The following is a 57,671-nucleotide window of genomic DNA, read 5'->3' on the forward strand; positions in this document are numbered from 1 at the left end:
CGTGTAAATTTAGGTGAAATATCGAGCTGTTTTTCAAGGCTGGTGAGCGTGTATAAACGCCCTGGTCTGGTATTAATATCAGATCTATTCAAGTAGCGTATCACAAGAGCAGCACACAGACTATTAAGCCTCGGTTCGAGTGAACCACGATTTCTGATACTCTTGATGGCGCAGGCCCGCTCGATTTTCTCACGTTCACCATCTATTTGTAACCACTGCTGCTTTTTAGCAGGCGTTATCTGCTCTTTTTGATACGAAATACGTTCTCTGGCAGGCAATATATTTCTGCCTAAGAGAATGAGGCGTGCCCCTGCAGATTGAGCGAGATACTCAGCCAACTCGAGCCCAATCCCTCCCATACCTCCGGCAATAAGATAGACTCCCCCCTGCCGGACAACTGACGGCAAACCGGTTACCGCAGGAAGCGATACCGGCTCAAAGATTCGTTCCCAGCAGTAGGTCCCTCGCAGAGCAATCACCGGTTCAAGGGATCGACTCTTGCAAACAGCGGCCAGAGAGACCGGCATAGCAGAATCACTCTTCTCTATCCCGCCTGAATCTGTAATATCGACAACTTTGCAGGAAATATGGGGATGTTCCTGCGGGATTACCGTTACCGGCCCCATAAGAAGAGATACGGCAGGGTCTATCTGCTCATTGCCAATCACCTCAAACATTCCGGAAGCAACTACAGTGATGAGATTAGGCTGTCCTGGTTTACACTGTTCCAAAGCCTGAACCAGAAGAATAAGAGAGTCATAGTAAATCATCCTGCCAGCACTAATCGTGTTCGGCATCTTCTGTGACTGACCAGTCAAGCTCCAGCAATAGACAATTCCATCAGGAAATTTCCCTTCATCATCAAGCTGTTGGATCAAACTCAGGTATGCACTCGTATCACGCGGATCAATCGAATATCCATCATCGGTGTCATGCTGTACTGAATCTGCGGCGACTACAAATTCCACAGTGGCACCATCATCCCGCAGGGTCTTACCCAAATCTCGACCAATACCAAGATTATCTGTGAAAATGAGCCAGTGCTTAATGGGCTCGTCGCCTTCTCTTTGCAGTGGAAGTACTCCCCGTTTCCAGGAAGGACGATAGAACCAATCGGCCGAATCCTGCCGCAACTGCACTTTCTTAACGTCACCGCCCAGGCTATTCCCTGCCACAGGCTTAAGGAAATAACGTTGTCGTTCAAATGGGTAGGTGGGAAGCGGTATTCTCTGCCGCTTTTCGCCCTCGTGCAAGGCATGCCAGTCAATATGTACAGAGGATTCCCATAATTTCGCCAGACATCGTGCAAACGTAACGCAGTTGTCCTCATCAGCCGTCCGTGCGTGAGGTAAAGTTGAACACACGACATATTCGCTCGGGCACAAAGCATGACTTCGAACGAATGATGCCAGCGTATGCCCCGGACCGATCTCTACCGAGAGATATGGTGCCTCCGAGAATAGAGTAGTGATTCCATCCGCAAAACGCACTGTGCTCAGCAGGTGTTCACCCCAATAGCATGGATCAGTTGCCTGTTCATCACTCAACCAGTTGCCTGTCACGTTGGAAATTATTTTAATTTCCGGAGTCGAGAGCTTCAGCGTTTCAAACTCTATGATGAACCTCCCGATGACCGGGCGCATCATTTCAGAGTGAAAAGCATGAGAGGTATGTAAACGCTTTGTTGGTATACCTGCACCAGCGAGCCTCTCCTCCACCTCTTCTATTTGCGAAAAAGTACCCGACAGTACACATGAACGTGTCGTGTTGACTGCGGCTACAGACACGTCCTCAAGACATTCAGCCGATAATTCTTCAGGAGTCGCGGAAACAGCAATCATTGCACCTTTGACCATTTCCTGCATGAGGCGCCCTCTGCAAACTATAATCCGCAAAGCGTCTTCAAGTGAAAAGACTCCGGCAATGCATGCTGCTACGTACTCTCCCAGGCTGTGGCCGATACACGCCTCAGGAATAACGCCAATAGAGATCATGAGCCTTGCCAGCGAGTATTCCACAACAAATAAGGCAGGTTGAGCGAGTGAGGTCTCCTGAAGGATCTGTTCAGCTTCAGATATCTCCGTGTCTTCTGCAAACAGGATATGACGAATATCCCTCCCCATCAGCGGCACAAGTATTTCCGCACATCGGTCTACTTCTGTTCGAAAGCGTGGTTCGGTACGATAGAGGTCTTTTCCCATACCGATATACTGAGTTCCCTGACCTGAAAAAAGAAAAGCGATCCGGTGCCCATCTGTTTCCACATTATAACTTTCAGCAAATGGCGATTCAGTATTCTGCAGGGCGGCAATAGCGCTCTCTCGGTCATGACAGACGATCGCCCTTTTATAGTTAAAGCGTGAGCGTCCAACCTGAAGTGTATAGGCTAAGTCGTCAAGGTTTACCGAAGGGTTTGCAGCGATGAACTCAGCAAGCCTTTGTCGCGTTGCGTCAGGAGCAGATCCGGTCTTTGCGGAAAGAGTGAGTAAATACCAGATACGCGAAGTCGACGAGGGTATTACCGGCGGTGGCTCTTCAAGGATAACATGAGCATTGGTTCCGCCTACACCAAAAGAACTGACACCTGCGCGACGCGGAGTTTCACCGCCTTCCCATCTCTGTAGCTCAGAATTCACCTGAAAAGGTGAGTTCGCAAAATCAATTTCCGGATTAGTCGCTTCACAGTGAAGAGTCGGCGGGATCGCCTGATGCTTAAGCGCCAGAACCGTCTTTATAAGGCCTGCCATGCCTGCAGCTGTATCGCAATGTCCAAAATTGCTCTTTACCGAACCAAGATAACAACTTCCGCTTTCCGTATTTCCACGTGCAAACGCTTTGCTCAGCGCTGCAAGTTCAATTGGGTCACCAAGAGGTGTACCTGTTCCGTGCGCTTCAATAAACCCGATACTTTCCGGCGAGACACCTGCCATTTCCTGTGCTTCAACAATAACCCTGGCCTGCCCCTCGACACTCGGGGCAGTAAAACCAATTTTGTCAGCGCCATCATTATTCACAGCAGTACCGCGAATCACTGCATGGATAGTGTCGCCTTCGGCAAGCGCATCAGCTAGTCGTTTAAGAACAACAATTCCAACACCCGCACTTCCGACAGTACCACCTGCATCAGCAGAAAATGGTCGGCAATGACCGTCTGCTGAAAGTATACCTCCCGGTTCATGCATATACCCCTGATCCTGTGGAGTATAGATTGAGACAGCTCCCGCAAGAGCCATATCACATTGATACGCCAGCAGACCGTTACAGGCATAGTGCACAGCCACAAGTGATGTCGAACAGGCTGTAGAGATATTGAGACTGGGACCTTTCAAATCAAGCTTATACGATGTTCTGGTAGCAACAAAATCTTTATCATTACCGATAAGAATCCGGTATTCCCCTTCTTTGCTAAGTATATCCGGGTCAGCCATAAGATTACGTAAAGCATAGGTGTTAAGACCTGCTCCGGCAAACACCCCCGTCCCCTCTCCTGATTGCCGGGGATCATAACCTGCATGTTCCATTGCCTCCCAGGCGCACTCAAGAAAAAGACGATGTTGCGGATCGGTGACTGCAGCTTCACTGGGCGTAAATCCAAAAAAGGCTGCATCAAAGAAATCATGCTCCTCAAGCCGACCTCTCGCCTTGACATATCGAGGATGAGCAACTGTCGAAGGCTCGACACCTGCAACGAGTAGCTCTTCATCTCTGAAGACAGTTATGGACTCAACCCCGTCCCGTAAATTTTGCCAATACCTCTCTACCCCGGAAGCACCTGGAAAACGACACGCCATACCGACAATGGCAATCAACTCAATTTCCCCTGTAAAGAGATCTTCAGACATTACGCCTCCGTGATTGTTTTAAAACCTGCTGCTGACGCTGCATTGCCTTTTTGCGAGCAGCACTCCTCTGCTCTGCAGGATTATTCACATTTTCGGAACTTACCGAACTTGTCTGACTTGTCGGACGGGATTCAGATGGCCGTTGCTCTGTGTTTGCAATATATGCGGCAAGAGCACCAATTGTCGGATAGCGAAAAAAGTCTGTAACAACAAGATTATTACTCAACGAAGATTGGAGTTTTCGTTGAACCTGCACCACCAGAAGCGAGTTCACTCCGATATCGAACAGGTTATCGTCAACCCCTACCCTTTTCCTGCCCAGCACCTCTGACCACATTGAGGCCAGAAGTTTTTCGGTCTTTGTCCGGGGGGCTTTGTAATCCCGTGCACTGCGGGCCTGGTCGTGAGGCGGCAATGCTGCTATGTCGATCTTACCATTGTGAGAAACAGGTAATTTCTCAAGTCGAACAATCGCCTGCGGTATCATATATTCCGGCAATCTTTCGCGAAGCTGCATCCTGAGTGTTTCATCGTCGGGAGCATCTTTTTCGGCAACGATATACGCTATGATTCCACTATCACCGTCATCATCGCGCAAAACAACCACCGCTTGTGTGATTGGTGTTAAAGCGCAAAGTGCATACTCAATTTCGCCCGGTTCAATACGAAAACCACGAATCTTTGCCTGACGATCCATACGGCCCAGAACAGAAATAGTTCCATCATTCGCAAAACGCGCAAGGTCACCGGTATGGTAGAGACGCTGTTCACTACTGAGATCAAACGGATTTTCCGTAAATTTCTCTGCCGTCAACTCAGGCCGGTTATGATAGCCGCATGCGACACCAACACCGCCAATACAAAGTTCCCCAGGACTGTTAGGTGGCAGAGGATTGCCATACTCATCAAGAATATACATCCGCATATTGGCAAACGGATGACCTATAGGAACAGTTGCCTGCTGCAGGTCAGCAAGCCCTACCCTGTGTACAGAAGCCCAGACTGTTGCTTCAGTCGGCCCGTAAAAATTCCATACCGGGATATTCCATTTGAGCACACGCTCTGCGAGTTTTGAAGGAAATGACTCTCCCCCGCAACCAATATGCCTAAGCGGAATTTTTTTATCAGCCTCTTCATGACTCGAAGCAAACTGTTCGAGTGCAGTGGGCGTCTGACTGAGAAGAGTGACCTGTTCCCGTACTGCAAGTGTATAAAAGGCATCAGGGTCCCTGGCTACTTCGGCATCAACCATGACCAGAGTACCACCACTCAACAAGCCGCCCCAGATCTCCCACACAGACAGGTCAAACGAATGAGAGTGAAAAACAGTCCATACTTCATCACTTGATGGTTTAACCTCAGCACAAATTGCCTCTACCATGTTTATCACTGCACGGTGACGCACACGCACCCCTTTGGGTGTTCCTGTAGATCCCGATGTGTAAATGATATAGCAGAGTGCATCGGGATCGCCCTTTTCTCTCTTCTCCATCGAGGTCGGCAGTTGATCAGAATCGACCGACAAAAATGGGCCATGCCACCAGTCGGCAACTGAATCCCGAAATGAAAATTCGGTCAGAATACAGTGAACACCAGCATCGTTGATCATCAGATCGCGACGAGTCGCCGGGTAGCCTGGGTCAACAGGTACATAGACAGCATTCGCTTTCAGAATTCCCAACATAGCAGCTATACTGCACCATGTCCTGCCCGTGAAGATACCCACTTTATCCCCGGCCTGTACTCCGGAACGCAAGAGCCAGCCGGCGATCCTGTCAGCCAGGGAATCAAGTTCTCCTCTGTTTAAACGGTCATCCCCTGAAACTATTGCAAGCGCCGCCGGATCGGCAACTGCCAGAGAATGAAATTGTTCATGAAGGGTTGCCTGGTCAGAATATGATCGCTCAGTCGCATTCCAGATTTGGGTAATTTGATGATGCTCATCCCGATCAAGCCACACCATCTGCGAAATACGCTCATTTGGACTCGCAGCCATCGTCTGTAAAATCCGACAGTAACGTGCACACATTTTCTCCGCTGTACTGCGATCGAAGAGGTCTGTGTTGTAGAAAAGCATCCCCTTCAATCCGTCAGAGGTTTCCCAGAGATGCATCTCAAGATCAAGACGGATGAATTGCTGATTCACTTCCATAGCCTCCACCTCCGCACCATGAAGTTCAAGCTGCGGTTGGGGACCATGCAATGGTGCATTCTGCAGAGCAAACATGACCTGCACCAACGGATTTCTACTTAAATCCCGCTCAGGCTGAATGGCATTTACAACCTCATCAAAAGGGATATCCTGATTTTCATACGCTCCAATAGATGCTGTTCGGATGCGACTGAGGAGATCGAGAAATGTCGGATTACCTGCAAGCTTTAGGCGTACAGGAACAGTGTCGGAAAAGTATCCGATAAGCGGCTCAAGTTCCTGCCTGAGCCGGTTATGCATCGGGATGCCGACAAGAATATCATCCTGAGTGCAGCTACGCGAAAGAAACACACCATATCCTGCAAGGAGTGTCATAAATAGGGTTGCCTCACCCTTGGCGCTCACCTCTTTCAGCCTGCTGGTGGTCTCGCGATTTATTTCAAAAAGAACAGAACTGCCGTTAAAAGTTTGTAATGCCGGTCGAGGTTTATCTGTAGGAAAATTGAGCGTATGCGCGGAGTCCTCAAGTTCTTTTTTCCAATAGTTACGCCTTGTTTCACGGTAATCACCGCTAAATCGCTGCTGTTGCCATGCCGCATAATCTGCATACTGAATTTTCAATGGTTCCTGTTGCCCTGGCAACCCCTGCACCAATTCATTATAAAAAGCCGCCAGCTCACGCTGAAATATCCCAATCGACCAGCCATCAGCGGCACTATGATGAAATGCGACAATACATACATATTCTGCGTCGTTTATCTTTATCAGTGACGTTCGAAGCGGGAGGTCTTTGCTCAGTTCAAAAGGTGTTCGTATTGTCAAATCAATATTTCGTTCAATTTCTCTCTGCTGCTGTTCGCCCTCCAGTCCCTGTAAATCAATGATGTTGAGCGGGATCTCAGGGGCAGACACAACACTCCCATAAAATGAGCCGTCATCAAAACGCATTACAGTTCTAAGCACTTCATGACGCGTGATGATTTTCCCAAGAGCAACTCGCAGGCTATTCACCTGAATTGAACCTCGCAAGCGTAGGACAGCTGGCAGAATATATGCAGCCCCGACTCCAGCGAATTCTTCCAATACAAGCAATCGTCGTTGCGAGAAAGAGAGAGGGACTATGCCATCATCCCGGCTCACGGGTAAGATATGTTCACCATCCGGTTCGGAAAATATTTCCTGCTGGCGAAAATGTGCAAGAAGTTCCTCTTTGTGGGCGGTTATCCGCTCACGAATGTCCGGCGACATAACTCCTGCCGGAGCGTTGCATTTGAGCGTACCGTTTTCGCTGCGGAGTTGGATATCTAGAGAAGCAAGTGTATTGAGTAATTCATCCATATTGATTCAAAACTCCATCTCTTCACGGGGGGGGGTAAACCCGACTTCTGGCTGCACCATGTGCTGACGAACCAGTGCCGCCATGTCGGCAAGGCGGGGTGCTTCAAAAAGAGAGCGTAAAGGAAACTCGACTCCGAGTGACTCCTTAAGACGCGAATGGACCTGAGTAAGTTGTAATGAATTTCCACCAAGAGTAAAAAAACTCTCATCACCGTCGGTCACAGGCGCCCCGAGCACGATCCGCCAAATCTCTGCAACAAATTCTTCTTCAGGATCATTCAGCTTCTGCACAACAGAACGTTGGTTATCAGTGTTGCCTGCACAGCCTAAACTTCCGGGCTCTACCCGATCCGGCGACCACCAATGCAATCGAGGAGTTAAGTCGGTAGTTGAGACAGCAACTCGATCTGTACATCGAGCCAGGGCAAGACGGGCAAGCTGTTCAGCACCAACTGCGGCAGGAATAGCGTATCTGACTGAATCGTTTTCCCCGGATGAGTCCTCTGATAATTCAGTAGATAGTTCATTAAAGCGCCAGCCGTCCCAGTCAATACACAGCCACCGATCGTCTGTACGATTGTCAGAGGTGATTTGTGTGGCCATGATGGCATTTGCAGCTCCATAAGCGCCCATTCCCGTTCCACCAAGGATGGCAGAAAGAGATGACATGGCAATGAGAAAATCGGGCTCCCGATCCGCCATAATATCCCGCAAGATGCGATAGCCATCAAGCTTGGGAGAGCTGATCATCCGAAATTTCTCCACCGTCATGTCACGGTAAGAACAGAGTGCATCAGCGCCGGTGACTCCTGCGGCATGGATACACCCATCAATTCTGCCAAAACGGTTCTCTGCACCAGCAAGAAGAGTTTGCATCTCCTGTTGTGAACTGACATCAGCCGACACTGCCATTACCGCTGTGCCCCGTTCAAGCATGGTCATAAGACGACTGATAATCACCGATGTCTGATTGTTATTCTCATGCTCGGCCAACCATGCGTCCCATCCATCCTGCTCAGGAAAATATGATTTTCTTGTCAGGATCAGGTTGGCGTTGCACTGACGTGATATATAGTCAGCCAAAGCCAGACCTATATCGCCCAGTCCACCAGTTATGAGATATGTGCCCCGATCTCTAAAAACCACATCAGGTGCAGCATGAGATACCGACTCATAGTATTGTTGCCAACGGTAACCACCACGAAGAGCAATTGTCTGCTTTCGCTCAGCAGTCATCAATTCATTCACCAGCATCTCTACTCTGGTGTCAGACCACAAGGCATGGGTGTCCTCGATGCCACAATCAATACAGCGACAGTGAAAGGCAGGATATTCGCGGGATAGGGACTGGGCTATAGCAACGTAAGCAGCATGCGCAGGAATAAGCCGCTCATCACCTGTGATATCATATATCCCGTGGGTAAGTATATCACAAAAAACCTGCCCATTTCGCTTATGCGTATCCAGTGCCTGAGCCAGGGCGATCGTAAAACGAATCGTCTGCTCATCCCAAATTATAGAAGAAGACTGATTATGGAGAGACGGTATATGTACAATGCTCAATTTTTTCGCATCGGTGAAAGTATGGAGCAGTTGCCCCAGATGCTCTGGATCACTAACATCTGCCGAGATATTTCCATCAACGTGATCACAGAATTTTTCAGCTGGAGTAACAACCGACAATTGAACGCCACGCGTTTTCAGGCCCCGGATTACAGCGTCTGAACCTTGGCCGGAATTACTGATAACAATCCACTGATCTCGGTGGTTGTGGCTGCTTCCCCGTTCACGCTGTGATAGACGTCGCCATGCAGCTGTAAAAAGCCATTCGTCAGCAGGTAACAACTGAGGTTTGTCTTCAGACACTGACGTTGACTTTTGCACGGCTGCCATCCAGTGCACCTCACGCTCAAATGGATAGGTGGGAAGAGGAATACGCCGTACATCATCATGCTCATTGAAAGCCTGCCAATCGACCTTTACACCAAATGTCCACATCTTGCCGATAGCGGAAAAGAGCGCCCTGTCGCATCCTGTCTCATCGCGCGGATGACACCCCACACCAATAATATGCTGGTTCTCTTCAAGAGACCTGTCACGCATGGCTATACCGGCAAGAGTGTTTCCGGGTCCGACTTCAAGCAGTAGACGTCCCGGCGCGGTTAGCAGAGCATCCAGCCCATCGTTGAACCTGACAGTATGTCGCAGATGTCGTGCCCAATACCATGGGTCCACAGCCTCGTGGTCTGAAAGCCGGTGCCCGGTAAGGTTTGATAATATCTCTATTCGTGGCACCTCACGTGGTATATCCTTTACGATAGCCGCAAACTCATCCATTGCTTCGTCAAACATAGCAGAATGAAAAGCATGGGAAGTTTTCAAAACAGTATGCGCAATTCCCTCAGATGAACACAGGCCAATAAAATCATGAACCGCTGCGGATGGCCCTGATACTGTACATGAAGAACCATTGTCGGCCGCTAGAGAAACCTCTTTACTCAAAAATGGCACTACTTCTTGAGGTGCCAGTGCCACTGCGACCATCAGTCCCTTTGGCTGCCGCTGCATAAGTGCTCCGCGTGCTGCAACCAGCCGAAGCGCGTCAGGTAAGTTGAAAATACCGGCCATACAGGCAGCGACATACTCACCCAGACTGTGACCTATCATTGATTTAGGATGGATTCCCCATTCAGCCAGCAACATGGCGTAGGCATACTCCACACTAAAGAGCACCGGCTGTGCAATGGACGTCTGTTGTAATTCTTCAGCAAGAGAATTATCTCTGGTGTTAATGTAGTTGCGCAGATCTAAACCCAAAACAGGAATCAATATTTCTGCGCAATAATCTATATTTGCACGAAAAACCTTCTCTGTTACATACAGTTCCCGTCCCATCCCAACATACTGGCTTCCCTGCCCCGGGAACATAAAGGTAATAACAGGCGACATCCTGCCATCAAGCGTACAGATCCGAAGACGATCAACATCGTGAGACTCTGACAATGCCTTCGTCACCTCATTTCGGTTGCTACCTATATAAAATATTCTGTTGTTCAGTGGTCGCCGACCGACCTGAAGTGAAAATGCAATATTCTGCATCTCTTTTTCAGGATGAGCTTCGATATCCCCTCCCAATTGATGCGCAGATGCTGTTACAGCAGTGACAGTCTTAGCCGAAATCGGCAGCAGACTGAAGCTGCGGCGACTGGCAGTTTTTTTACGGTCTGGTGCTTGCTGGACGATAACATGAGCATTGGTGCCGCCCATGCCAAACGAACTTACTCCCGCAAGCCTCGGTCCACTTCGTGCCTCCCAATTGGTTGGCCTCGTGCACACCTTAAAAGGGGTGTCCTCAAAATTGATAGCAGGATTCGGTTTTTCGTAATGCAGCGAAGGTGGAATGATCCCGTTCTTTAAGGTAAGTAATGTCTTAATGAACCCGGCTATCCCCGATGCCGCATCACAGTGACCAATGTTGGTTTTCACTGAGCCGATGAAGCACTCGTTCTGAAATTGGCTTTTCTTTCCAAACGCCCTTCTGAGCGCTTCGATCTCCACAGGATCTCCCATTGGGGTTGCAGTTCCGTGGGCCTCGACATAGCCGATTTCAGACGGATAAACTCCCGACACAGCCAGGGCCTCACGAATAACCGTAATCTGACCTTCAACCCCCGGCGCACTAAAACCGACTTTGCCAGCACCATCATTGTTTACGGCGCCGCCCTTAATAACCCCATAAATATAATCCCGGTCTTCAAGAGCATCCTCCAGCCGTTTCATCAGTACAACACCGGCACCACTACCCATTACAGTGCCACTCGCCGAGGCGTCGAATGCCCTGCAATGCCCATCAGGAGAAAGAATCATCCCCTCCTGATACCGATAGCCGCATATTTGGGGAAGAAAGATGGAAACTCCTCCCGCAAGAGCCATATCACACTCGCCGTTTAGTATCGCCTGGCAACCGCAATGAACAGCAACCAACGAGGTGGAACACGCCGTTTGCACAGTTATGGCCGGACCGGTCAGGTTAAGTTTATAGGCGGTCTTTGTTGCCAGAAAATCCTTTTCGTTGGCCTGCATAACCTGATACAGGCCAGCCAGATCATCCTTATGGGAAACAGGCAGCACATTATCACGCAGATAACTGTTTGCACCTGAACCACCGTATACGCCAACAGGACCGCGGTAATTGCTACCATCATACCCGCCATCTTCCATTGCTTCCCAGGCGCACTCAAGAAAAAGTCGATGCTGAGGATCAGTCATTGCTGCTTCTGAAGGTGTCATATCAAAAGCTGCTGCATCAAATGAATCTATGTTATCAAGCACTCCGCGAGCCCGCACATAACTTTGGTGGTCATACAACGAACTATCCAGACCCGCCGCGGCAAGTTCCTCTCTCGAAAAAAACGTTATAGATTCACGTCCTTCGATCAAATTCCTCCAAAAGGAGGAAGGATTATTCGCCCCGGGAAAACGGCAGCTCATACCAATGACAGCAATATCTGTTTCAGCAGTATCGACCATAGCTATGCCTCCGTCTCCGTAAGACCTTTACGAATCGACCGTCGCACACTCCCTAAACCTGCTGCTCGTCTTTTCTGCTGCTGTCGTCTTCCTTCCTCCTCCCGGTGATCCTCCGCCAAATCCTGCTCATCCTTGGCGTAAAATTCCGCCAGCGAATGGATGGTAGGAAAGCGAAACAGTTCTGTAATACCTATGTCACGACCAAGTGCAGCCTGCAGACGAATCTGCACCTTCGTCAAAAGTAGCGAGTTTCCGCCAAGATCGAAAAAATTATCATGCAGCCCCACTTCCTTCAGGCCGATAATATTCTTCCATATTGAGGCTACTTCCCGTTCAAAATCCGTTTGGGGTTTGGCTGAGATAGTATGAGGTAATATCGATCCTTCAACCGGTTTAGGTAATTTCCTCCGATCGACTTTGCCACTTGAGCTCAACGGAAACGATGGCATAACAACAAAGAGAGAAGGAATCATATAATCCGGCAGGTCAGCTACCAGTTGACCGCGAATGTCCCCGGTGCTAACGGCTTCGCCACCAACAATAAGATAGGCAACCAGACGCCGGTCACCCGGGATATCTTCCCTGACGATAACCACAGCATCCCGCACCTCTGTGCAGCGACGTAGCCGGTGTTCGATCTCGCCGGGTTCAATACGAAACCCTCTGACCTTAACCTGGTTGTCAATCCGACCCAGAAAGGCAATCACGCCATCCGGCAGAAAACGAACACGATCTCCGGTACGGTACAGTCGGGTTCCCGGCTCAAAAGGGTTTGTAACAAAACATTCCGCAGTGCGCTCAGCCTGATTAAGATATCCCCTGCCGACACTTGGGCCACCGATATAGAGTTCTCCCGGCATACCCGGCACCACAGGCTCCTTCTTCTGGTTGAGTATGTATGCCTGCACATTTGCCATGGGGCGGCCAATCGGCAATATCGTCTCATCCGGAAGATCGTATGGATCCAGATCCATGGCTGTGACATCAACACAACATTCAGTAGGGCCATAAATGTTTGTAATGCTAATGTCACTCCCCGGCCCTGATTTCAATCTGCTTACCAGTTCACGAGCGAGTTGTTCTCCGCCTATGATTAAATGCTTAAGCGACAAGCCCTCTACCTCTGATAAACCTGCATCGAGCATCATTCCAAGCAGAGTCGGTGTACCATCAGCGATCGTCACTCCGCTCTGTCGCCAGTAATCCAGAAGAATTTTGCCGTCACGGCGACACTCTTCGGTCAGCACATGCAGGGTGTGGCCACCGCATAGGGCACCAAATATCTGCTGCACAGAGGCATCAAACACCGTTGACGCAAATACCGATACATGCTGGCTGCTCTCATATTTTGAGTAGATGACATCATTTAGACCAGTGATCAAATTCACCACTGATTTATGTTCAATCATCACTCCTTTCGGCTTACCTGTAGAGCCGGATGTGTATATCACATACGCCAGATCAGTTGGATATACAGCCTTCTCCGCGGCAAACCGCTCGGCCCTGGCAATAACAGATGCAGGATCACAGACACGTAAACCCGGCACCGCTGAAATTTCTGCGGTATCTGCTGTGATCAATACTCCGGCACCGCTGTCAATCAGCATCTCCCTTCTGCGTGATTCCGGATGAGTTACATCCAGTGGCAGATAAGCACCTCCGGCTTTCAGAACACCAAGCAACGAGGCAATCAAATCTGTTGAACGTTCGAGACAGACACCGACTATAGAACCGGAAGCAACACCAAGATCCTGCAAACACCAGGCAATAGCGTCGGAACGCTCATCAAGTTCACGATATGTAATAGAATGATTGCCGTAGACAACAGCCTGTTCATCGGGAATTAAGGAAGCCTGCACCGCAAACAATTCTTGCAGACAACAATCCGGCACTTCTTTGGTGACTGACTGTGCCCATTGATTCACTGTCTGCAGTTGATGCGAATCCAGAAGAGGGATCTCGGCTATATGCAACTCCGGAGAGTCACATACAGACTCTACAATCATGCACAATGATCTGCAGAGATTATCGATGGTTTCAGGGCGGAAGATATCGCTATTGTATTTCATAAAGCCAAAAAGCGATTCTGCCCCCTCAGCCATCTCAAGCGATAGATCAAACTGCCCTTCCTGTTGTGGAACAACAAATGGTGCAAGCTCTGAGGTTCCCCAGTACAATCTCGTATCGCTGCTCGTACCGCCCATAAAATCAATCAGTTCCGCATTTGTGTGCGCACGTTGATAGGTGAAATCGACCTGAAAAACCGGGGTACGTCCCGGTAACCGTTCTGGCTGAAGATGTTCAACCAATAAATGAAATGGAAAATCCTGAAATTCAAGACATTCGATTATTTCCCGGCGCATCACTTCAACAAATTCACGCCATGATGGATTTGCTGTCAGATCTCCACGGATAACAATCATATTGACGAAATGGCCGACAGTGCGTGCAGTATCAGAATCTATACGTCCAGCCGTTGGCGATCCTACAAGTATCTGCGTCTGGTTAGTAATGCGGTGAAGCAATACGTGATACGCTGCCATCAGTAACGTGAACATCGTTGTATTCTGTTCACTGGCCATCCGCTTGAGTTTATGAGTTACCGATGAAGAAATAGAAAAAGAACGCGAAGAGCCGTTGAGACTTTGAGTTAGCGGACGAGGATAGTCCGTTACAAGTTCGAGCATAAGCGGAATATCCGCTAAGCGTTCAGCCCAGAACTTCTGCCCTGCTCTCAGTTCTTCAGTTCCTGACCATTTTTCCAACTGTCTTTTAGCACAAGTGATGTAGCTCGCCCCCAACGAAGGGAGATCACCACTCGACATACCTGTTTCTGCAGCATAGATGGTCGCAAGCTCCTCAAGAAGAAGCCATAACGACCAGCCATCACAACCAATATGATGTACCACCAGTAGAAAAACGTGATCCGAAGCGCTGCGGGTGAATAGATGCCCCCGAATGAGAGGGCCGGCAACAAGGTCAAAGGGCTGAGCATAGGCCTTTCGAGCCCCCTGAAAAAGCTCTTCGTCGCTCCAACCTGTAGCATCTGTCTCAATCAGGAATGCATCTCCTGCCGCATGTACCTCCTGTGAAATTTCGCCATTATGCACTGAGTATGTGGTACGAAGTGATGCATGGCGCTCTACCAGCGCCTGGAGACAACGTTGCAGCGCGTGCTTATCAAGAGCACTGATTACTCGCGCTGAGAAAGAAACATGATAGGCGCATACTTTGGGTGACATGCTCGAAAGCAGCCATTGCGAATACTGATTGAATGAAAGAGGAAAAAATCCTGTTTCATTCTGGTCTTCAGAATCTGAGACAACATCTTCAGCGCCCGGTATCGGCTGACTGTCAAGTAACTCACCAAGAGACTGCGCTAACAATTCAATTGAAGGACCACTTATAATAGTCACTACCGGTAAGGTGACACCATAAGCTTTTTCCATGCAGGCGCGGATTTCCAGAGCCATCAGAGAATCAATGCCTAAAGCTGTCAGTGGAGTCGCAGGATCAACACCTTCCTTCCCTGCCCCAAGGGCATGGGAGACCAGACGCGAGAGTCCTTCAACGAGCAACGCATGTCGTTTCTCGTGGGGTAAAGCAAAAAGTTCTGCTCTGTCCGGCAGGTTGTGGCGTATCTGTTCATGCCGGGCAAGTCCTGACAAGACGTGCTCCCAATAAACGAGTCCTGACTGTGACGGATATGCAGCCTGCCATTCTTCCCAGACAACAGGCAAAACTGCAACTCGAGCAGCAGAACATCCAAGAAGCTGCCCCAGTATCTGCATTCCGTCATCGTTGCTAAGAGGCTTGAGGGTTCTTGAAAAATTCGCATCACCAGCCTGCTCTGCAACAACGGCCATGCCCCCGTCTTTAAAAGTGCTCCAATCGATGCTTATTACCGGATAGCCTTCCAGCCTGCGTTGCTGTGCGTAACTATCCAGAAAGGAATTTGCGGCTGCATAGGTGCCAAGAAACGGAGAATTGATGATCGTTGCAGCCGACGAGAAAAGAGCTACAAAATCCATTGAGCGTAAATCAAACACCTGCTCAAGCGCCATAACACCACCGGCCTTCGCCTTTACGACCGATAGACATGCATCTTCTGAGATATCTTCCAGTGCCTCTTTTGAAACCACACCGGCAACATGAAATATTCCTTTAACCGGTTCGTTAGCTTGCCGACTATACTCTTCCTCCCATAATTTCAATGCATTGGCATCGCTGATATCAAGGGTAACACTCGTCACCTTTACTCCTGTTTCCTCTAATTGTTCTATCAGGCCAAAACGTCCTTCCTTCCTGTCTGCCTTAGACTCAGCTGTATGCGGTGCGGCTGGAGGACCACTCTTGCCAATTAATATAATATTTCGTGCTCCCTGAGCCGCCAACCACAGCGCTACACTACTGCCAAGCTTTCCAAAACCGCCTGTAATGAGATACGCTCCATCAGAACGTATACCCTTCTGATCTTCGCCTGCAAAGGTCTTCATAGCTCGAAGGCGTGGAGTAGTGATTTCACTGCCAATCCTTAATTTATCGCAATGAATACTCCCTGTTACCGCCCTTGAAATTTCCAGTGCAACCTGAACGGGATCAATCCCTTCTTCTATATCAATCAGGCCGCCACGGTTTCCTGAGTGCTCAGCTGCAATTGCTGAATAAAGCCCCCAGAGAGACGATGCCGACTGTGGAACTGTTCCTTTACTCACTGGCCATACATTCGTGGTTACAAACCAGATTTTTGCCTGGGTAAAGGCTGAATTTCGCGAGATGAGGTGGACTGTCTGCCTGGCCTTCATTACCTGGTCGACAATCGCCTTGGCCATAGCATCAGGATTGTACAGCTCACGTTCAGGAGAGACGAAACAGAGAATTCCCTGAACAGGTTGCTGAGCATCAGCCGGAACTACGGAATTACAGTCATCTAAACGTAACACACGATGCCCCATCCCCTGTAACTGCTCAACGCAACTCTCTGCATAATCGTTGTGACTGCCAACCACCAGAAAAGCAGCCGGAGTTGTAACTGCAGAAGTCACCGGAAGTTGAAACGCAGCCCACTCTTCAGTAAAGAGCCATTGCCGCCAGTGTTCATTTTTTTCCTCTTCCAGAAAGCTGAAAGCGAGATCCTCGGCCATTAATATGTTTCGACCATTCACATCAGTAACTGTCAAATCACCCACTAACGACCGCTCGCCCCGTTTGGTCCAACGCGCATAGGCGATAAGCTCGCCGGTAAGTGGACCTGCGATATGCAGTCTCCCCACCCGCTTGCCGACAAATGCGCCAGAGCCCTCTGCTCCTCCTGACATGGCCTGGACGCACGCATCAAGAAGAGCAGGATGAATTACATACGTACCTGCGTCTCGTGTCACCTCTGGAGTTTCCTGCAACCATGCTATCGTTTCCAAATCTCCAATTCTCATACGTTGGATACTTTGAAATGACGTTCCCCAATGATTACCTCGGCTCTGCCAACCACTGTAGAAGTCCGTTCCTATAACAGTAGACGGACAATTCTTTTCGACATCTGTAACTGAGACGACTCGTCCAGAAAATTCAGTTCCGGTTACTGTTCCCCGCACATGCAGACGCCAGTTCTCATTCGGTTCTGCATCACTCTCCATGCTGTAGATTGCGCAATCAAGAGCATCACCTTTACGCTGAACAACTGTCTGCAGGCGATAACGGACGGTGCCTGTGAAAACAAGAGGTGAGCTGAATTCGAGGTTTGATATATCGATACACTCCCTGATACCAGAAGAACGTGCCGCATATGCAATCATTTCTGTAAATGCCGCCCCGGGAAATACAATAACTCCGTTAACCACATGATCTTTGAGATAGAGAACATCCATCTCACCCAAAATATTCTCCCAGATGATTCGCCCATCCGAGCCGGCAAGATGCAGACGATTTCCAAGCAGTGGGTGCTCTACTGTCACTCTTGCGGCCACACGCTCTTTTGGATTGGCGATCCAGTGACGCTTGCGCTGAAAAGGATAGGTCGGCAGGGAAATCATGTTGTAGGCACGCCCCCTATAGAAACTGTCCCAATCAATCTGATATCCAAGAGTGTACAATTGTGCCAACCCCTCAAGCATACTTTGCTGATCATTTATGCCTGGACGTAAAGTTGGTATCCATACAGCCTGCTTTGCTGCATCAAACCTGCGAGCCATGTTGATGAGTGTCGGAGAAGACCCTATTTCTATGAAAACAGTCTCTGGTTTCTCTAAGGCGCAACGCATTGCTTTTTCAAACTGCACAGGTTCACGCAGGTGGCGGCGCCAATAGCCGGAACCGGCAATCTCACTATCTACCCGATCTCCCGTGAGGGTCGAAATCATCTCTATACGCGGTTCCGTAAACGTGACTTTCCCTGCATATTCTTCGAATGCATCTAACATCGGATCGACACAGGTCGAGTGAAAACCATGTGTTACATTGAGCTGTATAGAACGTAACCCACTGTTCTCAAGGACAGGCAGCAGATCATGAATTGCATTCTTGCTGCCGGAGACTATGATATGTTCCGGCCCGTTGATTACCGCAATTTCACACCCCGTACCCTCAATGGCGTGTTCGACTGTACGCACATCTGAAAATACAGCAGCCATTGCCCCCCAAACCGGCAACGCCTCAGCAAGCCGTGCCCGATGAGCCACGAGAACAAGGGCATCTTGCAACTCCAGCACACCTGCTATACACGCAGCAGCGTACTCACCAAGACTGTGCCCCAGCACCGCCGAAGGAGCTATGCCCCACGATAGCCATAGTTGTGCCAGCGCATATTGAATCGAAAAGTGAAGCGGCTGAATATCTGTCGGCAAACCTGGACCGCTTGATTCACTGGTTTGTTCAAGCATACCTTTGACTGAAATATTCAGTTCATTCTCAAGAATGAGATCACACTCTTCTATGCATGCTCTGAATACCGGTTCGGATTTTAAAAGTTCCCTGGCCACTCCTTCAAGCTGCAGCCCCTGACCACTAAACAGAAACACTACGTCCCTGGGTATTCCCTGCCTGCTGGTTGCACTATTCGGCGTTTCCAGCGTAAGCTCTTTCAGTTTCAGCTGCAGTTCATCGACGGTTCCGGCCACTATCGCTCGTTTGTGGTCGAAGTGTTCCCGGCCCTGATTAAGCGTATAGCAGATATCCCCCAACGCCTGACCGGGATTCATCAGTATATGTTCAACAAGGTTATCAACCCGGGCTTTAAGAGCCTGAAGAGAATGCGCCGACACAGTACATAAATGATACGAAGAAGAGACTTCGGAGTAAGAGAGAACAGCATCAAATTCGGAGACAATCGTATGGGCAATAGTACCGCCAAAACCAAATGAACTGACACCTGCCGTCCTGGTCCCGTTATTCTGTTCCCAGATAGCCGAATCGGGAGAGATGATCATCGGGGTACCACCAATATCTATAAGCGGGTTGAGCGTGCGCAGGCGAGTGTTTCCAGGAATTATACCATTATTCATGGCAAGAATAGTCTTGATGAGCCCTGCCATACCGGCGGCACTCTCCAGATGGCCGATGTTTGCCTTAACAGATCCTATCCGGCAACTGTTATCAGCTTTCCTATCTGAATAGACGTTCCGAATCGCTTCAACTTCAATCGGATCTCCAAGAGCTGTTCCCGTCCCATGCGCTTCTACAAAACTGACGGCCGACGGAGAAAGATTCGCATCCCGCAGTGCAGATCTTATAACCGATTCCTGTGCCAGTCGATTAGGAGCGGTAAGACCGTTACTTCTGCCATCCTGTCTGACAGCCGAACCACGAATTACCGCAAATATGCGATTGCCATCAGCAAGCGCATCACTCATCCGTTTAAGAATTACAACTCCGCACCCTTCACCCCTGACGTAACCGTTAGCATCACCATCAAATACTTTACAGCTACCATCGGGAGACATCATTTTTGCTTTAGAAAGCCCTACAGTCAGATGTGGAGTGAGCACAGCATTAACCCCACCAGCTATCGCCAGACTGCATTCACCACTGCGAAGACTTGTCACCGCCTGGTGTATTGCAACCAGCGAAGAGGAACATGCTGTGTCAATCGCCAGACTCGGTCCATGCAGATCCCAGAAATATGAGAGTCTGTTTGCCGCTATGCAATGCGCCCCACCGGTGCCAGTGTACGCTGTGATTGAATGGATATCTTCAGTCTGGAGTTGCAGGTAGTCGTGGGCACTGACACCGACAAACACACCACTGTCGGTTCCGCGAAGCGTTGATGGGCGAATAGCCCCGTTCTCCAGGGCTTCCCAGCTAACCTCCAGAAGCAATCTGTGCTGAGGGTCTATATAATCCGCTTCACGGGGAGCTATTCCAAAAAACTCTGCATCGAATTGATCAATGCCACTGAGAAACCCACCCCAGCGCGTATTCATCATTCCGGGTGAATCATTTATGTCATAATACGCATCGATATCCCAGCGCTCGGGAGGGACTTCACCGGTTGCAATCGTACCATCTTCGAGAAGGTGCCAGAACTCTTCCAACGATTCCGCGCCAGGGAAACGGCAACCCATTCCAACTACCGCAATTGATGCATCATCAGTGCTGGATACCAGGCCCTTAGCCTGTACATTTTTGTCCTGTAGTGACACATGCTGGTCTCCCAGCAAATACGCCTGAAGAGATGCTATGGTTCCACATTCATATAATACTGTCGGGCTACATGGTTTACCGCTAATTCGCTCAATCTCGCCCGCAAGAGCAACCGCAGCAGCTGAATCAAGACCGTAATGGGCCAGTGGTTCATCAGATTTAATCTCTGCTACGTCAATATTGAGATGAAATGCTGCGGCATCAAGAATCATTGAACGCAGCTTATGTGAATCCTGCTGCTCTTTCTCTTTTCTCTGCTGCCGATCACTACTCACTTCACGATCACTACTCCCAAGTGTTGCCACGACATTCAGTTTCTTTTCTAAAAAGAGCAGCCGGCATGCCTGGCGCTGAATCTTTCCACTGGTTGTCTTTGGTATGGTGTTCGTTCGTAACAGGCAGACAGTGTGCACCGCAATACCATGCTCATCTGCCACAACTTCCTTCATCCGCGCCATGATCGCGGTTGCATCCTTAGTGCGCAGGTACTTGCGGTCAAGTTCATGCACTACCACTAACCGCTCCTGGCCGTTGAAATCAATCGAGAACGCAGCTCCACATCCACCTCGCAACTCAGGACATGCTTTTTCAACGGTCAGCTCAATATCATGTGGATAATGATTCATTCCACGAATAATGATCATGTCCTTAATTCGTCCGGTAACAAAGAGGTTGTCGCGGTACACAAACCCCAGATCCCCTGTACGGAGATATGGCCCTTCTCCACAATCAGCAAGAAAAGCATTAAATACTAAAGTATTATCTTCAGGTCGGTTGTAGTATCCCTTTGCTATTGTCGGTCCCTTAACCCATATTTCACCCACCTCATCGGCCGCACACTTCACCAGCGTTTGAGGATCTACAATAAGATACTCGGTATCAGACTCGGTTCTACCACAGCCAACGAGACTCCATGCCCCATTCTCACCACCCGGAACCACTCGGTTTTGCTCAAGTGCCACAGAGTCAAAGCTCCAGATTGGTGTATCCAGAGCAGCAGGCACCATGCTGACTTTGAGAGTTGCCTCAGCCAGACCATATCCCCCGCTCAAAGCTGTAGGATTAAATCCTGCCTTGGCAAAATGCGCAAAGAACCTCTGAAGACTTATTGCCCTGATTGGTTCAGCGGCATTCAATACCATGCGCATTGAAGAGAGATCCAAACGGGGCACCTCATCTTCTTCGATAGCACGAACACATAGATCAAAAGCAAAATTGGGGGCTGCACTATGGGTGCCCTTAAACCGGCTAATCGCCTCAAGCCACCTAAGCGGACGTTGAAGAAAAGAAGCGGGCGGCATCATATAGCATGGAAATCCCCGGTAAAGGGGTTGGAGTGCTCCGTAGATAAGGCCTAAATCGTGATGAATGGGCAGCCAGGTTACCATGACACTGTCCGTGTCATGTGCACACCCCAGATGCATGTCTTCCAGATTATGAAGGAGATTAAAATGACTTACGCAAACCCCTTTAGGCTGCGATGTTGAACCGGAAGTATACTGAATAAAGGCTGTAGAATCGGGAGCGGGATTGTATTCCTGCCACAACTGAGCGCTGGATGCTTCATTATAATCAGTAGCAATCCACGGTACAGCATACAAAGCATCATCTGATTCGCCTTTTTTTCCACATGTATCAGCAATATCGCGTGTAGTTAGGACAAGAACGGGGCTGGCATCAATGACGATACCCTCAAGCCTGGCATCATGACGATTTCGTCTGGGCGGGTACGCGGGAATTGCCACGCAACCAGCATACAGACAACCAAAAAATGCGCACATAAATTCAAGCCCTGAGGGATACAGCAGAAGCACACGCTCTCCTACAGCACAGCGTGATTGTAATGTTGCGGCGATTGCACGGGCCCGGGAATCTAAATCTTCATATGTGAGTTGATCAGACGGCTCCTCGCCATCCTGAAGATAGATATATCCTACATAATCTTTCCCAGCTCCTGCTCGATAACGTGCAAGATTTACAAGATTTTCAAATGACCCGTTATTTGACATTTCAGAGGTTTCCTGCACGATATTAGTGGTCATATACGTGGTAATTTCCAATCCTATAGAATCACTGACTTTCTCAGCGCGTAGTTATTCCGTAGTAATGTTGATGTATTGCCAGGACTGCCTATTATCCATATTTTTTCATTATTTGCCGAATCTGTTGCTTTTCCAGCATTCTGCATAGACTGGAAGCGTTCATAAGGACTTAGGCCAAAGGTTAAAGGTTAAAGAACGTAGTGTTTCAGAAGCTTACTGCATTTTTCCATGCAATTTACTCAGTCCTAACCTCTTTAACCTCAGTCCTTTTGTTGTGTTTTCAAGGATCGTACGCAATCTGCATGGTTGAGGATTTCGCTTATGGGTAATAGGCAGTCCCAGCCAGTTACTCCTCATGGTCATACTTCACACAACTGCCATATTCCATTTTGTATATTCTATCGGACGCATAGAAATAATTATCGTCATGGGTAACGGCGATTATGGTTTTACCCTTGGCCTTCAACTCAGGCAAAAGGACGTTATAAAAGTATTTTCGAAATACCGGATCCTGATCAGCAGCCCATTCATCAAAGATGATGACCTGCTTATTCTCAAGAACGCTGGTAATCAGACTCAATCGCTTTTTCTGGCCTGTCGAGAGGTCACGGTTAGTAATCACTCCGTCTTCGATCGACGTCTTGTCAATCAGTTCCATTTGAGAGAGGAGCGTCGAAACAAGTTCGCTGTCCGGTTCATCTATACCTATCAGTCGTTTGAAGAGGTGATAGTCAGTAAAAATCACTGAAAAGATATTTCTGTAACTCGCTTTATTGTATGGGGTAATCTCGGTCTCATCGAGAAGAATGTGCCCGCTGCTTAACGGATAAAGACTGGCCAGAACTTTTAAGAAGGTCGATTTACCTGAACCGTTACCACCCACAATGAACGTGATCTCGCCTTTATGAAACTCAAGGTGCATCGGCCCAATGCTGAACGGTCTGCCGTTCTCTTTCTGGGGAAACTGAAAGAAGACATCCTTCAGGATTATTTTGTTCCAATCAAGCTCAACGATTTCCTGCTGATCACAAATCAATTCATTCCGACTCTGCCCCTGATCAATGAGCTCTTCAAGCGTACGGATATTGTTAATAGCAGCCTCAGCCCGTGACATTGCCGGTATCGCTATAGCAAAATCGCTGATCGGTCCGGCAGTAAAAATAAGAAAGGCGATCAGTTTTGGAATAATCGGAATTTCGCTCTTATCCAACTGTGGCAGAATAAAGAGAATGCATCCGATTGAGATGAGCAGAAAGGATTGAGAAAGAAGAATAGTCACATTCAGCTTAAGCCCTGCCTTTATGCGTTGTTCCGTCGAACCATCAATAACCTTACTCAGTTCCTCCTGGCTAAAATCCTCGTATTTGCGCCTATTCATCTTCAATTCCTTGAAGCCATTGAGCAGACCTCCAAGGTTATCCATGAAACTGTTTTCGCACGATGCTGATTTTTGTAATGCTGATGCTATCTCTTTTTCATTTCGGAGATATAAAAGCACCATAAAACCGACAATCCCGACACTGATCAGTAAGGCTTTAAACGACATTACACCGATATAAATTATTATGAATACCAGCATGATCGCTGAAGAGATTGCATTAACAGCAAGAGTAGTTGAAGCAGAAATAGTATTTGCATCCATCGCGAGAGAAGAATAAAAGATACCTTTGTCTATCCCTTCCATGCCAAGAAGGTCTGTACTCCTAAGCTTGGCAAGGATTCGATGTCGGATGATGCGCACGACCTCTTCAACCAGCCTGGTACTCTCATTCATAGAATAACGCTTGCAATACCAAAACAGCGCCATCAGGGAGGTGAACAACAAAAACTCGCGAAAATGCAGACTTCCCGGTTTCAATTTTCCTGCAGCATGAATAGCGGTGGCCACAGCAAGGCCATTGGCAATGCCAGCTACCACCGTCATTAGAGCCATGGTTTTGTTGAAATGGCCTGCTTCAGCCTTTACAAATTCGAAGTAATTTTTCACTGGCTATCGCTTTTATGAGTTTTCAGATCATCGCGGGATTGTTTGACAAAGTTTGAAGACTGAGTTCCCCCCTGGAAAAGTCCACCTCTAGGCAGAGGCAGTTTAATCAAAGTATCTGGCGTCTTCGTCTCCAGTACCTTGGCCCAGGCGTCTTCATACAGCCTATTCTTCTCCCCGAGATCCATCAGGTATCGACGATTCTCCTCAATGGGAAAGAGAAAGCCGGGTCCGTTTCTGATGATCCGTTTAACAAAGGGCATCGAAGCGGTTACACAGTTTGGATTAGAATTGTAATTGCTCATTCGAGCTGCAACCTCAGGAATGAGCAGATAATTTATAAAAAATTCGGCAGTGCTGATCCGTTTGCTCTTCGCGCTGACAACTGCACTGTCTATAGCCACCAGGACTTCTCCTTCAGGCAGGAGAAATCGAATCTCAGGGTTTTCATGCAACGCGATAGCCGCAGTTCCGTTCCAGCTTATGCTAAGAAGAACGTCGTTTGACGCCAGGGCTTCGTCATCGTTTAATTCTCCCATCAAAACCAACCCGTATTTTTCCACCATTCTAATGAGCACATCCCGCGCCTCTATTATCTCTGCAGGGTTTATAGTGTTAGGAGAATATCCGAGGTACATAAGAGCTACGCCCATCGCAAACCGCATTTCCTTTACAATTCCAGTACGGTAGGCGAGATAGTCGTTTTGAATCTGCTCAACAATAAATTCCAAATCACGTGGAATTCCTGTAACATATTTAATATTAAACCCAATCCCAAGGCTGGTACGAAATAACGGGACGCAGAAGCGTAGTCCCCGGTCATACTCAGCCCTTCGTACATCTTCATCCAGCCTTCCAATGTTAGAAAACTTATCGTGATCAAGGCGATGTAACAGACCTTCATTGATCATTTTCGTAACCATGTAATCGCTGGGAGTCAGGACATCATATTTTCCCGGAAATTTTTCCAGAAGTTCCAGCATTTCCTCATTGCTTGTAACCTCTGTGGCAACTATCTCAGTTCCGTATTTCTCGGTGAATAGATCAAATACTTCCTGAGGAAGGTAATTACCCCAGGTTACCACCATGAGCTGTTTGTCTGGTGAGAAGCCGGCAGCAGGCAATACAATATCCTCTGCCCAGTCGGCACTATCGCTAATCCCAATCCGATGTTTACCCTCATAAACGGTTAGGATTTTCATGCTCATAATTATGAAAACAACAAGGATCATGCCCCCCCATGCAATCTTCACAGGGATTTTTCCTTTCCTGAGTTGAGTGCATTTGGATTTGTGAGGGTTTCCTTGTCAGAGGAGATATATTGCTTCAGCCTTGATAAGAATGACTTTTCTGGCTCAATCCCATCCTGCTCATGAAGTACTTGTGGTGGAGACTGCTTATTTGATAGTGAGTCTGCCTGCGGGATTATTGGTTTCGGGACCACAGCTGGAACTGAAGTCGTTAACGATTGCTCAACTGCCGAATTTTCAGCGGGATCAGATTCTGAATTCAACGCCGCCGTTGTTTCCATGTTCATGATAAGTGGAAGACTGCCACCTCCTCCGCCAATAACAACAACCTTGGAGTTGTTGGATTTCGCAAGATCCACCGTGGCGTTTATACCTTTGAACTGCAGATATTTATCGAAATAACCTCCAGCCTTGACTATATCCTGAAAGCGCTTGATACCCTCAGCTTCAATGGCCTTTCGTCGTGCCTCTTTTGCTTCACTCTGCAGCCGATATTCCAGTTCCTGAACATACTGTTTCTGGGAGAGTTTCCTTTCAATCGCATCAACGATTGTTTTCGGCAAAGTCATTTTGCGGATAAGCAGATTGTCGAGGACAATATGCTTCTCATCTATCGCCAGCATGGCACCCTGCATAATTATCTGAAGCAGATATCCCTCTGATGTGTAAATTTCTTCCGGCAGATAATTGGCAACCACCTTTCTGAGATGTGCCTGAACTTCTGGTTTCACTATCTTTTCGACATAATCAGGCCCTACAGTTTTGTGGAGAAGCGGAAGCTTCTCCTTATCTGGCCGGTAACGGGCTGAGACATCAAAATGTATTGGCAGACCATCTTTGGAGAGAGCCTCGAACTCAAAAGGTCGATGTTGATTACGAATATCATAGACATACATTATATTCCATGGCGGGATAATATGAAGTCCTTCGTCATAGACGAATTTCATATCAGTACCACCATGGAAACGCTCCCAGAGAACTCCAGCGTGACCGGGATAGATATTGATGAAAATTCGATTAAAAAAATAGCCGGTGATTACAAGGCAGAGAAGAAAAGAGACGATAGAAAAAACCGTAAGACGATGCTTGATAGCTCCCCAATTCCTTGAAATATTGGTGAAGATATTGTTTACGGTTTCCAGGTCCGGTACTGCCATATATGCTCCAATTTCTTGAAGAGGTAAGACTCAAATAACAACGCTTTTTCAGACGCTATTCATTGTGCTGAGACAGGATGAAACCGCAGAGACCTAACGCTTTGTTGATGCCCATGCAATAATTTATACAATGATTAACACAAAGAATTCAAGAAATTATTGTCATTTGTCAGCGTGTGGCCGACCAGGTAAGCTCATCAGGGTTTATTTGGGATATTCTTACGAAGGCATTACTTCAAATGCCCTAAAGGAACATGATAGAATTGAGAATCTTTGAAAGCGGTATCCCCACAAAAGAACGTGATATACTTTTCCCCCGGTACATTTAAGACCGCATTGACAGAACAGCACACCCTGCCGGCAGACGGTTCAATACGGATAAGCAACTGATGATGCAATGATCCTCTTTCAGTTGCTTTCACACAACTATCCGACAATGCCTGGCCTGACGGCAATCTCTTATTCTCACGCCAACCTGATATAAAATATGTGATAACAATATATCAGGGCCCCGGGTAAATTTTCTTACTTGCGACGGGAAGCCGGTCGAGGATCCTGTGCAAGAAGAACGATCACACCAATAATAGGTGTAAAAACAAGGCTGATAATAAAATTCCCCCAGAAACCGAACTTAAAACCGCGCCCGATAACTCCCAGAAAACAGCAACAAAGGACAAGCGGAATTAAGTGTATCAAGCTTGGCGTGATTGGCATGATCATGACAGAACCTGAAAGTTAGGCAGCTGCTTTTGTTTTAACTTCTTCCTTTCCCTCTTCAAAGAGCTTCTTGTAGTGCTCTTTCATTCCCTCAGGGTTGAAATCCAGTAATGTCCCGCCAGCTTCAAAATGGGCAGTAAAAACCTTTCCAGTGGCATAGGTAATTGCTCCAGCCATAGCTGGCAAGCTGAGTCCACTGATTAAATGACCAACGCCGGGGATAACCTTAACAGCCGATGAAAGAAGCCCCGTTGCTACAGGCATTATTCCCAGAGATCCTAAAAGTGGAAGAAGAACATTCTTAAATTTGTGCTCGGAAAATGGAATTTCATACACTTTGCTCAGTTGAGTAATCATTGTAACCTGAGCTGCAAATATTGCCGTCAGATCAATAAGCGGCACAGGAAGAAGCCCACCACCGGCACTCCACAGCACAAACCGCCGTGTTATCTTATCCGATTGTTCAAGTGTGGTCAGTCCTTCAAGTTCCTCTACGGCAATTTCAGGCCCTACCGGCTCTTTCTCAGTTGTTTTTTTTTCGACCATTGTCTTATCCCTTCTTTGCATGGTTAATTTCGAGGTGTCCTGTCAACGTTGCAGGACATGACAACATCGCAGAATGCAGAATAAAGAATATTTCCGACTCTTCAACTATAGACAGATGAGCCTCGCATAGCAAGGGAGTAATTACGATCAACCCACCCAAACACAATTTTCCGTTTTTAGCTGTATTAACAAGCCTTCCGTACGAAATTACGTTCATCAGACAAGTGCTTTCCCTGCCAACACAATTCTGTAATTTTGAAGTCGATCCGCCCATCAGTAGCCATGTGACAGCTATATGCAGAATGAATCGGAATATTGATAAGATGCCAGGTTGTTGTCCCGATTCTTGCTGTATTATTGTGTAAAAATATCTCCGTCAGCGGGATTGACAACCCGCGACCATCCGCCTTGCCCGCACTTTCTTTTTTGGTCCAACTCCTGAAAAAGGCATCATATGGATCTACTGCTTCACAAATTCTACGTAATTGATCCGGCGAAAAAGCAAGGGAGAAATCACACAAGTCAATTTGACGTATGGCCTCGATATCTATACCCACTCGTTGTCCCTTCGTTATCGCGCAGAGAACAAAACTTTCAGAGTGGGAAATGTTGAAATCAATTTCACAACTGATCGAAGGACGACCATAGCTATCAGCTTCAACCGCCTTCATAACCTCTGCTGAAAAGCCGAAGGCTTCTAATCCGGCACGGAGTAAAAGCTTTGCCAACAGAGCTCTATACCTGTCCTGCCATCGTTTATAGCGCCCTATGGATATACGCATTTCCAGGGGCAGGGAATCAAGATGCCGCTCTATCGAACTGTCGGGTTGTACAGTATCGAATGAAGTGACGAATACTTCAATCATGCAGGACAGCCTAAGCGTAAAGTGCTGGAGATAATTTCTCCGATCCTGGCGTAATGATCAAAGATGAAAAAATGTCCTCCTGCAAACGCATAGATTTTCAGTTCGTGCCGGGTTTCACGTTGCCAGGCGAAAAATTCATTGTAACTGTTAGCCTCCCTTTCGCCATACATAACCGAAATAGCAACAGGAAGGGGTGAAAATTGCTGGTACTGAAACGATTCACAGGCCTGAAAATCAGCCCGTAGAATAGGTTCAAAATATTCCATCAACTCTTCGTTAATTAACACCTCTTTCGGGCTGCCCTCAAAATCTTCAAGCATAGAGAAAAATTGGTCTCTGGGCAAAAGGTGACGGCCTGTTGTCTTGTCCGGCACTGCAGGTGCCTGCCGCCCCGAATAAAACTGATGTTCCGGAAGAGGAAGAGCGTTGTCAAAGATTTTCCGGGTGAGCAGATAGCCGATAACAGCCCCCATGCTATGCCCGTAAAACGCATAAGGTTCCTCAAGATTCTCACGGCGAATTGTTTCAAAACAGTCGTCAACTATTGAGGTAATTTCTTTGAGCAGAGGTTCCCTGGCGCGGCTGCCATGACCTGGAATCTCTAGAAACCTGGGGCTGATGTATGCATCCAGATGGCTATACATAGCACGATATGAAATAGAACTTCCGCCGGCAAAAGGTAGACAATACAGGTTCATATTTTTTTACGGTAATGTTGTCAGACGTTCAAGGTTGAATATGGTTTTATCCCCCTCCTGTCCCACCAGAGTTCCTGAATGAAAACGTGCCGAAGCGATCGCCTTGGCAAGATCCTTTGAGGCAGCTGAACGATCAAGTTCCGCTTCTCTGAGTTTTTCCTGTAGGTCGAGGAGATTAACAAGGTCCGAGTTGTTCTCTATCTGCAAAGTTGCTGATTCGATCATTGCCTGCCAATACTTCTGCACTGAGATATTGACCTGCTTAAGATTTGAAATTTGATGTTCCAGAGATGCTAAATCGACAGTGAGCTGCGAAGAAATTTGCCGAAGCAGTTCATTACGCTGAATGACATTAATTTTTCTGGATGAATCCTCTGCAAAAAATGCACCTTTCGCCGTCTGGTTTCCTATAGGATAGGAGCAGGATATGCCAACTGCCCAGAGTTCTCCTTTCTCGGTGTCTGTTGCACTTGAGAGGTACCCATCAAGGCCGGAATCTTCGCTCAGCCCCAGATACCCTGCACTACCGACAAAATCGAGCCGAGGCTGGAGATTGTTCTTTGCTTTTTCAACCAAAACTTCTGAGGATTTAACTTTGAGGTTAAGTGATTTCAGGTCGGGACGATTGTTCATTGCCAATTCGGTGAGATAGTTCAAATAGGCTGTTTCTGCCATCTTAAGAGAAATTTCATCGAGATTGAAATCGTCAGCCGGAACTGGAAGTGTGCCAAAATCTGTTACATCAACGCCCAGATCCAGAGCAAAGGCCTGACGGGCTGTGGTTATATTCTGGCGAGCCAGAGAAGTATCTCTTGAAGCGTCCGCCAACTTGGCATTCAACGTGCTGAGTCTAATTTTCTGATCGGAATCCGGTCCAGCTTGTGAGGCAACATCCATTCTACCTGTCTCTCGTTCCAGCAACTTTCTGATCATACTTTCCATGGACAGATTGACATCATAGACAGCATATGCTGCTTTATATTCCCAATATTCCTCGACTATATTCAGAGTGTTCTGAAAAATGGACTGAATATACTCATATTGTCCCGCCTCATAGTTTAACCGTGAAGCCGTTTCAGCAGAAGCGGCAAATCGCCCTACTCCATTGAGCAGTGGAATTTTAACTTCGAGTTTTACAATAGCAGTTGTTTTCGGGTCAGCTGTTCCGGCATACCTGGCCATAAGCTGATCAGTATAATCAGTCTGTATAAGCTGTGATGAAAGTGAAAACTGAGGACCTGTCCGTAACTGTTTCGACACAGCAAGTGAGGTGGTCGCCTGGTTACTGTCCAATGCCGTAAAAGGAATCGCAGCCTGTGATACCGAATCAAGTTTTGCGGAGTTAAATCCGTATCCGCCACTCAAAGAAACTGTATAGTCGAACGCTCCACCCTGGCTCTGATACTGGCCTTTTGCAATATTGACAGTCTCTTCCTGAATATCCAGGGCCAGAGACTTTTTCAGGGAGGTCTTTACCGCCTCAAGCAGACTGATAGAACCGACTTTCTCAAGCTGTTTCACATAACCGTCAGGATCATCGACAGCAGCTTTCCTGTAAAGATTCAATAAGCCGGTTGAGGTTTCACCCTCAGGCCAGTCAAGAGCTGCTGCTTCAGAAAACCAGGAGATATTGAACTGCAGACATGCCAGAACTAAGAACGTACCCCTAAGAACCAGAGAATCAAATGCCCGACCTGTGTGGAACATGTTCACACCTTCCTTGTTCGTGTTTTTTGATAGTCTCTCACACCCAATCCGCGGTTTGCAAGGGATAATTTGCAGGAAACATTGAGGAGAAACCATTATGCCCAGTTCAATTGTTCACTCTGATTCTCTCATTTTTTTTTCAAGAAAGCATTGATCATTTCTGCCAGGATCTCCACATAACAACGGCAAACACGGGGGTTATGATTTCCGGGAACGATCGTCATTTATTGAAAATAACCATATTGTCTGAGCCTATGCTTTTCCTACAGAATGTGACAACTTTCATTGTTTCACAATTCGATATACTTGACCTCATAAATTATCTAAAATATTTCACAAAATCAATAGGTTACTTTCATGTCCGGAATAATTACAGCATCGATTATCATTAACCTATGTTTTTGTTAAGGTAGTAACTTTTGTCAACATACATATCATGTCATTATGTCAATTCGATAAAGATAGGCTCAAAATCGACAATCATAAAAGGTGAAAAAAGATCTAACTAATTTTCATCCTAAAACTCAGCATTCTGTTCAAGATCGAGGCGCGGCTCAGATTTTTGCCGCAAGCATATAGCTGATATTCTGAGGATAAAAATTCGGCCCCAACGCTGATATTGGGCAAAAGGGTCATTTCAGTAAGAAAACTAACTAACTCTAGTAAAGGGGAGGTAAGGCACTCATTAGATTTATGCTGATTGTATGAGCATATACTAAGCAAGATAAAGAATACGTCTGGTGCATTGAAGTTATGAAAAATCTTTAAAAGAGGGAATGTATACATATTTTGACAATGTCATGAAAAAAACAATCTCATTTCAAGATCGAGTAACAGGGGCCCTGTTCGGTATTTTCATAGGAGATGCTTTGGCGATGCCGGTTCATTGGTACTACAATACCCAAGCCCTCCGAAGAGATTATGGCGAGGTGGATAAATACCTTAAACCCCATAATCCACACCCTGATTCTATTCTCTGGCGCTCGTCCTATAATCCACCAAATAAATCTGCAGATATTTTGCACGACCAGGCTCAATACTGGGGGGTAAAGGGTATTCATTACCACCAGTTTCTCCAGGCAGGAGAAAACACTCTCAATGTCAAACTGGTGAGAGAACTGTTAATGCTAATGCACCAGAACGGCTCGTACCTTGCGGAATCCTGGCTGGGCAGAATGATCTCTTTTTTAACAACACCTGGAAATCATAAAGACACGTATGTCGAAGAATATCTCAGACACTTTTTCATTAACTATGGGCAAGGGAAGAATCCCAACAAATGCGGCAGAAGTGATGAGCACCACATTGGCGGGTTTAGCCTGATGCTCCCCCTGGTGATCGCCTATGCTCAATCGCCTGAGTATGCGAAAAAGATTGCATTGGAGCATCTAGCTCTGACCCATGGCGGCTCTATCATGCATAGGTGGGGGGCGCTTATTGCATCGACTCTACTTAACCTTTTTCAAGGTTACTCTCTCCAGGAGTCAATTCAAAAAGGGAGTGGTGAAAGTAAAATTAAATTCGATTATCAGGGATTAGAGTCATTGAAGGACTATCCTGATGACATCGTAGTGGGGAAACATTTCTCCTCAGCCTGTTATGTAGATCAAGCTGTACCTGCAACATTCTTCCTGGCTCTAAAATATTGTGAATCACCTGAAAATAGCTTAATTGTAAATACCATGTGCGGTGGTGACAATGCTGGGAGGGGAGCATTACTTGGAGCATTATTAGGGGCATTACATGGGGTCGAAGGTTGGCCTTCCAGATGGATAGACGGCCTGCTGCACCCGCCTCCGGTGGTTCAGTTGGATTACAAATAAGAACAAATCTTGTAGTTAAGAACCGTTTGGATAATGATTTTCAGTCAAAACAATCCAGCACCAAATTAATAGCCCAGATATATTCTATAGATCGAACCTGCTGCAGTTGCCAATAAGGCAAAACAACTCTTTTTGCATTTCCCTGGGATACGGCGCAAAGTATCTGATGCCAACAAAAATCTTAAATCTTGATTTATAATCACAGAATAATGACTTCGTAATCCATTCTTGAAGATGAAACTGTTTTTTTTCGAGAGCTTGTGGAGCTGATTGACGGCTACTCACCAAAGTACTCCATGAGAGCCTGCTTCCATTCGGGATCTTTCCGTATACGAAGCAGACGTTGATTGAGCTCTTCTATGAATGGGCTATCATCTTTCAGGGCTAATCCATAATTCTGTTTGCTGAATTGGTAGGGCAGAACTGAAAGATCCAGATATTTATCCTGTGCTTTCTCTTTCTTCAGGTAGTATTTGAGAATTGCATCGTCAGCTAAGATTGCCTCTACTTCACCATTATCAAGCGCTTCAAGTAGTTCATTAATACTGTCATAGGATTGCTTGACGACATTATATTTGCTCAGCAATTCTGAAGAGGTAGACGTCCTGATCACCCCAACTTTCTTGGTAATCAAATCCCTCGGTCCCCGTATATCCGTGCTAAGTGAACCAATTGTGAATGAACTTGCCAGAACAGCTGTTATGCTAGCTATGAAGAAGGTTGTTACAATTGCCAACAAGACGGTCATCACACGGCCAGTCAGGGTTTTGAACTCGTAGTAATTAAATGGTCCTTTGGTAACAAACAGTAACCCTAGAATAAAACCCTCGATGAGCTTTCTCCCAGTCGAAGTCTCCGTATAAAGCTTCTCATTTATGCGGTGCTCGAACACATAATAAATGGTGCCAATAACGCAGGCAGAACCGGCGATAGCTAGCAGGATGAGGAGTAACTCTCTGTTGGTTATAAGATTCTTGAAAAATGTGAAATACCCCTGGTTCTTCACACCTATAGCCAGGTGTGTCTCATAGAATGAATGGGAGAAATCTATAATTGCTTCACGCTCGGGAGTAATCGAAAGGCAGGTTGCCCCCACATCGATTTCTCCGGTTGAGACTGCTTCGACCAATCCCTGCAGGGTATACTCCTGTATGCTGTAGTCACTCCCGCTATCAATGAACAATTCATCAAGGAGTAGTATGGTCAGTCCTGAATATGATCCGTTTGCCTCTTTTATCAGGAAAGGAGGGCATTCAAAAACGCCTATTTTTACATTCGGCATAGATTGAATATGCCCGGGTATCAGCAAAGGAAGAAAGAGGATCGGTATTGCCACTAGCAATACGCGGATCTTTACGCTTGGCATGCTAACCATCTCCTTTAACAGTGAATTACTGAAAATCGGCTTTTATGCAATCGTTCTCTTTATTTAACACAAAAGTGAATTATTTGATAGGCTCAACACACAAGCAGATTGTTTGATAGACGGTGACTGTAAGGATCGACTCTCTGTAACCTTATAGAATATATAGAGCATTTCCGATGTTATATACAACACGAACTAAACCGACCCTTCCTGGGTAGACTCTTGAAACTAAATGCCTAAATTTATTCTCTAAAGCATTTGCCGGAAACACCCTACAGTGGCCCCTGCATATGAGACAGTATGAAGTGGCAGGAAATTAATGGACAATTAGGAATCCTGATCAGGGTGCTCCCAAAAGGCTCATTGGGGGGAATTGGGTTGGTAGGTTCAGGATGCAGATTGAGACACAATCGCCGAAATCCCAATTGGAAATTAACTCGAAACTGAAAGTACCGGAGTACGACCGGAGAAACGAAAAAAGGCTTATGACGAAACGTCATAAGCCTTTATTATTTCTGGAGCCAGCAAGCGGGATCGAACCGCTGGCCTGCGCTTTACGAGAGCGCCGCTCTACCAACTGAGCTATGCTGGCATTCTTTTTTGAATGATCAGGCTATATAGCAGGTAATTATTGAAAATTCAACTATTATGAAATATAAAAACATTGAAAATTTCACGCACCGACAGCATGAAATCTCTCGTTCAACATAACACTTTGCCTTGCATATTCCCTATCTTATGAAGCTAATGACCGGCCGTAAAAGGATTCACTCCTTTGTACTTTTTCTTGGTATAGCAGGATTACTTTTTCTGCATGGCTGCAGCAACCAGCCCACTATTGCCGGTAATTGCGCAAATTGCCACCAGCCAAATCTTGACGACAGCCATCAGTTTGCCTGTACAACCTGTCATCGTGGAGATGATAAAGGTAAAACAGAAGAGCAGGCTCACGTAGGTCTTATCGCACAACCAGCTCATCCAGACAACCTTGAAATTACCTGCGGCAACTGCCATGAAGAGCAGGTAGCCAATGTCTCCCAAAGCCTTCACTATACACTTCGCAACAGTGTGAATCTTATTCGTAACAACTTCGGTGCAACTACCGAACTCACCACACTGACTGAAATACCGATAACAACCAATCCAGACACAGTTACAGAACTTGCCGATGATCTGCTTCGTCGTCGATGTCTGCGTTGCCATCTGTTCAGTTCCGGTGACAACTATTCTGCCACCCGACACGCTGCCGGTTGCGGGGCCTGCCATCTTTCCTATACAGATGGAAAATTAGTAAATCATGATTTTGCAAAACGTCCTGGTGACGATAGCTGCCTGTCATGCCACTACGGGAACAGGGTCGGTTTTGATTATTACGGACGTTCAGAGCATGATCTGAACAACGAGTATCGTACTCCATATACTGCTCAGGATACAACAGATAGGCCATATGGTGTCGATTACCATGAACTGGTACCTGACATTCATCAACAGAAAGGAATGGTCTGTATTGATTGTCATGCAGGAAATGAGCTAATGGCCCCTTCTAAAGATACTCCTAAACTCAGTTGTCGCAGCTGTCATGACGCGGCTGTGCTTGCAGGAAACACCCCGCTTTCTGCCGGAGTAGTTCGTAGTGATCAATCGTATTCCTTTACTTCACGATCTTCAAATACACGTTATACACTTCCAGTTATGCAGCATAAGGCACACACGACCTACAAAGCCGTTGATTGTCAGGTCTGCCATGCTCAATGGAGCTTTAATGATACCCAAACCCACCTGATGCGATCTGATCTTGATGAGTATGATCAGTGGGTACACCTTACAGTGCAGGGAAACTCAGAAATTGAGAAGCTGTTAGAGCACAATCTTGATTATGATAACGAAGAACTAGCCCCATCTACAACCGACAAAATAAACGGCGAATTACGATCCGGCGTGTGGTATAAAGGATACACAATGAGACGCTGGGAACAATTATCGGTTGGCCGAGATTCCATGGGAAACCTGAAAGTTGTAAGGCCTATGCTAAATCTTTCTCTATCATGGGTCGATGAAGATGGAAATGTCATGTTTGATAACGAAGAGGGATCTGACAACAATGCAGGCATGCTTCCCTACATTCCGCACACTACAGGTCCGGCCGGTTTATTCTATGAAGAACGTTTACGTGAAATCCTTGCCGCGGAGCAAAACATCCTCAAAGACACCCCGAATACCCATCAATCCGATGACGAATAACCCCTGCCAGACTATCTTTCATGTCACGAAGTAACCACTTTTCTTACGTTATACCCGGATGTCGCTCCTGATGAATATACCGAGACACTTGAATCACTTCCTCATATCAGTTCTTGTCTGCCTTTTCACATTTTCAGTAATCGGATGCAGTGCAAAAGCTAAGAACTACTCAAGCGAGCCAACCCAGGTTCCGTATGTTATCAACAACATAACCTACTACCCTATCCCGAGTTCTTCAGGCTACCGTGAGAAAGGAGTTGCTTCATGGTATGGTCGTGACTTTCATGGACGCACCACGTCAAATGGTGAACGTTATAATATGAATGCAATGACAGCTGCCCACAAAACGCTGCCCATGAACACTATGTTGCTTGTAAAAAATCTGGAAAATGGCAGAGAAGTAGTAGTAAGGGTCAATGATCGAGGTCCTTTTGTACGTGGAAGGATTATTGATCTCAGCTACAAAGCTGCCAAGCAGCTTAAAATGGCCAGAAAAGGCATCTCACGTGTTCAGGTCGTAGCACTTGCTGACAAGAGAATCCTCGCTGCGTCGGCAAAGGGTCAAGCAACCCTGCCGAATCTTCGGCAAGGAGAGTTCTATGTTCAAATTGGTTCTTTTGGCAGAAAACAGAATGCTCTCAACCTGCAGAAAAGATTCTCTGATGCAGGCCATACAGCCGTAATACAAAAGTATTACGGCCCCAAACAACTCTTCTACCGTGTTCAGGTTTATGCAGGGAAAGAACTCTTAGCAGCCAGAAGAGCGGAAACTGCCCTTCTGGAAAGTGGATATAAAGGGGCCTTTGCAGTCGCGAGATAGGATGATGAAAATGCGGCGAATGAAATGCAGGATTTAGCCCCCCACCACCTCTTTATCGGCTGCAGCAACTCGCTGAACGAGGATTCTAAGCTGTTCAATGTTCTTTTTGCCGGGTTCAATTTCAACTCCGGAATTAACATCTATAGCAAAAGGCCTCACTCCTCTAACAGCTTCGGCTGCGTTATCAGGCGTAAGACCACCAGCGAGAATTATCGGCAATTGCAAGTTCAGGGATTCTATAATTGACCAGTCAAAAGGCTTTCCGGTACCACCCTCCTGCCCGTCAACATAGGTGTCCAACAGAAACCCTTTCACCACCTCTTCATATGGCTTAAAATCCGCTGCCAGACTTTTGTTTCCAACACGAAATGCTTTAATAATCTTGCACGGTGTTGCAACCTGAGCCAGTTTTTGACAATACGCTGCATCTTCTTTGCCATGTAACTGCACAAAGGAAAGCCCGCAATAATCTATTATCTCTTCGACTTCTATCGGGTCGTTATCAACGAAAACTCCGACGTAATGGATAAATGGAGGTAGCTGGGCAATAATCTCCTTCGCCTTCTCCGGTGAGATATAACGTGGGCTGCTCTCAACAAATATAAAACCCAGAGCATCAACCCCGGCCTGTATTGCATCGGCTGCGTCTTCGGCACTCGTTATACCGCATACCTTTATCCGCGTTCTACTGTGCATCATTGCTCCTATATGTCAAATGACGTACATCAAGTTATCGTAGTTCCTGCAAAAGTGTACCGGAACTACCTGACCGCATCAGTGACTCACCAATAAGAGCTGCGGCAATTCCGGCTTCTGAAAGCATGAGAATATCCTCTCTGGTTTTCAAACCGGATTCACTCACAACAGGAATAGTATCGGGAATCATTTTTTTCAATCTCAGTGTTAAACCAAGGTCCATGGTGAAATCCTTCAGATTTCTGTTGTTCACACCAATCAATGAACTTCCGGCCTTGAGTGCTGATTCGAGTTCCTTATCGTCATGAACTTCTACAAGACTGTCAATACCGTACTCAGCAGCCTGCTGGCGATAATCCCTCATCTGTGATTCATCAAGAATAGCTGCAATCAGCAAAATGGCATCCGCACCATGCTGCCGCGCTTCTTCGATCTGCACAGGATCAATGATAAAATCTTTTCGTATAACAGGTAATTTAACTGCCTCGCGAACCTGCATCAGGTATTTAAGGCTACCCTGAAAAAAATCAACATCGGTCAGTACCGAAATTGCCTGCGCTCCAAGCTTTTCATAATTACCAGCAATTGCTACCGGATCAAAGTCGTGACAGATAATACCTTTCGATGGCGAGGCTTTTTTCACCTCAGCAATAATTGAAACACCGTCGAACTTTACAAGTGCTTGTGTAAATCCGCGTGGTGCATCTATTTCTTTATCACGAAACTCAGCAGGAATTTCAATGCCGTTTTTTTTAAGCTCTGCAACTTCTTCCCGTTTTCGATCAACTATCTTATCTAAAATCATAGTAATATGCCTAATCTTCGATACATCACCAACCACAATACGGCAGTTGATGTGTTACTTACAGTATGCAATAAGTTGATCAAGTTTTGCCAGAGCCTTACCTGAATCAATCAATTCTTTTGCCAATTCAACACCAGCAGCGATATCTACGACTTTTCCTGCGGCCAGAAGCGCACCACCAGTATTAAGCAGAACCATATCGCGTTTAGCCCCTTGTTCACCACCCAGAATTGCTCGAACCTGCCCGGCGGACTCCTCAGCAGTCTCACCGCCGCGAATATCTTCCATGGTTGCCCTGGTAAAACCAAAATCTTCAGGTTCTATGGTGTATGAGCGCACATTCCCCTCATATCCTTCCGCGATATGTGTTGTCCCGGTTACAGTCATCTCATCAAGATTCCCATCACCCCAGACCACCAGCGTACGTTTCATTCCGAGACGCACCAGAACTTCTGCCAGTGTTGTGGTAAGATCCTTAGCAAATACACCGGTCAACTGGACATTTGCCCCGGCCGGATTAGTCAATGGCCCAAGAATATTAAAGATGGTACGTACGCCAATTTCGCGACGTGGACCGATGGCATGTTTCATAGCGCCATGAAGCATCGGTGCAAACAGAAAACCAATACCGATGGTTTTAACACATTCCGCAACTTTATCAGCCGTAAGGCTCAAATCCACTCCCAGCGCTTCGAGTACATCAGCACTTCCGCACGTGGAAGAAACCGCCCTGTTACCATGCTTTGCAACAGGTACACCCGCTGCTGCCACAACAAAGGCTGTGGTGGTACTCACATTAAACGTACCAGATCCATCTCCACCTGTTCCGACGATATCCATCAGGGTTTCACCGGAAGCTGTTGCAACACCGGTATCAACAAAGGTGGCTTTTTCGCGCATCACGCGAACAGCACCAACTATCTCATCAATAGTCTCACCCTTCATACGCAAGGCTGTAATAAATGATCCGATCTGTGCAGGAGTCGCCTCACCGGTCATGATACTATTCATCACGTCCTGCATTTCCTGCTCGGTAAGATCCTGTTTAGTAATGACTCTGCCAACTGCTTCGCGAATATCCATTATCCCCTCTCCTTATTTCCGCGTGTTGTCTTTATTTCAACAGGTCCGGATAATTCGGATCCATAAAATTCTTCAAAAGTTGTATACCCGCCGGGGTCATTATTGATTCAGGATGAAACTGAACACCCTCAAGCGGTAAGGTTTTATGCCGTATCCCCATCAACTCCCCTTCATCTGTGCGGCAGGTAACCTCAAAACATTCCGGCAAGGTCTCATCATCCACAATAAGTGAGTGATAACGCATTCCGTCAAATGGATTAGGGAGGCTTGTAAACACACCTCTGCCATCATGATGCATCGGGCTGGTTTTGCCATGCATAATTCGTGAAGCACGGATAGTCTTTCCGCCAAAAGCCTCACCCATAGACTGATGACCAAGGCAGACACCTAAAATTGGAATTTTACCAGCGAAGGTTGTAATGGTTTCAATAGAAATTCCAGCTTCACCTGGTGTGCACGGACCAGGAGAGATAAGCAGTCTTCGCGGTGCAAGATCCTCAATTTCTTTGATGGTGATCTTATCGTTTCGAAAAACCTTTATCTCTTCAGAGATACCATCTTTACGCTGGTTACCGGCAATAGTCTGAACAATATTATATGTAAATGAGTCGTAATTATCGATTATTACAAGCATCGCCTAGAATCCTTTCTCAGCAAGTTCCAAAGCTCTTCGCAGTCCCATGGATTTGTTAATTGTTTCCTCATATTCTTTCTGCGGATCAGAATCAGCAACAATACCGGCACCGGCCTGAACCCAAAGGTCATCCCCCTTCATGATGAAGGTACGGATAGTGATGCAGAAATCCATATTTCCTGAGAAACCGAAATAGCCGACAGAACCGGCATAAGGACCACGCCGCTCCGGTTCAAGTTCATCAATGATTTCCATAGCACGAATCTTTGGAGCGCCGCTCACTGTACCCGCAGGAAAACACGCAGACATAACATCGAACTGATCTTTACCCTCAGCAATGACACCATGTACTCCTGAAACGATATGCATAACATGGCTGTATCGCTCAATGACCAGCAAGTCATGCACAGTAACCTCTCCGCCTCTGGCAACACGCCCAACATCATTTCGCCCAAGATCCACGAGCATTAGATGCTCAGCCCGCTCTTTAGGATCTGCAAGAAGTTCTTCTTCAAGGGCAAGATCTTCTGCCTCTGTTGCACCCCGCTTTCTCGTGCCCGCAATGGGACGCAATTCGATGTGCTCATCTTCTTTTCTAACAAGAATCTCAGGTGAAGAACCAATCTGAACCAGATCGCCTAATTTAATATAAAAGAGATAGGGGCTTGGATTAATATGTCGTAAAGCCCTATATAGCAGTGTTGCAGGAATGCGGGTTTTGGTATGGAATCGCTGGGACAAAACAACCTGAATAATGTCACCGGCCATAATATACTCTTTAGCCTTCTCAACCATCCCATGAAATTGCTCTTCTTCCATATTTGAAGTAAAGGTATGTTCTTCACTCCCCGCACCCTCAGCCATGGACTCCATAAAATCAATAGGAACAGGTCCGCGCAACTTGGCAATGACTTTGCCGATATCCGCCATTGCGCTGCAATAGAGCTCCTCAGCTAATTCGTTACCATCATCTTTTACCCAGCAGATAACTGTAACCTTCTGCTTAAGACTGTCGTACGCCAGTACGATCTTCGGGATGATAAACGACGAATCCGGCATATCAAGCATCGCCCTGTCATCAGGCAACTCCTCCATAAACCGTACCATGTCATAACCAAGAAAACCGACAGCCCCGCCGCAAAATCTCGGCAATCCGTCATACTCGGCTGCCTTGATATCGGAGACAAGAGACCGCAAAGCCTTAAGTGGATCTGTCTGTTCTTTTTTAATTACCGGACCATCATTGCCAAACTCAGTAATGGTGACCTCGTCGCCTTTAGAAACAAAGGAGACAAGAGGATCAAAACCGATAAAGGAATACCTTCCCCATTTTTCACCACCTTCCATACTTTCAAACAAGAAGATATGTTCATGCTTTGCACTGACTTTTGCAAACAGGGTAAGTGGAGTATCGAGGTCCGCGACTATTTCTGTATATACCGGAACAAGCCGTGAAGTCTCCAGCATACTGGAAAAACTGGCCTGATCAGGATAGTAATCTCTATGTGGCATGGGGATACAAGGTGATTTGGAACTTCATTGAAGTGTAGGTTGTTTCAGCTAGTAAAACATACAACATACCAGTTGTTTATAAGGCTTGTCCAGCATCTTGACATAAAGCATAAAAAAAAGCCGTGGAATCATACGATTCCACGGCTTTATACATTTACCTGAAGTCATCCGAGCAATGCCGGATTAACAGATAGCTGTTCAAGCTTACGCCAGAGGTTCCATTCTGTTAACGCGCTTGGTAAGACGGGAAATCTTACGGGATGCGTTCTTCTTATGAATGGTTCCCTTAGAAGCGGTTCTTGCAATAACAGAGATCGCAACCTGAAGTGCTGATTTTGCATCGTCCTCAGAACCGGCAATGATTGCCTCGTTCACTTTGCGAAGCTCAGTCTTCATCTGTGATTTGTTTATACGGTTACGCGCACGACTCAATAATGCCTGGCGATTTCTCTTTTCAGCTGATTTATGATTAGCCACGAATTAATTCCTCCTGTGATTATCTCTCATATATTCCGACCGGGTTACCGGTTTCGTCTTGTATATGCAGGCAGCTGACATAATTGTTCTGCAGCCCGACATGATCTGTTTTCACGAAGAAACAGTTTATAATATAGAAAAATTGTTAAGTCAACAGATATCGATTGATAATAGCACATCCTCAAGCTCCTTGTCTACCTGATGATTTGACACGAAGTGGCAGATTGGGATACCCTTTTTTTAGTAGAAGTATAAATCTGTCATTAAAGCAATTCACATCATACCATTTAACCACTCGGTATTTGATCCAATATGGGATTCCCAAAAGTCATTTTTCGCATAGTGGAAAATAAGAGCTGCCCTCTCTATACATATGGGGATGCGTTTAGCCTTACCGGCATTTCTATTCCCATAGCAAACAAGACCGAAAACACCTTCGTCACTACAGCAATAGTCGACTATCCTGCAGAAAAAAATATCTGCAAAATACTTAACGGCGACCTTGCGAAAATAATCATTCAATATGAGCGAGGCGACAAAATACCGGTCTGCATGATAAGCTGTAGCGGCTGCACCGGATCAATCAAGCTGGAACACTCTCAGGGTGACAAAAAAATACAGACAGGCGGAGAGCAGACAATCTCCAACGAAATCGGTTCAATAATGCATGTCCTGAGTGACTTTGCCTTCTTTAAACATATTGACGACGAGCATCTGGATACCGTTGTAAGTTTTTTTGAGCTTGTTAAGTATAAAGCAGGTGACCTCATTATTAAAAAAGGCGATCCGGGCGGCCACTTCTACATCATCGTCGAAGGATCCGTCAATGTACTTAACGATGCAGGCATCATCATTTCCAAGCTCAACAAAGGAGAAGTTTTTGGTGAAATGAGCCTGATCTGCAACGATGCTGTTAATGCAACAATTCAGGTGGTCACCCCCACATCAATTCTTCATATTGACCAGCGCAATTTCAAGAAGATTCTTGATCGCTACCCTTCCATTCAACTCTTTTTCTCCCGCTTAATGGCCGAACGACTCAAGGCATCCAACAAGATTCGCGCCGAGGACCTTTCATCAGGAATGATCGGCAACCTCGCTGAAATCCCACCGGAGGCTTTATTTCAGACGCTCAATGTCAACAACAAAACCGGGATTCTCACCATTACTGAGCTCAACGGAGGAACTGCACGATTTTCGTTCAGACAGGGAGCATTAATTAAAGCTAAATATGGAAAATACGTTGGCGATGTGGCTTTCTATCAAATACTTAAAGAAGATTCAGGAAGATTCAGGTTCACACCGGGCATCCCGCCCGAAGATTTTGAAATTCCGGAAATCGGCTTCTTTATGAAACTGCTGATGGAAGGTATGCGTAAGCTGGATGAAGGAAGAGTAAAAAAAATCAACTGAAAAACTGTGAACACGGTTTTAGGTAAAACCGGCAGGAAACACGAAAAACTACCTTAGGGTTTCCTGCCTTTAGATACTTATGATCAATACGTTATTCTAGCTTACCAAAATAATTGAAGGTAGAAAGCTTACCAAAACGAACCTGTCCAGCTATCCTATCCGCCACCTCCTCCATGTCCTTCTTGCCCGAATGTCCGCCCGTCAAATCAACGACTACATAATCAAGACCAAGCGCCTTCAGTTCATGCAAGTGAGGCAACAGCGAAAACGGACGAGCCGGAAGAGTCTGGGTAAATCCATCACGCTTGCGAACTACAAAATTTTCGTTTTTAGGACTTACCACCGATTTATTAAATGGGATAAAGTCTGCTGCAACCCGTGAGGTGAATAAGGGTGGAGTACCATACACAGTCAGCCCCAGACGCATTCCACGTCTTCCGCCAATGCGTTTAGCTGCTGGCACACCTGACTGCTTATAGCCTTGAATTGCTTGCGCCAGAGTTTCCTTATCAGCTTCAATTGCTAACTGAGCAGCTTCGAAACCAGCTTCAGCAGTAAGAAGGAGTGATTGATTATTCACGAGATTCATTGAATAATCCGCTGAGAGAAAAACTTTCTCATCTTCAAACAGATCTATCTGACTGATATGCGATAATTGAAAACACCTGAACCCGGTCCGAATGAGCATGGAAATATTCTTTTTCATCCTGCTGAGCTCACGATCGAACATAATCGGCGGCAGTGCCCAGGTAATATTTCGGTTTTGTTTTCCTAAATATTTCTTTAACTGCCCTGCGTCTTTAAACGTATTTTTATCAAGAGTGATAAGGTATTTGTCCGGCCTTAAAGGCATTTTGCCGAGCAGAGGCTTAACCGAATCAATTTTCAGCCACCAGTCAAGAGGGACCTTTTCAGGCTTTGCAGAACCACTCCGTCGTTTAAACGACTGCTGTTTACGACCGGTTTTTTTCGGGGCAGAGGCCTGTGCAACCTCATCGACAGCATGATTGTTCTCCCATGCCTTCCACTTAATATCTTTGAGCTGCGGCAAGAGCTGTCGCTCTGCTCGTAGAATATCTTTTTTCACCCGGGCAACCGGCAAATCTGACAAACCTTTCCCGGTAGTACCACCAGCAACATCAACCTTGTATATATCCATACTCTTCCAGGTTTTACCTGAAAGTGCTGGTGGCAAGGTCATATCAACAGATTCTCCGGCAGATGCATGCTCAGTCTGCACGCCACGTACAAGCATAGATTTAAGGGTGAATGCTATACGCTCTCCGGATGGCTCCAGATGCAACCTGAGCCTGTCGCCTTCTGCAAGAGGCTCTTTTAACTTAAGCCGCAAAACTTTCCCGCTGTTTTGCTGCGAATTACCACCGGCTCGACCAAGATGGAGGCCCATATTTCCGGAGTGATACGGAGAGATAACTTCCTGTGGGCGAGGTGACTGGAAAAATCCTGAGCTTACCTTCCTGCTCATTGCCTGCTCAATCAGGATACCCGCATCTTTTAATGCAGTATCATACTCTGTAGGTTCAGCATCAAGTACCAGCCTGTACGCTTCTACTACTTTTGAAACATATCGTGCAGATCTGAGGCGCCCTTCTATTTTGAATGAGGAAATACCGGCATCACGAAGATCACGAACAACCTCTAAACCATCAAGGTCATTCATTGAGAAAAGATAATTGCCCTTTCCCTTCACCTCACGCTTCGGCCCTCTTCCAGCACCACCACCTGATGAGGTTGAGTATGCACGACGACATGGTTGAACACATCTGCCACGCAAACCACTCTTACCACCAAGGTAGGAAGAAAAAAGACAAAGACCCGAATACGAATAGCACATAGCACCATGTACAAAGACCTCAAGCTCAACCTCCGTTCGTGCAGAAATGGTCTGGATTTCCGCAAGCGTCAGCTCACGGGCCAGAACAACTCGTTCACAACCAAGTCGGGAAAACAGCTCAACACCCTGCAGGTTATGAGCAGTCATCAATGTAGAAGCGTGAATTTTAAGTCTAGGGAAGAACCGACGAATGATATTAATCAGTCCCAGGTCCTGAACGATAAGGGCATCGGGCTGGAGATGCTCCAGCATGCCAAGGGTATCTATGACATCCGGTAATTCTTTTTCAAGAATCAGACTATTGGCAGCAATATAGATTTTTTTCTCGTGATCGTGACAATACGCGATCATTGCGCCAATCTCTTCAATTCGCAGATCCCGGGCAAGGTTTCTGGCATTAAAACCCGGTGCTCCGACATAAACTGCATCCGCACCGGCTTCCAGGGCGGCAAAAAAGTTCTCAACATTCCCAGCGGGAGCCAGCAATTCCATATTTTTTTTAACTCTCTACTACAACTTCGTTTCTATCAGAGTTTTCTTCAAGCAATACCTGAATTCGTTCCTCTGATAATATATTGGCCTGCATTCCTACGTAGTCCGGCTGAATCGGCAATTCTCTACCGCCCCGGTCTACAAGTGCAGCCAGTTGGATGGAAGTCGGTCTTCCATAATCCATAATGGCATCCATCGCAGCGCGAATGGTTCTGCCTGTAAATATTACATCGTCAACAAGTACAAGTTGAGCATTGTCTACGTCAAAAGGAATATCTGTTGTCTTCACCACTGGATTTTGTGAGGTAAGACTCCAGTCGTCCCGATATAGATTGATATCCAACTCGCCGTAACTGATTTCACAACTCTCATGAGCTTTAAGAATTGCGCATAAACGTTTTGCCAGAAAAACACCACAGGTGTGGATACCTACAATGGCAATTGTTTCGGCATCATGATTTTTCTCAAGTACCTGCAGGGCAATCCGCTTAAGAGCAAGATTAATGTCCTGCGATGTCATAATAATACGCTGTTGCTTGCTCACATGTTCACCCGCTTCCAAAAAAACTCTATTCCTTTTTCTGCAACACGGTTAATTGCCTCTGGAAATGCCTCACATTCACGCTCAAAAACTTTCGAGGCGATGGTATCAGCATCATCGTCATAATCAAGTTCAACACATTGTTGAAGAATGATCGGACCTTCGTCATATTTTTCGTTGGCAAAATGCACGGTACACCCACTCACGGTGCACCCGTGCGCCTTAACGTCTTCATGTACGTGATGACCATAATAGCCATCACCACAGAACGAAGGAATAAGTGACGGATGAATGTTTATAACCGCCCGGGCCAACTCGGCAGGAGGAGTGTACAATTTCAGATAGCCGGCAAGACAGACAATATCTACAGAATAATCTTTTAAGATTGTATTAATCTCGTCATTACTTGCGGCATGAAAAGCAGGATACCCATAGTTACGAGCCTTCTCTAACCCGAGAACTCCTTCGACGTTGGAGATGACCACCTGAATTTCAGCGGCAAGCGTTCCGGCTTCGATCCGTTCGTGAAAATTATCGAGTGTTCTACCACTGCCTGAAAGCAGGACTGCCATCTTCAACATAATTATTCTCCGGAAAAATACGGGTTACTATCAACATCAACCTTTTCCAACCAGGCTGAAATCACAGTGTCATACTGGGCCGTAAGTGCAAACACCTTACGCGCAAGCTTGAAACGTGTTTTCAGGGTGGTATTTCCGGTTTCTTTTATTTCCGCAAGGACCTGAGGATAATCTGCAGGATCTACAATGACAGTAACATCATGGAAGTTTTTTGCAGAAGAACGCAGCATAGTAGGTCCACCGATATCGATATTCTCAATTGCGTCAGCAAGAGAACAATTCGGATCGGCAACAGTTTTCTCAAATGCGTAGAGATTAACAGCGATAAGATCAATATTTTTCAAGCCGTGCTCAGCACACTGTTTCTGATGCTCTTCGTTTGCACGCTGGTTCAGAATACCGCCATGAACTTTTGGGTGCAGTGTTTTTACACGACCATCAAGCATCTCAGGAAATCCGGTGAACTCAGACACATCTTTCACAGCAATGCCCGCTTCACGAATTTTCTTTGCTGTTCCACCGGTAGAGAGGATCTCCACACCAAGATCAGCAAGTTCTTTGGCAAAACCTTCAATGCCGGACTTGTCGGTAAGACTGATTAATGCACGCTCTATTTTACTCATATTCTCCTCCGCTCAATCTTTACGAATAAATTCTTTTATTTTTCGACGGTCTCGCTTACCGGGTTTACCTACAGGTGCTGAATGCCCAGCATTCATCATCCTTCGCAAATCCCGTTGAGTTTCACGCTCCCGTATACTTTCTTCTGATTCCTCATAGAGTAACCGCGCCTCAACTGCCGGTCGCCTATATGGCGATACAGCCAGCACAGTAACCGCAAATTCTACAGGCCCCTTACTAATCACCAGTTTATCGCCAACCTCGACAACCTTGGCAGCCTTGGTCCGGCTTCCGTTATGATGTACCTTTCCACCATTAACCGCTTTCGCCGCAATGGAACGCGTCTTGAAAAACCGTGCGGCCCAAAGCCATTTATCGATACGAACGCTGTCTGGTGTTTGACTCATGCTTCGACCTGTCGGGGTGGGAGAATGACAACTGAAACGATGTCTTCGAATGACACAGGTTACACTGATTTTCCGATAAACGCTTGAAAAAATCGTTCAGCGTAAAATCGCCCGAAAAGAGTATTGTCGATACAGGTGAAAAAGGGTATGAAGTCATCTTATAGGAATCACCGGTACCTGCGCCTACCATAGCATACAGCTGCCCTGCAGATTTCATTGTCTGTTCGTGTAGTATCGGACATGCAGGTCAACCGGATATATAATTAATAACCTCCGAGATGAGAGGGTTATGCATATTCAAGTAGTTGGCATTAAAAACATTTGCACCCCGGTCAAAGTTCTTGAAAAAGGTGGGGGCTCGCAACACACTATCGCCACTATAAGCATGCAGGCCAGCATGCCAAGCTCAAAGCGTGAGAGTTGTGTCGAAACATTCACCTCAATCCTTAATCAATCGTTAGATACGCTGAGCGTTGAGAGTTTCCACCGTATTCTTTCAGACGTTCAGGGATCTCTTGGTTCAGAAAGTGCCAGGCTTGAGATGACCTTTCCGTATTTCATCGAAAAGAAAGCTCCGGTCACCGACACCAGAAGCTTAATGGAATATAGTTGCACCTTCTCCGGCGGAATCGGCAAAGATCAGGATTTCATTTTAAGTGTTGTCGTTCCTGTCACAACGCTCTGTCCATGCTCCAAAGAAATTAGTCAGGATGGCGCTCATAACCAACGGGCGGAAGTCACTCTGAATGTCGAGATGAGAAAATTCGTCTGGATTGAAGACCTGATCACCATGATAGAACAATCAGCTTCCTGCGAACTGTATGCACTCTTAAAACGACCTGACGAAAAATATGTAACAGAACGGGCATTTAACAACCCTATGTTTGTAGAAGATGTTGTCAGGAAAGTTGCGGAATGCGCCCTCGCCCATGAAGATATCGGCTGGTTTTCAGCGAGTGTTGAGAGCTTTGAGTCAATACATAAGCATAGTGCCTATGCCTATGTAGACAGTGATGAAATCCGTTAGTAGCCTGTCCGAAAATGGACTTTTACCCCGAAACTTCGTTATTTCTAAAAGACAATGCTCGTAATATCAAAATATGACTGCGCTTGTTTTTTAGAAATGCCTCGATTCGAGCAAAAATCACTATTCTCGGACACACTCCGAGTTCTGTAAATCAGTCTTCAGAGTCTATCAATTATTTGAAAATATCAGCTCAGGCCCAGGCCCACGGCTGGTATTTTCAATAAATGTTCCTAATGCATTAGCCTGCATGTCACTCAACTCGACAAACTCAAGAAAGCAATCAGGTCCCTGGTTATTCTGCACAAGAGTGTTACCTTTACGCTCTTGACTGCGAACAAGCCTGCATTTTAAGCCCTGAACAGACAACCCTATCTCGCAATTGAGTAATTCGACATCTGACAATATGCCTGACGCCCCTTCTAGACCAACAAAATTTCGGCATGCAAGACCAGCTTTACTGATGTCAAGCACCTCTGCCAGACTTTCTTCATTACAAAGCATACTATTTTGATGAATCGGGTAACGTTTGAATTTCCTGCGTTCCCGTTCAACTGGGGAAGCATTACTGGACTCGGCAATTTTAGTAACGATCATTTACAAACCCCTTATACGAATGAACGTGTTTATTTCAGATGATGCCCATATCACAAGCCCACGGATAACACATTCATGCAGTATGTTAAATGAATTTTCCTAACAAACTATTTGCATTGTATTACTTGTCAGAAAATAGGCAACTATGAAATAGTTTAAGGGCCTCCAGCGGAATCACCCCTGGAGTACGATGTAAATAAACAACTCCAATCAATCAAAACATATAGACGACATTCAATTGACTATTGTGTATATGAAATTTATTTTTTATTGGTAACAGGGAAAAGCTATTTTCTGAACAACCAGAAAAGAAGGGAGACAACACCGCTGACTAAAAGGCAGGTGGTGATGGGTAAAAAAAATGTAAACCCATCACGTTTAATGAAAATATCACCAGGAAGTCTGCCAAATGGAATTTTCTGCAATAGTGGCCAGCACACACCAACCACTATTATCAGAACTCCAAGCAGGATGATATTTTTATTCATAATTCTCGCAACACATTAATGTGCATGGATCACTGATCTAAGTGCTTGGCATACCTGGCAAATGCTTTTGCCAGTCGTATCATTCCGACCTCAATCTCATCGGGCTCAAGGCAGGAAAAGCTCATCCTGAAAGATGCTGCACCACTACCATCAGTATAGAACGGTTCCCCGGGAACAAACACAACCTTTTCAGTGACAGCAAATTCAAACAGTTCCAGTGCATCCCAACCACCGGGCAACTCACCCCAGAGAAACATCCCTCCCTCAGGCTCCCACAAACGTACTTCTGCAGGAAGGTGGCGACGTGCAGACGAAGCCATTGCTTTACATTGTCTGCCATATGCATCCACTATCTTTTTAATATGATCATCAAGAATGTTATTTCGTAGATAGTTAACAAGTATATGCTGATTTACACTTGATGTGTGCAGATCAGAAGCCTGCTTTGCAACAAGGAGCTTTTCGTATAGGGGGGCCGGCGCGACCAGCCAGCCAATTCGAAATCCAGGAGCAACAGTTTTGGATAGAGTTCCGAGCAATACCGTATTCTCAGGGCTATAACTATAGAGCGACTTCCTCGTCTCACCAGAAAAACGCAGCTCACCGTATGGATCATCCTCTACAACTATAAACCCGTTATCTTTGGCAATTGCGGCGACCTGCTCCCGGATGTTTTCGGTATACGTCACGCCAGCAGGATTCTGAAAGTTCGGGACCGTGTAGAGCATTTTAGCCTGTGCGCCATTACTCTTTTCACGGAGCTCTTGAGTATCAATACCATCCTGAGTTAATCGTACCGGCTCAAAGTGCGGCTGATAGATTGACAGTGACTGAATTGCACCAAGATACCCGGGCTGTTCTATTAAAACAGGGTCGCCAGGATTAATTAATGCCTTACCAAGCAAATCCAAACCTTGCTGTGATCCGTTAGTTATAAGGATCAATTCGGGTGAGATATCGAGCCCCTGCTTTTCACGGTACCTTTTTGATATAAGCTCACGTAATTCTAAAATCCCTTCAGAGTTGCTGTACTGAAGCACATCTGCGCCCTTACCATTAAAGACATTTTCAGTGGCTTGCCGTATCGGTTCGACCGGAAAGTATTTTTTATTAGGAAGGCCACCAGCAAAAGAAATGATCTCGGGATCAAGAGACACTTTTAATATTTCTCGTATAAATGAGCGCGGGACTGCCTTTATTCTATCAGCGAACAGATGTTCCATATTGCGTAAACCCTCGTATACTGCAGTGGGGTGCAGTGATGATTGTTAGTAGTAGTAGTATTTTTTTATCTGATTACTACCGAAACTCAGCTTGAAAAAGTGAGGTGTGAGGTGTTAACCACACTACTCCTAGCACATGCTATAACCAACCGTGTCTAGGCAAATTTTGGCAAGTGTGTTTTGTAAAATTCTATACTCTTCACTCCTGACACCTGATGCCTGACAATGCCTACTGAAGCTCAGTGGTAATCAGTTTTTTTAAGGCATGATCGTACATCTGAAGTTAAAACTCACAGCACCCAATTTGCTAGAAATTATGGATAACGTCAACCTTCAGAGTTGATTCAGATCAAATATTTCACATGGGGAGAAGAGGAAATCACTCCAATGCGAAAACTGATATTCATCTGTCGATTACTCATAGCCTTTACCAACTGACTCTGCTTGCCCCTATAAAAAAGGCGATCTGAGTTGAATAGTAAACAGGATCCTAAACAATCTGAACTTTCCCGGTATCTGGATGCCAGCTGTGTATCCGAAGATATTCAGGAAAAGCATGGGGCTTGAAAACAGATTTATTCAGTAACATTCTCAAACATTCCTCGATTCCCTCGGTGATCGTTGGATGAGGATAGACACTCTTTAAAACATCCATTATCCCCTTCCCCTGATCCAAAAAATGGGCAATTGACATAATGGTACTCGACACCTGTGGTCCTGCTGCTCTCATCCCCAGAATGCGTTGCTGCTCATCATCACTCACTATAATCTTCACAAATCCGTTGGTTGCTCTCATGGCAATTGCCCGGCTACACAGCTTGTTTGAATAATATGCAACTTTATATGGGATTTTTCGACTTCGGCATCCTTTTTCATTCAGGCCCACAGCGGCAACGGCAGGCGAAAAGAACATCACTGTAGACATATTGTCATAATTAAGCGGCCACCGTTTTTTACCAAACATATGTTTGACTGCAAAGCGGCCTTCCATTTCTGCAATATTTACAAGTGCGGGGTGATGAGTAATATCTCCGGCAGCATAAATATTGTCTTTCAGGCAACAGTTCTCATCGGTTTTGAGAATGCCGGTTGACGTGGTGTCAATACCAAGCGCTTCAAGGCCAATACCGGAACTATCAAAAGATCTGCCGATGGAGATAAATGCTGAATCCGCTTCAATAACCTCGGTATGACCATCCTTGAAATCAAGAAACACCTGTAGATAATCCGCTTTATTCAAGATAGTTCGAAGCTTTGCTGAGTGGATAATCTTAACCCCGTTCGCTTCAAGATTATCACTTACGAAGTCGGAAACATCTTCATCTTCATAAGGAATAATTCGTTTGGCGTGGTCAACCAGATAGACGACTGTCTGGCCGAAATCAGAGAAAATACTTGCATACTCACAACCAATTACACCTGCACCAATGATAACCAACCGCTCAGGGAATCGTTGAAAGTTCAACACACCGTCAGAATTGAAGACCCGTTGCTGATCAAGAAGGATATTCGGAAAACTCCGTGGTTTCGTTCCTGTAGCAATGAGAAAATAGCGTGATTTTATCCGCTCTGATTTTCCGTTTGAATTGCGGATTTCCACTTCATTTTTCGAAATGAATTTGCCCCAACCGTTCTTTAGTGTTAAAGAGCCCGGCCCATCCCATCTTTCAGGTGAATAGGTATGAATCTGAGAGAGCATCTGATACTGCTTTTCTTTGGCTGCCTCAATAACAGTTCTGCGCACAGCACAGTAATCGACAGACATCCCTGCAGCCCGATAGCCCCTGTCCTGCTTATTGGCAATCGCGTAATCTTTGGCAATCTCCCACATGGTTTTTGAGGCCAATGCACCGTACATTACCCCAGCACCACCAATTTCTGCTCCTTCAATAATGCAGACATGCTTACCAAAATCAAGCGCCCGCATAGCACCCGCAAAGCCAGCAGGCCCACATCCTAGTACGCATAAATCAAAAACTTCAGGAATTGCTTGTGACACTGTATTCTCCTCAGTTTTCAGCCTTTTGAGAAACCCGCACTCAACAATCGACCAAGTGTATGAGTATTGTAAGCTGGAATGATACTGATAGGTTAATACCGACTGTCTTCTGAATAAACCCACCTGCACTATTAGTCCAGAAGAAGGCTGAACCTCACTCAGTTTTTTACGTCTATCTCTTTAAAAACCTTATCCGGGAAAAAACAGTACGGACATTCCTCAGGCGCTGAATCTCCATAATGAACATGACCGCAAATTCTGCATCGCCAAACCCCACCCGCAGCCTGCACCTCTGCTGGAGACAGATCACGATGGAGAGGCAGATCTTCAAGTGGCGGCAAGCTTGATGTGTATTCTTTCAGCAGGTAATCAGCAAGAATTACACGTTGTACTTCACTTGTTCCCTCATATATGCGAAGCAAGCGAACATCGCGCAACAGCTTTTCAACTGGGAACATCTTCGTATAGCCATACCCGCCAAATATCTGCAAAGCTTCGTTGACCACCTCCAGGGCTGTCTCGGTAGCGTAGAGTTTTGAGATCGAAGCGCTCACCCGGCCATCTTCATTCTGATCACATTCCCAGGCAGCTTTCCAGGTAAGCAGACGTGATGTCTCTACTTTCTGAAACATCTCTGCCAGCTTGAACTGAATAGCTTGAAAAGCTCCAAGTTCCATCCCAAACGCTCGACGTTTTTTTGCATAATCAAGAGCGTATTCTGTTGCTGCTCGTGCAGCTCCGACTCCGAAACTGCCGATAATCGGTCGTGTTCTGGCAAAGGTCTTCATGGCTAGAACAAAGCCCTGCCCTGGCAAGGCCAGAATATTCTCTTTTGGAACACGCACATTTTTGAAATTAACACCCACCGTATTTGAACAGCGCTGACCCATTTTGGGGATAGGCCGCCCGATATTCACACCCTCCCATTCTGTCTCTATCAGAAATGCACAAATTCCTTTATGCCGGTCTTTCGGATTGATAGTGGCAAAGACAGTCACGTAGTCTGCTACTCCGCCATTTGTTATCCAGTATTTAGTCCCATTAAGGATAAAATCGTCACCATCGGCTGTTGCCATACACCGTATTCCCGCCACGTCGGAGCCCATTGTCGGCTCTGAAGTGGCAAAGGCGGCAAGCTTGAACTCACCCGCTATCTTGGGCAGATACTTTTGCTTGGCACCTTCATTATCAGACAAGAGAAGGGGTTCCATGCCGAGGGAGCTATCGAAAATAGATGTTGCCAACCCGGGGCACGCCGCAGCCACTTCCTCTGTAATCAGCGCAGAATCAACCAAACTCAAACCCTTCCCGCCATATAGTTTTGGGATATCACTCGCAAGTATCCCCGCATCAAATGCTTTTCGGATGATCTCCATGGGTATTTCATCCTTTTCATCGTAATACCAAGCAACAGGAAGTACTTCTTCCAAGGCAAATTTTCTTGCTTTCTGCTGGAGAGCATGTTGCTCTGCGTTCAGACGAAAATTGAGCATTCTTTCACCTCATGTGGTTTATATTAATTGGCGATTACATTATGGCGGTAGATGGCGACGGCACTGCATTGCATTGGTGTTTTCTTAAACAGTATATCCTGATCCTACCTTATCTTTTCCGTGAGACCGAGGCAAATGTGATCGAACCTGGTTCAACTGACCAGAGTGATATAAAGAAAATGGAAGTGAATTATGAATCCAGAGAGCAAGATGAAGAGAAAAGATATTTTTCCTGGCAATACGAGGGCTGATGCATCACAACACCACTAACTATGCTCCAATAGATTTCAAGGGGAAACCATGGATTTCCTGATCTACATAGTACCACCTGAAATTATTAACATTATCTGGTAAACACTCTATCACCTAAACAACAGCGCATTCCGGTTATGATAGCAGGAGAATTGTACCGCTTACCGCTTACCGCTTACCGCTAATTGAAGCCTTTCTGATATCAGATAAAAACACCGTCTTCTGACAGGATTAATTTAATTGTTAACAGGGGATAAAAACACATTGAACTGCTGGTCTTACCTCCGATATCGAATGTCTGACAGAGCATTCACTTATCAGGGATGTCTTGTGTAGATATTCTGACTTAAGACCTGGAGAAGATCATGTGTTTTAAGATAGCAGTATTGAAATCGTAATGACTGGTCCAGCAATTGTGAAAGCACTTGACTCATCAAGCCCAGCGCCCCCACCATTAGCTTTTAAGACCTCATAGACTGGTGCTAAGTCGTTGCAGATAGGGGATACTGGTAATCAACTGGATAAATGTAGAGAAGCGATCACTTGTGCTGTTGTTTCCGGATCTATATCTAAAACCAGAATTAGCGAAGCAACCACGCAAGCACCCTCTCATTCAATAGAATATCACAATACAACATCGTGATAGCTTATTGAATGAGAGGAAACACCTACCCACTCTCCTGACATAACGTAAGAAATCCCAGGCAGCATTAAACCAAATTTGTTCTCTACGTAACCACAAGGTATCAGTTGGGGCTCAAGTCTTGAGAATATCTCTCTCGTAATTTTCTATTCTCGACCCTACCCGTTATTAACCCGATCTCTCAAAATCCCGGAAGGCTTGAACGTCACAACACGACGTGCATCCAACATAAGATCTTCGCCAGTTTGAGGATTACGGCCTTTTCGTTGTCTTTTGTCATTCACACAAAACTTACCGAAACCACTCAACAATAAGCCTGATCCAGATATGAGATTTTCCTTAGAAATCCGTAAGAAGGCCTCAACTGCATCTATAGCACCAGCTTTTGTTATGCTATCATGATGTTTATAAATCGCCTCAACTAAGTCAGCTTTTGTTAATGTCATGATTGTCTCTTTTAGGGATATCATTTTTAGTATAGGAAATCAGATCGACTGCCTAACAGACTAAAGGGTTGGCACAATAAAATCAATACATAACAGCAGATTATTCGTCAATTATTCAACTTTCTTAACCACCTACTCTGAGGAGAGTAATTGTCAGGCCAATCCATGCATATTATGCAACACATCAGGATTTAGTTGCTCAATGTGGCACTATTATTGAAAAGTAATGGAAAGGGATACAAAATTGCCCTACGCACATCCCTATTGATACATCTTTACGTTATGCCTGCAAGTGCAGAGAGACTCCAATTTCTGAACTACCTCAAAGAATAATGATGTTACCTGAACCTTAACAGGAACACGGTTAATGTTTGAACTGCACCAATGGTTTAGAGTTGCCTGGGGAAACAACTTCCCAACAAATTGTTTGAGTGATATATTCCTCAACGATTAAAACTGAACTATATATTTTATGCTGGGGATAAGTGATGGTGGCCAATTTAACTCTTTCATCTTCCGCAAGACTCGCTTTCATTGGATTAGGCTATATATATCTAGTCAAATTGATAGATACTTTGTGGCACGGCATCTTCGGTAATCCCACCATTTCCTTTGTCGTTATTTGTTTGAATATCTTATCCGGCATTGCTCAATTCTTATTTTTCTACAAATTAAA

At 46.1% G+C, this 57,671-nt stretch carries 35 protein-coding genes, 1 tRNA gene and 1 pseudogene (2 of these 37 running past the window's edge); 7 read left to right on the forward strand and 30 right to left on the reverse strand.

Features of this window, described 5'->3' with window-relative positions; translation table 11 throughout:
- From FCL46_RS14250 to FCL46_RS14300, 11 genes are all read right to left on the reverse strand, one after another.
- Positions 1-3,842: the 5' portion of a type I polyketide synthase gene (locus FCL46_RS14250; RefSeq protein WP_136807588.1), read on the reverse strand. It extends 1,936 nt beyond the left edge of the window; only the first 3,842 of its 5,778 coding nucleotides appear in the window; it begins with the start codon at positions 3,840-3,842; its stop codon lies off the left edge, out of view.
- Positions 3,835-7,332, reverse strand: a complete 3,498-nt coding sequence (locus FCL46_RS14255) for a non-ribosomal peptide synthetase (protein WP_136807586.1) — start codon at positions 7,330-7,332, stop codon at positions 3,835-3,837. The genes FCL46_RS14250 and FCL46_RS14255 overlap by 8 nt, the downstream gene beginning before the upstream one ends.
- Before the next feature lie 6 nt (positions 7,333-7,338).
- Positions 7,339-11,862, reverse strand: coding sequence for a type I polyketide synthase (locus FCL46_RS14260; RefSeq protein WP_136807583.1), 4,524 nt, complete (start codon positions 11,860-11,862; stop codon positions 7,339-7,341).
- Between the two features lie 2 nt (positions 11,863-11,864).
- Entirely contained in the window at positions 11,865-22,538 is a 10,674-nt protein-coding gene (locus FCL46_RS14265) for a non-ribosomal peptide synthetase/type I polyketide synthase (protein ID WP_136807581.1), read from the reverse strand.
- Between the two features lie 346 nt (positions 22,539-22,884).
- A complete protein-coding gene (locus FCL46_RS14270; protein WP_420811276.1) occupies positions 22,885-24,471 on the reverse strand; it encodes a cyclic peptide export ABC transporter in 1,587 nt (528 codons plus the stop codon).
- 50 nt (positions 24,472-24,521) lie between these two features.
- Positions 24,522-25,775 (reverse strand): polyamine ABC transporter substrate-binding protein, encoded by a 1,254-nt coding sequence (locus FCL46_RS14275; protein ID WP_136807578.1) that lies wholly within the window; start codon positions 25,773-25,775, stop codon positions 24,522-24,524.
- On the reverse strand, positions 25,772-26,929 hold the full coding sequence (locus FCL46_RS14280) for a prohibitin family protein (RefSeq protein ID WP_136807576.1): 1,158 nt from the start codon (positions 26,927-26,929) through the stop codon (positions 25,772-25,774). The genes FCL46_RS14275 and FCL46_RS14280 overlap by 4 nt, the downstream gene beginning before the upstream one ends.
- 735 nt (positions 26,930-27,664) lie before the next feature.
- Positions 27,665-28,192: a YcjF family protein gene (locus FCL46_RS14285; RefSeq protein ID WP_167505880.1), complete on the reverse strand. Its 528-nt coding sequence runs from the start codon at positions 28,190-28,192 to the stop codon at positions 27,665-27,667.
- Between the two features lie 185 nt (positions 28,193-28,377).
- Positions 28,378-29,058 carry a 4'-phosphopantetheinyl transferase family protein gene (locus tag FCL46_RS14290; protein WP_136807572.1) on the reverse strand — a complete coding sequence of 227 codons (681 nt, stop codon included), beginning with the start codon at positions 29,056-29,058 and terminating at the stop codon, positions 28,378-28,380.
- Positions 29,055-29,756, reverse strand: coding sequence for a thioesterase II family protein (locus tag FCL46_RS14295; protein ID WP_136807570.1), 702 nt, complete (start codon positions 29,754-29,756; stop codon positions 29,055-29,057). The genes FCL46_RS14290 and FCL46_RS14295 overlap by 4 nt, the downstream gene beginning before the upstream one ends.
- Before the next feature lie 6 nt (positions 29,757-29,762).
- On the reverse strand, positions 29,763-31,463 hold the full coding sequence (locus tag FCL46_RS14300; protein ID WP_167505879.1) for a TolC family protein: 1,701 nt from the start codon (positions 31,461-31,463) through the stop codon (positions 29,763-29,765).
- A gap of 800 nt (positions 31,464-32,263) precedes the next feature.
- Between FCL46_RS14300 and FCL46_RS14305 the strand changes: the two genes are divergently transcribed.
- Complete coding sequence (locus tag FCL46_RS14305) at positions 32,264-33,286, forward strand: ADP-ribosylglycohydrolase family protein (protein WP_167505878.1); 1,023 nt, start codon at positions 32,264-32,266, stop codon at positions 33,284-33,286.
- 277 nt (positions 33,287-33,563) lie between these two features.
- On the opposite strand, the gene FCL46_RS14310 is transcribed toward FCL46_RS14305, so the two are convergent.
- Complete coding sequence (locus FCL46_RS14310; RefSeq protein WP_136807564.1) at positions 33,564-34,652, reverse strand: substrate-binding periplasmic protein; 1,089 nt, start codon at positions 34,650-34,652, stop codon at positions 33,564-33,566.
- Between the two features lie 516 nt (positions 34,653-35,168).
- A tRNA-Thr gene (locus tag FCL46_RS14315) sits at positions 35,169-35,244 on the reverse strand.
- Between the two features lie 155 nt (positions 35,245-35,399).
- Between FCL46_RS14315 and FCL46_RS14320 the strand changes: the two genes are divergently transcribed.
- Both FCL46_RS14320 and FCL46_RS14325 read left to right on the forward strand, forming a co-directional pair.
- A complete protein-coding gene (locus tag FCL46_RS14320) occupies positions 35,400-36,893 on the forward strand; it encodes a hypothetical protein (RefSeq protein ID WP_136807562.1) in 1,494 nt (497 codons plus the stop codon).
- 70 nt (positions 36,894-36,963) lie between these two features.
- The gene (locus FCL46_RS14325) at positions 36,964-37,713 is read left to right on the forward strand and encodes a septal ring lytic transglycosylase RlpA family protein (protein ID WP_167505877.1); all 750 of its coding nucleotides are present in this window, start codon (positions 36,964-36,966) and stop codon (positions 37,711-37,713) included.
- Between the two features lie 33 nt (positions 37,714-37,746).
- On the opposite strand, the gene FCL46_RS14330 is transcribed toward FCL46_RS14325, so the two are convergent.
- The 6 genes from FCL46_RS14330 to rpsT all read right to left on the reverse strand — a co-directional run bounded on the left by FCL46_RS14330 (position 37,747) and on the right by rpsT (position 42,920).
- Complete coding sequence (locus tag FCL46_RS14330; RefSeq protein ID WP_228723225.1) at positions 37,747-38,412, reverse strand: phosphoribosylanthranilate isomerase; 666 nt, start codon at positions 38,410-38,412, stop codon at positions 37,747-37,749.
- 31 nt (positions 38,413-38,443) lie between these two features.
- Positions 38,444-39,214: an indole-3-glycerol phosphate synthase TrpC gene (gene trpC / locus FCL46_RS14335; RefSeq protein WP_136807558.1), complete on the reverse strand. Its 771-nt coding sequence runs from the start codon at positions 39,212-39,214 to the stop codon at positions 38,444-38,446.
- 54 nt (positions 39,215-39,268) lie between these two features.
- Positions 39,269-40,297 carry an anthranilate phosphoribosyltransferase gene (gene trpD / locus FCL46_RS14340; protein WP_136807556.1) on the reverse strand — a complete coding sequence of 343 codons (1,029 nt, stop codon included), beginning with the start codon at positions 40,295-40,297 and terminating at the stop codon, positions 39,269-39,271.
- A gap of 31 nt (positions 40,298-40,328) precedes the next feature.
- Entirely contained in the window at positions 40,329-40,931 is a 603-nt protein-coding gene (locus FCL46_RS14345) for an anthranilate synthase component II (protein WP_136807554.1), read from the reverse strand.
- Positions 40,932-40,934: 3 nt separating this feature from the next.
- Entirely contained in the window at positions 40,935-42,443 is a 1,509-nt protein-coding gene (gene trpE / locus FCL46_RS14350) for an anthranilate synthase component I (protein WP_136807553.1), read from the reverse strand.
- 204 nt (positions 42,444-42,647) lie between these two features.
- Entirely contained in the window at positions 42,648-42,920 is a 273-nt protein-coding gene (gene rpsT / locus FCL46_RS14355) for a 30S ribosomal protein S20 (RefSeq protein WP_136807551.1), read from the reverse strand.
- Between the two features lie 312 nt (positions 42,921-43,232).
- On the opposite strand from rpsT, the gene FCL46_RS14360 reads away from it, so the two are divergent.
- Complete coding sequence (locus FCL46_RS14360; RefSeq protein WP_136807549.1) at positions 43,233-44,333, forward strand: cyclic nucleotide-binding domain-containing protein; 1,101 nt, start codon at positions 43,233-43,235, stop codon at positions 44,331-44,333.
- A 91-nt stretch (positions 44,334-44,424) separates the two neighbouring features.
- Here FCL46_RS14360 and FCL46_RS14365 read toward each other — a convergent pair whose 3' ends face one another.
- The 5 genes and pseudogenes from FCL46_RS14365 to FCL46_RS14385 form a co-directional block, all read right to left on the reverse strand.
- Positions 44,425-46,680, reverse strand: coding sequence for a peptidase U32 family protein (locus FCL46_RS14365; RefSeq protein ID WP_136807547.1), 2,256 nt, complete (start codon positions 46,678-46,680; stop codon positions 44,425-44,427).
- Positions 46,681-46,687: 7 nt separating this feature from the next.
- Positions 46,688-47,224 carry a bifunctional pyr operon transcriptional regulator/uracil phosphoribosyltransferase PyrR gene (gene pyrR, locus FCL46_RS14370; protein ID WP_136807546.1) on the reverse strand — a complete coding sequence of 179 codons (537 nt, stop codon included), beginning with the start codon at positions 47,222-47,224 and terminating at the stop codon, positions 46,688-46,690.
- Positions 47,221-47,802, reverse strand: a complete 582-nt coding sequence (purN, locus tag FCL46_RS14375; protein WP_136807544.1) for a phosphoribosylglycinamide formyltransferase — start codon at positions 47,800-47,802, stop codon at positions 47,221-47,223. Before purN ends, pyrR begins: the two co-directional genes overlap by 4 nt.
- Before the next feature lie 47 nt (positions 47,803-47,849).
- Positions 47,850-48,425 (reverse strand): annotated as a pseudogene (locus FCL46_RS14380) (IMP cyclohydrolase); the annotation flags it as partial.
- A 12-nt stretch (positions 48,426-48,437) separates the two neighbouring features.
- The gene (locus FCL46_RS14385; RefSeq protein WP_136807541.1) at positions 48,438-48,830 is read right to left on the reverse strand and encodes an RNA-binding S4 domain-containing protein; all 393 of its coding nucleotides are present in this window, start codon (positions 48,828-48,830) and stop codon (positions 48,438-48,440) included.
- A gap of 289 nt (positions 48,831-49,119) precedes the next feature.
- Here FCL46_RS14385 and folE2 point away from each other — a divergent pair, with 289 nt between their 5' ends.
- Positions 49,120-49,857: a GTP cyclohydrolase FolE2 gene (folE2, locus tag FCL46_RS14390; protein WP_136807539.1), complete on the forward strand. Its 738-nt coding sequence runs from the start codon at positions 49,120-49,122 to the stop codon at positions 49,855-49,857.
- A 168-nt stretch (positions 49,858-50,025) separates the two neighbouring features.
- Here the strand turns inward: folE2 and FCL46_RS14395 are convergent, their stop codons facing one another.
- From FCL46_RS14395 to FCL46_RS14415, 5 genes are all read right to left on the reverse strand, one after another.
- Positions 50,026-50,451 (reverse strand): PilZ domain-containing protein, encoded by a 426-nt coding sequence (locus tag FCL46_RS14395; RefSeq protein WP_136807537.1) that lies wholly within the window; start codon positions 50,449-50,451, stop codon positions 50,026-50,028.
- A gap of 287 nt (positions 50,452-50,738) precedes the next feature.
- Positions 50,739-50,939, reverse strand: a complete 201-nt coding sequence (locus tag FCL46_RS14400; protein ID WP_136807535.1) for a DUF2905 domain-containing protein — start codon at positions 50,937-50,939, stop codon at positions 50,739-50,741.
- Between the two features lie 29 nt (positions 50,940-50,968).
- Entirely contained in the window at positions 50,969-52,162 is a 1,194-nt protein-coding gene (locus tag FCL46_RS14405; protein ID WP_136807533.1) for an aminotransferase-like domain-containing protein, read from the reverse strand.
- Between the two features lie 490 nt (positions 52,163-52,652).
- On the reverse strand, positions 52,653-54,161 hold the full coding sequence (locus FCL46_RS14410) for a dihydrolipoyl dehydrogenase family protein (RefSeq protein ID WP_217909439.1): 1,509 nt from the start codon (positions 54,159-54,161) through the stop codon (positions 52,653-52,655).
- 158 nt (positions 54,162-54,319) lie between these two features.
- Positions 54,320-55,654 carry an acyl-CoA dehydrogenase family protein gene (locus FCL46_RS14415; RefSeq protein WP_136807531.1) on the reverse strand — a complete coding sequence of 445 codons (1,335 nt, stop codon included), beginning with the start codon at positions 55,652-55,654 and terminating at the stop codon, positions 54,320-54,322.
- A gap of 11 nt (positions 55,655-55,665) precedes the next feature.
- On the opposite strand from FCL46_RS14415, the gene FCL46_RS14420 reads away from it, so the two are divergent.
- Positions 55,666-55,905, forward strand: a complete 240-nt coding sequence (locus FCL46_RS14420; RefSeq protein ID WP_136807529.1) for a hypothetical protein — start codon at positions 55,666-55,668, stop codon at positions 55,903-55,905.
- A gap of 802 nt (positions 55,906-56,707) precedes the next feature.
- Here the strand turns inward: FCL46_RS14420 and FCL46_RS14425 are convergent.
- A complete protein-coding gene (locus FCL46_RS14425) occupies positions 56,708-56,995 on the reverse strand; it encodes an integration host factor subunit alpha (protein ID WP_136807527.1) in 288 nt (95 codons plus the stop codon).
- A 488-nt stretch (positions 56,996-57,483) separates the two neighbouring features.
- On the opposite strand from FCL46_RS14425, the gene FCL46_RS14430 reads away from it, so the two are divergent.
- On the forward strand, positions 57,484-57,671 hold the 5' end (the start) of the coding sequence (locus FCL46_RS14430) for a hypothetical protein (RefSeq protein ID WP_136807525.1). It continues 472 nt past the right edge of the window; the window shows 188 of its 660 coding nt (coding positions 1-188); the start codon lies at positions 57,484-57,486; its stop codon lies beyond the right edge, outside the window.

This window comes from Desulfosediminicola flagellatus, assembly GCF_005116655.2.
Taxonomy (GTDB): Bacteria; Desulfobacterota; Desulfobulbia; order Desulfobulbales; family Desulfocapsaceae; genus Desulfopila; species Desulfopila flagellata.

Bases quoted from the DNA above. Each gene is read 5' to 3' on its own strand.
- FCL46_RS14255 (WP_136807586.1), bottom strand. From the start codon at position 7,332: ATGGATGAATTACTCAATACACTTGCTTCTCTAGATATCCAACTCCGC.
- FCL46_RS14260 (WP_136807583.1), bottom strand. From the start codon at position 11,862: ATGGTCGATACTGCTGAAACAGATATTGCTGTCATTGGTATGAGCTGC.
- FCL46_RS14265 (WP_136807581.1), bottom strand. From the start codon at position 22,538: ATGACCACTAATATCGTGCAGGAAACCTCTGAAATGTCAAATAACGGG.
- FCL46_RS14270 (WP_420811276.1), bottom strand. From the start codon at position 24,471: ATGGCTCTAATGACGGTGGTAGCTGGCATTGCCAATGGCCTTGCTGTG.
- FCL46_RS14280 (WP_136807576.1), bottom strand. From the start codon at position 26,929: ATGGCAGTACCGGACCTGGAAACCGTAAACAATATCTTCACCAATATT.
- FCL46_RS14285 (WP_167505880.1), bottom strand. From the start codon at position 28,192: ATGGTCGAAAAAAAAACAACTGAGAAAGAGCCGGTAGGGCCTGAAATT.
- FCL46_RS14290 (WP_136807572.1), bottom strand. From the start codon at position 29,058: ATGATTGAAGTATTCGTCACTTCATTCGATACTGTACAACCCGACAGT.
- FCL46_RS14295 (WP_136807570.1), bottom strand. From the start codon at position 29,756: ATGAACCTGTATTGTCTACCTTTTGCCGGCGGAAGTTCTATTTCATAT.
- FCL46_RS14300 (WP_167505879.1), bottom strand. From the start codon at position 31,463: ATGTTCCACACAGGTCGGGCATTTGATTCTCTGGTTCTTAGGGGTACG.
- FCL46_RS14305 (WP_167505878.1), top strand. From the start codon at position 32,264: ATGAAAAAAACAATCTCATTTCAAGATCGAGTAACAGGGGCCCTGTTC.
- FCL46_RS14310 (WP_136807564.1), bottom strand. From the start codon at position 34,652: ATGCCAAGCGTAAAGATCCGCGTATTGCTAGTGGCAATACCGATCCTC.
- FCL46_RS14320 (WP_136807562.1), top strand. From the start codon at position 35,400: ATGACCGGCCGTAAAAGGATTCACTCCTTTGTACTTTTTCTTGGTATA.
- FCL46_RS14325 (WP_167505877.1), top strand. From the start codon at position 36,964: ATGAATATACCGAGACACTTGAATCACTTCCTCATATCAGTTCTTGTC.
- FCL46_RS14330 (WP_228723225.1), bottom strand. From the start codon at position 38,412: ATGATGCACAGTAGAACGCGGATAAAGGTATGCGGTATAACGAGTGCC.
- trpC (WP_136807558.1), bottom strand. From the start codon at position 39,214: ATGATTTTAGATAAGATAGTTGATCGAAAACGGGAAGAAGTTGCAGAG.
- trpD (WP_136807556.1), bottom strand. From the start codon at position 40,297: ATGGATATTCGCGAAGCAGTTGGCAGAGTCATTACTAAACAGGATCTT.
- FCL46_RS14345 (WP_136807554.1), bottom strand. From the start codon at position 40,931: ATGCTTGTAATAATCGATAATTACGACTCATTTACATATAATATTGTT.
- trpE (WP_136807553.1), bottom strand. From the start codon at position 42,443: ATGCCACATAGAGATTACTATCCTGATCAGGCCAGTTTTTCCAGTATG.
- FCL46_RS14360 (WP_136807549.1), top strand. From the start codon at position 43,233: ATGGGATTCCCAAAAGTCATTTTTCGCATAGTGGAAAATAAGAGCTGC.
- FCL46_RS14365 (WP_136807547.1), bottom strand. From the start codon at position 46,680: ATGGAATTGCTGGCTCCCGCTGGGAATGTTGAGAACTTTTTTGCCGCC.
- purN (WP_136807544.1), bottom strand. From the start codon at position 47,802: ATGTTGAAGATGGCAGTCCTGCTTTCAGGCAGTGGTAGAACACTCGAT.
- FCL46_RS14385 (WP_136807541.1), bottom strand. From the start codon at position 48,830: ATGAGTCAAACACCAGACAGCGTTCGTATCGATAAATGGCTTTGGGCC.
- folE2 (WP_136807539.1), top strand. From the start codon at position 49,120: ATGCATATTCAAGTAGTTGGCATTAAAAACATTTGCACCCCGGTCAAA.
- FCL46_RS14395 (WP_136807537.1), bottom strand. From the start codon at position 50,451: ATGATCGTTACTAAAATTGCCGAGTCCAGTAATGCTTCCCCAGTTGAA.
- FCL46_RS14400 (WP_136807535.1), bottom strand. From the start codon at position 50,939: ATGAATAAAAATATCATCCTGCTTGGAGTTCTGATAATAGTGGTTGGT.
- FCL46_RS14405 (WP_136807533.1), bottom strand. From the start codon at position 52,162: ATGGAACATCTGTTCGCTGATAGAATAAAGGCAGTCCCGCGCTCATTT.
- FCL46_RS14415 (WP_136807531.1), bottom strand. From the start codon at position 55,654: ATGCTCAATTTTCGTCTGAACGCAGAGCAACATGCTCTCCAGCAGAAA.
- FCL46_RS14420 (WP_136807529.1), top strand. From the start codon at position 55,666: ATGTGGTTTATATTAATTGGCGATTACATTATGGCGGTAGATGGCGAC.
- FCL46_RS14425 (WP_136807527.1), bottom strand. From the start codon at position 56,995: ATGACATTAACAAAAGCTGACTTAGTTGAGGCGATTTATAAACATCAT.